Source organism: Candidatus Eisenbacteria bacterium (genome assembly GCA_005893305.1).
Taxonomy (GTDB): Bacteria; Eisenbacteria; RBG-16-71-46; order SZUA-252; family SZUA-252; genus WS-9.
Genome location: VBOZ01000033.1, coordinates 1 through 41,572 on the forward strand (window position 1 = coordinate 1; position 41,572 = coordinate 41,572).

Annotated in this window: 29 protein-coding genes and 2 pseudogenes; 24 read left to right on the plus strand and 7 right to left on the minus strand. The window is 66.7% G+C overall.

Annotation, left to right across the window (positions count from 1 at the left end; all coding sequences use genetic code 11):
- Positions 1-396 precede the first annotated feature (396 nt).
- From E6K79_10520 to E6K79_10535, 4 genes are all read left to right on the plus strand, one after another.
- A complete protein-coding gene (locus tag E6K79_10520) occupies positions 397-957 on the plus strand; it encodes a hypothetical protein (GenBank protein ID TMQ63077.1) in 561 nt (186 codons plus the stop codon).
- Between the two features lie 178 nt (positions 958-1,135).
- Positions 1,136-2,386 (plus strand): divergent polysaccharide deacetylase family protein, encoded by a 1,251-nt coding sequence (locus E6K79_10525; GenBank protein ID TMQ63078.1) that lies wholly within the window; start codon positions 1,136-1,138, stop codon positions 2,384-2,386.
- A gap of 54 nt (positions 2,387-2,440) precedes the next feature.
- The gene (locus E6K79_10530; GenBank protein ID TMQ63079.1) at positions 2,441-3,163 is read left to right on the plus strand and encodes a pyridoxine 5'-phosphate synthase; all 723 of its coding nucleotides are present in this window, start codon (positions 2,441-2,443) and stop codon (positions 3,161-3,163) included.
- A 104-nt stretch (positions 3,164-3,267) separates the two neighbouring features.
- Complete coding sequence (locus E6K79_10535) at positions 3,268-5,619, plus strand: PKD domain-containing protein (GenBank protein ID TMQ63080.1); 2,352 nt, start codon at positions 3,268-3,270, stop codon at positions 5,617-5,619.
- Between the two features lie 898 nt (positions 5,620-6,517).
- Here E6K79_10535 and E6K79_10540 read toward each other — a convergent pair.
- Positions 6,518-6,667: pseudogene (locus E6K79_10540) on the minus strand (cell division protein ZapC).
- A gap of 604 nt (positions 6,668-7,271) precedes the next feature.
- On the opposite strand from E6K79_10540, the gene E6K79_10545 reads away from it, so the two are divergent.
- From E6K79_10545 to pstA, 7 genes are all read left to right on the plus strand, one after another.
- Positions 7,272-7,529, plus strand: coding sequence for a T9SS type A sorting domain-containing protein (locus tag E6K79_10545; protein ID TMQ63081.1), 258 nt, complete (start codon positions 7,272-7,274; stop codon positions 7,527-7,529).
- 25 nt (positions 7,530-7,554) lie between these two features.
- Positions 7,555-10,464 (plus strand): hypothetical protein, encoded by a 2,910-nt coding sequence (locus E6K79_10550; protein ID TMQ63082.1) that lies wholly within the window; start codon positions 7,555-7,557, stop codon positions 10,462-10,464.
- A 33-nt stretch (positions 10,465-10,497) separates the two neighbouring features.
- The gene (locus E6K79_10555; protein TMQ63083.1) at positions 10,498-11,268 is read left to right on the plus strand and encodes a hypothetical protein; all 771 of its coding nucleotides are present in this window, start codon (positions 10,498-10,500) and stop codon (positions 11,266-11,268) included.
- A gap of 780 nt (positions 11,269-12,048) precedes the next feature.
- Positions 12,049-13,152: a hypothetical protein gene (locus tag E6K79_10560; protein ID TMQ63084.1), complete on the plus strand. Its 1,104-nt coding sequence runs from the start codon at positions 12,049-12,051 to the stop codon at positions 13,150-13,152.
- A 53-nt stretch (positions 13,153-13,205) separates the two neighbouring features.
- Positions 13,206-14,261, plus strand: coding sequence for a phosphate ABC transporter substrate-binding protein PstS (pstS, locus tag E6K79_10565; protein TMQ63184.1), 1,056 nt, complete (start codon positions 13,206-13,208; stop codon positions 14,259-14,261).
- Positions 14,245-15,177: a phosphate ABC transporter permease subunit PstC gene (gene pstC / locus E6K79_10570; protein TMQ63085.1), complete on the plus strand. Its 933-nt coding sequence runs from the start codon at positions 14,245-14,247 to the stop codon at positions 15,175-15,177. Before pstS ends, pstC begins: the two co-directional genes overlap by 17 nt.
- A 110-nt stretch (positions 15,178-15,287) precedes the next feature.
- Complete coding sequence (gene pstA / locus E6K79_10575; GenBank protein ID TMQ63185.1) at positions 15,288-16,070, plus strand: phosphate ABC transporter permease PstA; 783 nt, start codon at positions 15,288-15,290, stop codon at positions 16,068-16,070.
- Here the strand turns inward: pstA and phoU are convergent.
- From phoU to E6K79_10595, 4 genes and pseudogenes are all read right to left on the minus strand, one after another.
- Positions 16,042-16,743, minus strand: a complete 702-nt coding sequence (gene phoU / locus E6K79_10580; GenBank protein TMQ63086.1) for a phosphate signaling complex protein PhoU — start codon at positions 16,741-16,743, stop codon at positions 16,042-16,044. The genes pstA and phoU overlap by 29 nt on opposite strands.
- Positions 16,744-17,675 (minus strand): annotated as a pseudogene (gene pstB / locus E6K79_10585) (phosphate ABC transporter ATP-binding protein). It lies immediately after the preceding gene.
- Positions 17,676-17,771: 96 nt separating this feature from the next.
- On the minus strand, positions 17,772-19,145 hold the full coding sequence (locus E6K79_10590) for a HAMP domain-containing protein (GenBank protein TMQ63087.1): 1,374 nt from the start codon (positions 19,143-19,145) through the stop codon (positions 17,772-17,774).
- A 57-nt stretch (positions 19,146-19,202) separates the two neighbouring features.
- Complete coding sequence (locus tag E6K79_10595; GenBank protein ID TMQ63186.1) at positions 19,203-20,042, minus strand: response regulator; 840 nt, start codon at positions 20,040-20,042, stop codon at positions 19,203-19,205.
- Positions 20,043-20,135: 93 nt separating this feature from the next.
- On the opposite strand from E6K79_10595, the gene secD reads away from it, so the two are divergent.
- The 11 genes from secD to E6K79_10650 all read left to right on the plus strand — a co-directional run bounded on the left by secD (position 20,136) and on the right by E6K79_10650 (position 35,101).
- Complete coding sequence (gene secD / locus E6K79_10600; protein TMQ63088.1) at positions 20,136-21,758, plus strand: protein translocase subunit SecD; 1,623 nt, start codon at positions 20,136-20,138, stop codon at positions 21,756-21,758.
- Positions 21,759-21,767: 9 nt separating this feature from the next.
- On the plus strand, positions 21,768-22,682 hold the full coding sequence (secF, locus tag E6K79_10605; protein TMQ63089.1) for a protein translocase subunit SecF: 915 nt from the start codon (positions 21,768-21,770) through the stop codon (positions 22,680-22,682).
- Positions 22,683-22,812: 130 nt separating this feature from the next.
- Positions 22,813-24,174, plus strand: coding sequence for a hypothetical protein (locus tag E6K79_10610; GenBank protein TMQ63090.1), 1,362 nt, complete (start codon positions 22,813-22,815; stop codon positions 24,172-24,174).
- Between the two features lie 182 nt (positions 24,175-24,356).
- Complete coding sequence (locus E6K79_10615) at positions 24,357-25,106, plus strand: DUF4159 domain-containing protein (protein TMQ63091.1); 750 nt, start codon at positions 24,357-24,359, stop codon at positions 25,104-25,106.
- Positions 25,107-25,137: 31 nt separating this feature from the next.
- The gene (locus E6K79_10620) at positions 25,138-28,479 is read left to right on the plus strand and encodes a hypothetical protein (GenBank protein TMQ63092.1); all 3,342 of its coding nucleotides are present in this window, start codon (positions 25,138-25,140) and stop codon (positions 28,477-28,479) included.
- On the plus strand, positions 28,476-29,210 hold the full coding sequence (locus E6K79_10625) for a tetratricopeptide repeat protein (protein TMQ63093.1): 735 nt from the start codon (positions 28,476-28,478) through the stop codon (positions 29,208-29,210). The genes E6K79_10620 and E6K79_10625 overlap by 4 nt, the downstream gene beginning before the upstream one ends.
- Complete coding sequence (locus E6K79_10630) at positions 29,207-30,478, plus strand: asparagine synthetase B (GenBank protein TMQ63094.1); 1,272 nt, start codon at positions 29,207-29,209, stop codon at positions 30,476-30,478. Before E6K79_10625 ends, E6K79_10630 begins: the two co-directional genes overlap by 4 nt.
- A gap of 56 nt (positions 30,479-30,534) precedes the next feature.
- Entirely contained in the window at positions 30,535-31,137 is a 603-nt protein-coding gene (locus tag E6K79_10635; GenBank protein TMQ63095.1) for a biotin transporter BioY, read from the plus strand.
- Positions 31,104-32,111, plus strand: coding sequence for an SDR family NAD(P)-dependent oxidoreductase (locus E6K79_10640; protein ID TMQ63096.1), 1,008 nt, complete (start codon positions 31,104-31,106; stop codon positions 32,109-32,111). The genes E6K79_10635 and E6K79_10640 overlap by 34 nt, the downstream gene beginning before the upstream one ends.
- Positions 32,112-32,135: 24 nt before the next feature.
- Positions 32,136-32,729 (plus strand): GNAT family N-acetyltransferase, encoded by a 594-nt coding sequence (locus E6K79_10645; protein TMQ63097.1) that lies wholly within the window; start codon positions 32,136-32,138, stop codon positions 32,727-32,729.
- 92 nt (positions 32,730-32,821) lie between these two features.
- Complete coding sequence (locus tag E6K79_10650) at positions 32,822-35,101, plus strand: acyl-CoA dehydrogenase (GenBank protein ID TMQ63098.1); 2,280 nt, start codon at positions 32,822-32,824, stop codon at positions 35,099-35,101.
- Between the two features lie 53 nt (positions 35,102-35,154).
- Here the strand turns inward: E6K79_10650 and E6K79_10655 are convergent, their stop codons facing one another.
- Entirely contained in the window at positions 35,155-37,659 is a 2,505-nt protein-coding gene (locus E6K79_10655; GenBank protein TMQ63099.1) for a hypothetical protein, read from the minus strand.
- Positions 37,660-38,008: 349 nt separating this feature from the next.
- Between E6K79_10655 and E6K79_10660 the strand changes: the two genes are divergently transcribed.
- Together E6K79_10660 and E6K79_10665 are read left to right on the plus strand one after the other, a co-directional pair.
- The gene (locus E6K79_10660; GenBank protein ID TMQ63100.1) at positions 38,009-38,890 is read left to right on the plus strand and encodes a hypothetical protein; all 882 of its coding nucleotides are present in this window, start codon (positions 38,009-38,011) and stop codon (positions 38,888-38,890) included.
- A 30-nt stretch (positions 38,891-38,920) separates the two neighbouring features.
- The gene (locus E6K79_10665) at positions 38,921-40,798 is read left to right on the plus strand and encodes a hypothetical protein (protein TMQ63101.1); all 1,878 of its coding nucleotides are present in this window, start codon (positions 38,921-38,923) and stop codon (positions 40,796-40,798) included.
- A 396-nt stretch (positions 40,799-41,194) separates the two neighbouring features.
- Here E6K79_10665 and E6K79_10670 read toward each other — a convergent pair whose 3' ends face one another.
- Positions 41,195-41,464, minus strand: a complete 270-nt coding sequence (locus E6K79_10670) for a hypothetical protein (GenBank protein TMQ63102.1) — start codon at positions 41,462-41,464, stop codon at positions 41,195-41,197.
- Between the last annotated feature and the right edge of the window lie 108 nt (positions 41,465-41,572).

The following is a 41,572-nucleotide window of genomic DNA, read 5'->3' on the forward strand; positions in this document are numbered from 1 at the left end:
ACCAACCAGGAGACCCGCTTCTATCCCTACCAGCTTCGTGTCAGCTTCGGCGGCTCCCCCGAGATCCTCCGCTACGCCGGGAAGGCTGACATAACATTTAGGAGGGGGAACGACGGGCAGTGGAGGATCACGGATTGGGTAGACCACCGCAGCACCGTGACTGACTCCACCTGGGGCCTCCTGAGGGCTGACCACCCCTAATTTCAGCGCCATCGCGCGCGAAACGTGGACCCTGCGCAACGGCTCTGGGGTTGACTTTAGACGTCCGTAGAGGTAGTATAAATGGAGCCGGTTACGCACCCCGAAGAGGTCTCTCCGATTCTGGCTCAGGCTCCCCTCAACAACCGACGCGACGGTGGCAACATGTTGCGGTTCACTGCCTTGGCGGGAGTGTTAGTGCTTCTGGCGGTCGTCGTCGCGGGCTGCGGCATTTTCGATCCCAAGAGGAGTTCGGGCAAACCCCCCGAGCTTCCCCCAGAATACGAAATTCCGTTCTATCCCGGGGCCGTTCTGAGCAACCTGGAGATGGCCTACTCCCACCGGGACAGCGTCGGTTACAAGGCCCTCTACGACTCGAGCTACGTGGGGACGTCCCAGGACCTGAACGATCCGCCAGGGACCACGCCCATCTCGCTCACATACGCCGACGAGGTGGCTCACGTCGCCAGGCTGGCGAGCAAGCCGAGCATCACTTCTGCATACATGAACCTGGGTCCCCAATCGAGTTGGACCCGGCTTGAGTCGAACGATCCATCGCACCCCGAGTGGGCTGTGATCCAGATCGCAGGCGCGAGCCTCACTGTTCGAGTCACGGAAGGGACCGACGAGTACGTGGCCACCGGATCAACTGAGTTCTTCGAATTCGCGTTCAAGCCCACGACGCCCGCTCCAATTTCTACCACGGACACGCTCTGGAATATCGTGAGGTGGAGGGAAACCAGAGCCGAGGGCCCCTGAGCGGCCCCCGTCCCTCGAATCTAGCCACCCCCCGCTCCCCCCGCCCGCCTTGACACCCCCTTCCGCCCGCCCCTAGACCCGGTCCGGAGTCCCTTCGAGACTGCGGCTCACCCGGCGACCCCGAGACACCCGAGAACCTTTGGCCCGAAAATCACGCAAGGCAGCCCGCCGCGGCGGCATGCCGTCCCGTTGGCTCTGGATCGCGGGGGCCGTCCTCCTGATTACGATCGTGCTCCTGGTTGGGCGCCGTGACCGTCCATCTCTCTTTCAACCCTCCAAGCTCGACCGCTCGGCCGGTGCCCAGGCCGACTCCCGCCGCAGCGACGCCGACCGTTCGGCCACGCTGGTCATCGACTCGGATTGGGACAGGCTCCGTCTCCGGATCTCTTCCGAGTTTCTGCGCGTCTTCCGGCCGGGCGACCGCGCCGCGCTCAACCGCCTGACCAGCCGCACCCTGCGGGGCGCGCTCGAGGAGATCGGCATCAGCCGCGAGCTGATCGACGAGCGCCCGGGGACTGCGGCCGCGGCGGGGGTCGGCCGCGCGCCGGTCCAGTGGAAGATCCAGGTTCCGCCCCGCGCCTCCCTCTTCCGCATCAACGACGCGGTGACCCAGGCGATCCTGACCCTGGGCGGGCGCGTCGTCCGCGGCGTCGAGCGGCCCGCGCAAACCGCCGGGGTCGCGCTCGACCTGCGAGTGGGATACGGCGATCGCGTCACGCACGCGATCGTAATCGAGCCGAACCCGGCGATCGCCGATGCGGGAACGCAGATCGCGTTCATCGTTCTCGACCTGAACCAGGACTCCGAGCCCCTCTTCCGGGCCTTCCTCGAGAGCCCGATTCCCCTTACGTTCGCCCTGCGCCCGGGGCAGCCGCGCGTCTCTCGCACCGCCAAGGAAATCCGGGAGGCCGATCGGGAGGTATTCGTGCAGCTCCCGATGGAGCCGATCGGCTACCCCAAAGTCGATCCGGGGAAGGACGCGATCCTCCTCGACCTCTCCAGGGTGGAGATCGAGGACCGTATCAACCGCTGCCTCGCCTCCGTCGGCTCGGCGCGAGGGATCATCACCCGGATGGGCGGCGCGGCGGTCAACGATCCGGACGTGATGCGCGCGGTCCTGGGCGAGGTGAAGCGGAGGGATCTGCTCTTCGTCGACGCGCACGGCGGGGGACCGACGCTGGTCGAGGAGATGGGCGAGGAAATGGGAGTCAAGACTCTGACCCTGGGCGGCACGCTCGACATCAGCGGGGCGAACGCGGCCGGCATCCGCGCGCGGCTCCGGCAGCTGCTCACGACCGCGGCGCAGCGTGGGACGCTCGTCGTCAGCTTCAAGGCGAGCATATTGACGCTGGGTGTGATCGAGTCGGAGCGGGCCAGTCTCGCCGAGCAGGGGATCGAGATCGTGCCGGCGTCGAAGCTGGTCCTCTGATGACGTCGATCGGATGGCGCCGATCGTGATGGCACCGAACGGCCGGGGCCCGCGATGAAGGCCGAGCTCAGCGTCAACGTCGACCACGTCGCCACGCTCCGTAATGCCCGCGGCGGCGACGAGCCCGATCCGGTCCGCGCCGCCGCCTTGGCGCTCGACGCGGGAGCCGCGGGAGTCACCGTCCACCTGCGCGAGGATCGCCGCCACATCCGGGACGACGATCTGACGCGGATTCGAGCGCTCCGCCGCGGCGTCCTCAATCTGGAGATGGCACTCACCGACGAGATGGTCGGGATCGCGCTCGCGATCCATCCGGACCGCGCCACACTTGTGCCCGAGCGAAGGGCCGAGCTCACCACGGAAGGAGGGCTCGATCTGAGCCGGGACGCGGAGGCGTTCGCCGCCCGGTGCGGCCGGCTGGTCGAGGCCGGGATCCCGGTCAGCCTCTTCCTCGATCCGGACGAGAGCATCGCCGAGGCGGCCGTCCGAACGAAGGCCACGATCGTGGAGATCCACACCGGCCACTACGCGAACGCGCGGGGCGCCGACAGCGTCGATCGCGAGCTCACGCGGATCGAGCGCGCGGCCCGGCGCTTCCACGAAGTCGGCCTCAGGCCCCACGCGGGACACGGCCTCAACGTCGTCAACATCCGCGCGCTGCTCAAGCGATATCCGTTCCGCGAGCTCTCCATCGGACACTCGATCATCGCGCGCGCGATCGAGGTGGGGATGGCCAAGTCCGTGCGCGAGATGATCGCCGCGATCGAGGCCGCTTAGGAACACTCGCTACCGCTTTACGTTCCCCCCGAAACCGGCTGTAACCCCGAAGTCAGTGCGTCGAAACAACCCCGTCACGCCGCGGCGATATCCTCCCCGCCTTGATGCATGTAGCGACTGAATTTGTCGCATCCACGGCGGAAGGCAGCGCGCCGGTACGCCACACGCACCTCACCGGAGGACGGACACCTATGTCACGCAGCTTTCGGTTCGCACCACTCATGCTGACCGCGCTCGCCTGGGCTGCATTCACAGGCTCCGCTCGGGCCGAGGAGGGAGCACTGGCCGTGGCGCTCTCGGAGCAGGCCGCCACGCGGGCAACGGCGGTCAGCACGCCCGAGATCGCCGCTCCGGTCGGCGTGAGCGCGATCGCGGATCAGGCAATCACGATCCAGGCCGACGCCACCGACCCGAATGCGGGAGACATCCTGACCATCACCCAGTCGGGCGCCCCCGCGAGCCTCGTTTTCTCGCACACGCCCGACGTGTCGCCCGTTTCGGCGACTCTGAGCGGGACGCTGACCGCCGCTGATGTCGGTACCTACAACATCCTCTGGGAAGTATCGGACGGGACCTTCTCCGCTTCCGCGTCGACCGCCCTGGACGTGACCGCGAATCACGATCCCACGATCGACGCCCCCGCGACCTACCTGGGCGCGGCCACGATCGATATGAGCTTCCCCGTCACGGTATCGGACCCGGATAACGACCGGGTCAACTCCATCGCCGCGACGCCGCTCCCTTCAGGGGCGACCTTCACCGTCAACGCCCTTCGGACCTCCGGCGAGTTTCACTGGGTCCCCGCCGTCGGCCAGGAAGGCGACTACAGCGTGACCTTCGCGGTGGCATCCGGATCGCCGGAGCGCACCGCCTCAGCCGTGACCGCGATCCACGTCATGACGCAGGATCATCCGCCGATCGTGAACTCGCCTGGCACCGTGAACGCGGTCGCGGGCCTTCCCATCTCGGTCACTGCGACTGCCTCGGACCCTGACGGGGACCCGATCACGGAGTTCGTTGCAGAGGGCACGCAGAGCACCGACCTCCCGGCCGGGGCGGTGTTCACGACCAATGCCTCCAATACCGCGGGCACGCTCGACTGGACGCCCACCCTCTCGCAGATCGGCAACGTGGGCATCAACATCATCGCGCGCTCCGGTGTGGTTCCGACCTCCGGCCAGATCGGGCTTCGCACGGTCAAGGTAACGAGAATCGTGGTGAGGGCCGATCGGGCTCCGGTCGTCACGGCGCCGGCGACGGTGTCGGCGATGGAGGGAAGCCTGCTCACGGTCAACGTCACGGCCTCCGATCCGGACGCCCAGACACCGATCGCCTCGCTCACGGCGGCACCGCTCCCTCTGGGCGCGGCCTTCTCGTCCAATCCCGCTCATACGTCGGGGACCCTCAGCTGGACCCCGGATTTCTCGCAAGGCGGCACGTACAACGTCGTGTTCACCGCGGCGAACGCCTTAACGGGCACCGCGACGACATCGATCGTCGTGGGGAATCAGAATCGCGCGCCGAGCGCGAATGCCGGTGGTCCTTATAACGGAACGGCAGGGGCCATGGTGAGCTTCAACGGCTCGGGCTCCTCCGACCCGGACGGCGACGTGTTGACCTACGCTTGGGGCTTCGGCGATAGCCATACCGGCAGCGGCGCGAACCCCTCGCATGCGTATGCCGCGGGCAGCACCTACAACGTGACGCTTCACGTGACGGACCCGGGCGCTCTCTTCGACGACGCCGCCACGACGGCGACCATCGTGTCCCAAGTTAGCGCCGAGATTCTCCTTGAGAGCTTCGGGTCGACGATCGATGTGAGAAAGACGGGTAACCGGTTCACGAAGATCGGCCTGGAGGAGACGACGTTCCCCTATACGGATCTGATCCCGAGCTCGATCCGAGTCTCGACCACCTTCCCGAATTCGGGATTCGTCACCGAATGCGCCGCGGACCCGAGGAGCTTCGTGAGCGGCGACCTGAACGCAAACGGAATCCCTGATATCGACATTCGCTTCGGGAACAAATGCCTCGCGAACCTATTCAATAACGTTCCGGACAACACCCTCGCAACGGTCGTGATCACGGGCCAGTTCTCGCCCTCCGGCATCACGGTCCCGCTTCAGGCCCAGCGCGACCTGACGGTCCGGGTGAAGCACCGCACCAGCCCCATCCTCGCCAGCGCTTCTCCGAATCCGTTCAACCCGGAAACCGCGATCTCCTACACGGTCATGAATCCGGGCTCGGTCACGATCAAGGTGTACTCGGTGGATGGCCGCCTCGTCCGGACGCTGAAGCAGGGCGAGTCGTCGGGCGCCGGAACCTACGAAGTGACGTGGAACGGCACCGACGACACGGGGCACCACGTTTCCTCGGGCATCTACTTCGTGAAGTCGAGCCAAAGGGCCGGAACGGTCGAGACCTCCAACATCTTGAAGGTGACGTTGGCCAAGTAGCTTCGTAGAACGGTCCCGGGAGGACCTGCGCAGCGGCTGCGCGACGGCGTAACAGGGATGAGCGCTAACGGAAACAGGTTCGTTACAGCCGCTCCGTACGCTGCGCGGGTCATCTTCCGGCGGGATTCACTCAGACACGAAACTCGGCTGCGGACGATGACAACGAGGGAGACAACAATGATGCGAAGGATTCTGACGACCCTGGCTCTGATCGGGGCGACCATCGCCGTGGTGGACGGCGCCCTCGCGGCGAGCACGCCGGAGCGGATCGTCTTCGACGGGAACGTGCTCTGGAAGAATTCGCAGGACGGAACCACCCCGCTGCCGTGGGCGTCGGGCTCCGGCCCCTGCACCACTTCCGTGGCCATCACCTACACCACGACCGATCTGGGAACGTCGTTCTTCACCCATAACCGGACCAACATCGATCCGATGCTCGTGGATCCGTTCAATCAGACCAACCCTCGCTTCGACCCAACGATCACCAGCCCCGTCCGCTGCAAGTACCAGGGCGGCGCGGTGGTTTTGAACGTGACCTCGCTCGACCCGTTCTTCCAGCAGGTCGATTACGTCGGCGCGGTCCCAGCGCGCATCGCCGACCCGGCGTCGGATTGGACGACCGGATGGACCCTGGTCAACCGGTCCGGCGGGCTCGGACGGACGGACATCAACTATTCGAAGCCGGTGGTGACCCTGACCGGCCCCCAGACGGTGTCCGCGACGCTCTCCGCAACCAATAACTACCTGCTCCGCGGCAAGGTGGAATACGTGGCCGGCACGACCCTCACGATCCCGGCAGGCACCTACCTCTTCGGGGAGAAGGCCACGACCGGGTATCTCACCATCGATCGCGGGGCGAAGATCTTCGTCAACGGCACGAAGACCGCTCCGGTCGTTCTTACCAGCGATCAGGATCCGACGGTCGGCGCCATGGCCCCCGGCGATAACGGCGGGCTCGTGATCCACGGGCGGGCGATCGCCAACTGCGCCGACACCGCGCACGGCGATTCGTGCGTCTCGGAGGGAGGCGCCGGGTTCTACGGCGGCGCGAACGACGACGACAACAGCGGCGCCATCAAGTACATGCGGATCGAGTACTCGGGCAAGGTGATCAGCCCCGATAACGAGCTCAACTCGCTCACGATGAACGCCGTGGGCCGGGGGACCTCGATCGAGTACGTGCAGACGCTCGAGGGGAGCGATGACGCATTCGAGTGGTTCGGCGGTACGGTGAATGCCAGTCACTTGGTCGGGATCGGCGGAGGGGACGACGGGCTGGATTGGCAGCTGGGCTACCGCGGTCGCGTGCAGTTTGCGGTCATACAGCAGACGCCGCTGGAACCGGACAAGGGAATCGAGGCCGACAACAGCGAATTCAATTTCGCGGCCCCGAACCGGTCGAATCCCATCTTCTCGAATATCACGCTCATCGGGACGAATCCCCCCACCCCCGGGCTGGGGAGCACGAACATCGGCGTCCACCTCCGGCGCGGCACGGCCGGAACCATCGTGAACAGCATCATCCTCGGCTTCCGGGGACCGGGCCTGACCCGGAGACGTTCGCGAATTGCCCCGGCACGGCCCCGGCCGTGTACTGCACGCCCACGATCTCCGCCGTCGATGAGTCGCCGCTCAACAAGCGGGGGATCTACATGGCCACGAGCCCGAACCCGCTCAACGCGTCGACGCAGGTTCTGCTCGGCATGCCGGCGGATCGCCAGCACGTTTTGGCGCGGGTATTCGATGTCCGGGGTCGTCTGGTCAAGACACTCGCCGAGGGTCCGATGACCAAAGGCATCCACATGCTCACGTGGAGTCCTCCGCGCAACCTTCCGACAGGCTCGTACTACCTCCGCGTCGAGTCGGAGGGGGGCCTCCATACGAGCAGCAAGCTGATCTTGGTGAGGTAGCGCGATCGCCAATCTCGCACGTAGAGTGTTGCGCGCATGGGAGCGGCCCCTCCGGGGGTCGCTCCTTTGGCTCGTTTTGCTCTGCGGGCTCTCGGCGGCTCTTCCCCGGGCCGCCTGGCCCCAAGCGGATTCGACGAACGGCGTCATCCTAGGGGTCGTGCTGGATCAGGAAGATCGCCAGCCGATGCCCAACGCGCGCGTGGGAATCTACCGGGTGCTCCCTGCCGACTCGGAGTGGACGATGGTGAAGGGCGCGCTTACCGGCCCGGACGGCTCCTTCCGATTCGAGGTGCCCCCCGCGACCTATCGCGCGATTTTCAACTACCAGTCTTACTCCGTGCTCGTTCGGGATGATGTCAAAGTCGTCGCGGGCGGCACGATCGACCTGACCGTCACCCTGACGCCGAAGCCCCTTCAGATCAAAGGCGTGGACGTGAAGGGACAGGAGCGGCAGAGCTCCGAGGCGACATCCCTCGTCAAGCAGAAGAAAGCCGAATACGTCACCGACGCGATCACCTCGGAGCAGATCTCGAAGTCAACCGATTCGAACGCCGCGGAAGCGCTGCAGCGGGTCACGGGCCTCTCGGTGGTCGGAGGCCGCTACGTGTACGTCCGGGGCCTCGGAGAGAGGTATAGCTCCACGCAGGTGAACGGCGCGAGTGTCGGGACCCCGGAGCCCAACAAGAAGGTCGTACCGTTGGATGTCTTCCCCTCAGGCTCACTCGATAACATCGTCGTGCAGAAAACCTACACGCCCGATCAGGAGGGCGAGTTCGCCGGCGGCGTGATCGATTTGAACACCCGCGACCGCACGGAAGGAAAGAGCGTCTCGCAGAACATCACCATGGGCTACTCCGCGAGCGTGTTGGATCGAAAGTTTCTGACGTACAAAGGCGGGGGCCTCGACTTCCTCGGGTTCGACGACGGGGCACGCAGCTATCCTGACTTTTTCAAGAAATTGGCCGGCGAGCGGCGGGTAGTACAACGAGGCGTCTTCGGCGGGGACGGCTTTACTCGGGAGGAAGTGCAGGCTCTGGGGAGGTCCTTCAACAAGACGTATAGCCCGGAGCGGACCGGAGGCAAGCCGAATTACAGCTACGCGGGGAGCTATGGCCGGGGCTTCAGCTTCTTAGGCAAGCAGGTCGGTGTCTTAGCGGCGCTCACGCTCAGCAACAGCTTCACGACGCTGGACCGCGACAACAACGCCTACTCCGGCACGAGCGCGAGGCTGACGCCGCTCTATCTGTACAAGGTCGCCGAGTCCAAGGCAAACGTTCTGGGGGGCGCGATCACCAACCTCAGCCTTCGGCTGAGCGAGTCGCATTCCATCCAGTTCCGCGGCCTCTACACGCGGAGCGCCGAGGACAATGCGCGCGTGATGCAGGGCCCCAATTTCAATTTCGGCACCGATCTGGTTCGGATCTCGAGCCTCGATTACATCCAGCGGGGGCTCTTTCTGGGGGTCCTGAGCGGCACGCACGGCTTCCACGCCTTGGGCGACCTCCAGGCCGACTGGCGGGCCAGCTACTCGGAGGCGGCGCGCGGGGAGCCGGATCGACGCGAATCGATCTATGAGTCGGATGGACGCGGTGGGGTGCAGCTCTCCGGGCGCGCGTCGATTCCGCTCACGCGAACCTTCGGCGATATGAATGAATACGACCGCGCCGCGGCCGGAAGCCTGGCGCGGTCCGTCCATCTCTGGGAGGGCCGCGACCTCAAGTTGAAGATCGGCGGCGCGTACCGGAGCAAGAATCGCCTCTCGTCGTTCCGGCGCCTCGGGTTCCGGCTCGGATCACAGGGTCGGAGCCAGCTCGATCTCTCGCTGCCCCCGGAATCCTTGATCGTGGACGAGAACATCAAACCCGGATTTTTCGAGCTTCAAGAGGAGACGCGCGAAAACGATACCTATCGGGCCTCCCAGCAGATCCGCGCCGGCTACGGCATGGCGACGATTCCGGTTCTCGCGAAGCTCGAGATTCTCGCTGGGGCCCGCGTCGAGGACTCGCGCCAATTCGTCGAGGCCAAGAGCCCGTTTGTCACCACCGTGGCCCCCGTGGACGTCGCGCTGAAGGACGAGGACCTCCTGCCCGCCCTGAACGCGACCTACCGACTGAGTGACCGGATGAACGCGCGCGGCGGGTACAGCGTGACCGTTTCGCGGCCCGAGCTGCGGGAGATGAGCCCCTTCGACATCTACGACTACGAGACCGGCTATTCCGAGATCGGGAATCCGGAGATCAAGTCCACGCGTATCCAAAACTACGACGCGCGATGGGAGTTCTTCCCCGGCACGCGCGAGCTTCTGGCGGTGAGCGGCTTTCGGAAGGTCCTGTTCCAACCCATCGAGAACGTTGTCGAGGGCTCGAGCGGCGGCTACATCCTCTCACCCCGGAACGGACGCGACGGACGCCTCAGGGGGGTCGAGATCGAGACCCGCGTCGGCGTGAGAAGCATCTGGGACGCGCTCGACCGGGTCCTTCCGATTCCGGCCTCCTCGAGCACGCTCGACCATTGGGCCCTCAACTTCAACTACTGCCGGGTGGGGTCGAGCGTTCGCGTGCGGACCACGACGGACGCCGCTGGAATCCCTGTCTTTCGGAAGGGGCCGCTTCAGGGCCAATCCACGTACGCGCTCAACGCCGGCATCTATTACGGGGCCTCGGCGATTCAAGGATCGATCATGTTGAGCCGGTTCGGCCAACGCCTCGCGCAGGTCGGAGCCGGCGCCTACCCGAGCAGCTTGCCCGACATCTACGAGCATCCCCCCACCACTTTGGACATGACGATGACGAAAGGGCTCGGCTCCATGCTCACGCTCCGCCTCACCGCCGAGAACTTGCTCAACGATGCGACCGAGTTTCGACAGCTCGGGCTGGTCGTGCGTCGCTTCAACATCGGGCGCTCCTACTCACTCTCCCTGAACATCAAGGGCTAGGGGCCCGGCGAGTCGGTGAGTCGCTCGAGGCTGGTGACGCCCACACGCGTCGGCGTGGCCTTGGCGGTCGGGATCGCGGCGGTAGCGACCGCCTCGGCCCTGCTTGCGCCGTCGCGGCGGCCGGCCGCGACGCGGGCACCGGCCGCCAACGGGCAATCCGGAATCGACAATCCGCCGAATCCCAATCGAAACGTCAGGGCGGCATCCGCTGCCGCGCGTCAGGGCCCGATGGGGCGGAGGGTCACGGGATCCGCCTCCGGGATCGCGTTGCCTCGACTCCACTCGCCGCTCGAGCGGTCGCCTGGCTACTACCCGCCGGACGATCCCGAGTCGATGTCGGTTATCACGGGGCACCGGGACGCGCCGCTCGTCGATCTGGAGCTGACGGGTGGAGGCGCCTCCATCGATCAGCTCGGCAGGATGCTCGTCGCGGGGATCAACGCCCGGGACGAGGCGGCGCTCCACGCGCTGGGTGTGACTCGAAAGGAATTCGAAATCATTCTATGGAGGGAATTCCCGGAGAGCAGGCCGATAACCCACATCACGGCGGACGACGCATGGGAAATGGCGAGCATTCAGAGCCACGCCGGTGTCAGCCGCACGGCGGGAAGTTTCGGCGGTCGCAATCTCGAATTCATACGAATCGACTGCGGGCCGCCCATCCCGTACCGCAATTTCACGCTCCACCGCCAGGTGGAGATCGCCACGAAGGACCCCTCCACGTCCCAGGAGGTGCGCCTCAACTTCGCGCCTTCGTTCGTCGAGCGCCACGGCCGATTCAAGGTGCTCACGTTCAAGGATTGAGGGCCCCCGCGAGGATGAGGGTTCGCGAGGATTGAGCCCGACGCCGACGGCCTGCTCACCCCCAGGAACCGTAACCTCGAAGTGAAGAGCCCGAAATCGCATCGAAATCACCGTCGCGTAGTCTTCCCGGCAATGAGAGCGAAAACGATGTTTGCCCTCAAGGAGCGCGCCGGGGTTGCAGCCCACTCCGAACTTCATCCCGCCCCTCTTGCGGACCTCGGCGCCTCCTTTTCCACTTGGATCGAGACGGATCTCTACCTTGCCGCGCTGGTCGCTGCGTCCACGTCCTCGCCGTCGCCCGAAACTCCCACCCGTTCTTTGGACGTGCCCGGGGGATCGAGTGAAATCGACCGGACGGGCGATTCGGCGTGGCAGGGAAAAGTGTTGTTCCGCGTCCCCGGCGGCACGGCGCCGGACGGCGCAACGGGTGGCGGCTCGAGCCCGGGGTACACGTGGAGCTCAAGACTACGACGGAAGCTTCTCGCGCGGCGCCGACGACCGTCGTAACCCATGAACCCGAAATCGGAACGCCCGGGGGCTTGGCCCCCCCGGGCGGCCGCGCCATTTGGAGCGAGGCGCACCAGCCGCCTCCGACCTCCCGAACGGGCCCGCCAGCCCCTGACGCCCAGCCATGTTACGAACGTAACAATGAAGGCATGGGTCCGTAACATTTCGTTCACACGCCACCCCTATCTTTACGATAAGAACGCGGGAAAGAGAGCGGCCGGGGGAACGCCCCGGCGCGCGAACGAAACCCCGCCTCGAAGCCAGGGAGGTGTGATGAAGTTACGGAAGTGGTGGCTCGCCGGAGCCGTCGTGGTGGTCCTGGGCAGTAACGGGCTGGCCTTTGCACAGCAGGTGCCGGCTACGGAGCCGGATTTCCCGCGCGGGCGAATCAGCGGTTACCTGTTCGGGGATCTTTATTACAACGTGACCGGTGATCCCGTGCACACGTACAGCGGGTCGGGAGCCGACTTGGGCAAGGCGAACATCGACGGCGCGCCGGGCCTGATCGGAAAGGATCTGAATGGAATGCAAATACGCCGGATTTACTTCCAGGCGGACAATGACCTCTCCATCAAGTTCTCGACACGCTTCCGGCTCGAGGCGGACAGCAAGGCGCTCACCTCCGACGGGAAGATCGGTGTCTACGTGAAGGCGGCGTATCTCCAGGCCAAGAACGTCTACCCCGGCGGGACCTTCTTCGTCGGGATGATCCCGACCCCGATCTTCGAGACGGCGGAAGACCTCTGGGGCTACCGGTCGCTCGAGAAGACGATCGCCGATTTTCGCGGCCTCGCCAGCTCGGCCGACCTGGGAGCGGAGTTCAAGGGCAGCATCGACCCGGGGAAGAAGATCCAGTACGCCGCGATGATCGGAGACGGGACCGGCCAGAAGCCGGAGACCAACCGGTACAAGCGTGTCTACCTGGCGCTGCCCACGCGGCCGAACGATATGTTCCTTCTGGAGCCGTACGTCGACTACGAGGCCGGTCCGAACAACGAGGAGCACACTACCTACAAGGGCCTCGTGGGAGTCGATCACCGGCGCGGGACCTTGGGCGTGGAGGTCGTGGACCGGATCAACCATGTGGGCGGAGTGACCACCGAGCCGTTCGGGATCTCGGCGTACGCGCGGGGGCACGTCCATCCCAAGCTGGGATGGGTGGCCCGCTACGACCGGTGGCAGCCGAATACCCGCGCGGCGAACCGGATCGACACAGACATGTACATAGCGGGCCTTGACTGGGAGCCCTTCAAGGACGTCCACTTCATTCCGAACGTGGAATCCGCCCAGTATCGCGCGCGGGGCACGGCCTTGGCGCCGTCACATCACGACCTCCAAGCGCGCCTCACCGTCTACTATCGTTGGAGCAAGCCTTGAAGCTCGGAAATAACTGGAGGAACATCATGAAGATGAAAACGATCCTAAATCTGATGGGCCGCGCCGCGACGCCGGTCGCGCTTGTGGCGTCAATGGCGATGCTCAGCGCTTCGTTCGGCTGCGCCTGGGCCGACGTCAAGTTGACGGGTGCCGGGGCGACGTTCCCCTACCCGCTCTACTCGAAGTGGTTCGACATGTACAACAAGAAGACCGGAGTCGAGATCAACTATCAGTCGATCGGGAGCGGCGGCGGAATCCAGCAGGTCAAGGCCGGAACGGTCGACTTCGGCGCGAGCGACGCACCGCTGACGAACGCGCGGCTCAAGGAAATGCCGCGGAACGTGATCCACTTCCCGACCGTGGCGGGGGCCGTGGTTCTGGCGTACAACCTTCCGTCGGTGAAGGAGCCGATCCAGCTTACGCCGGATGCGGTCACCGGGATCTACCTAGGCAAGATCACCATGTGGAACGACAAGAGGATCGTGGCCGCGAACCCGGGTGTGGCGCTCCCCGGCGCGCCGATCCTGCCCGTCCATCGCTCGGACGGGAGCGGCACGACGTACATCTTTGTTTCCTATCTCTCCGCCGTGAGCCGGGAATGGAAGGATCTGGTCGGCGCGAACACTTCCGTGAGCTGGCCCGTGGGAATCGGCGGGAAGGGGAATGAGGGCGTCGCCGGGCTAATCCGACAAACCCCGAACTCGATCGGCTATGTCGAGCTGGCGTACGCGAAGCAGAATAACTTCACCGTCGCACGCGTCCAGAACAGCTCCGGCAAGTTCATCGAGCCGTCGCTGGCCTCGACCACGGCGGCGGCGGCGGGCGCGGCCGCGGCGCTCGCGAAGGATGTCCGCACCCCGATCGTCAACTCCCCGGCGCCCGACGCCTATCCGATCGCGGGGCTCACGTACCTCCTCGTTTACCAGGAGCAGAAGGACGATGCGAAGGCCAGGGCGCTGCGTGACTTCATCGCCTGGGCGAACACCGAGGGACAGGAAGTCGCGGAGACCCTCGATTACGCAAGATTGCCGGAGCCCGTGGTCCAGGTGAACGAAGCCAATCTCATGAAGCTCACGGTAAGGGGCAAGCCGATTGTCGCTTCAAAGTAGACGGCTCCCCGCGGACGAAATTTATCGGGGGCTTCTCCTCGCCGCCGCGACCAGCGTCTTCCTCGTCGTCGCCTTGATCGTCTTCGAGGCGGCGCGAGGGGCGGGGCTCTCGATCCGTACGTTCGGCTTTGGGTTCTTGACCGGCACCGACTGGGATCCGGTCGCGGACCACTACGGTGCCCTGCCGTACATCTACGGCACCGTCGTGACGTCGGCGATCGCCTTGATCCTGGCGGTCCCGGTCGGAATCGGCAGTGCCGTCTTCCTGGCGGAGCTCGCCCACCGGCGCGTCGGCTCCGCCGTCTCCTTCGTCATGGAGCTTCTCGCGGCGATCCCCAGCATCGTGTACGGCATCTGGGGCTTCTTCGTGCTGGCGCCTTTCCTTCGCGGTGCGATCGAGCCGTGGCTGATCCAGCACTTCGGATTTCTCCCGCTCTTTCGAGGGGCTCCCTTCGGCATCGGAATCCTGAACGCGGGAATCATCCTGGCGATCATGATCGTCCCGACCATCATCTCGATCTCGCGGGAGGTCCTGCTCGCGACGCCGCAATCCCTCCGCGAGGCGTCCTTGGCGCTCGGCGCCACGCGCGCCGAGGCCATCGGCGTGACTTTGGGCGCGGCGCGGCCGGGCATCCTCGGGTCCGTCATCCTCGCCCTCGGGCGCGCCCTTGGCGAGACGATGGCGGTGACCATGGTGATCGGCAACACCAACCGGATCACCGGCTCGATCCTCGATCCCGGCGCCACGATGGCCAGCGTGATCGCGAACGAGTTCACCGAGGCGACCGGGACGCTCTACCTCTCCGCGCTGATCGAGATCGCCCTGGTGCTCTTCGCGGTGACCATCGTCGTGAACGCGATCGCCCGCGTACTCGTCTACTGGGCGACGGGCGGAAAGCGTGAGGCCGTCGCGTGACGCGGGCCCGCTCCACCGCGGCCGCCGCCGCCGTCGTTCGCTCCGCCGGTGGCGGCTTCCTGCGCGTCCGGCGGAACCTCTGGGACCGGCTCGTCGTGGTGGCCTGCTACATGTCGGTCGCCCTCGTTCTTCTTCCGCTCGCCCTCATCATCTGGCACCTGCTGGCGCATGGAATCTCGGGGCTGTCGATCAAGTTCTTCACCCACATGCCCGCGCCGGTCGGCGAGGCGGGTGGGGGCATGGCGAACGCGATCGTGGGGACGCTCATCGTGGTAACGGCGGGCGCGGTCATCGCGGTTCCGCTCGGCATCGCGGCGGGCGTCTACTTGGCCGAGTTCGGCCGCAACCCCTTCGCCGGGATGGTCCGGTATACGACCGATCTCCTGAGCGGCGTTCCGTCGATCGTCGTCGGGGTCGCCGCGTACGGCCTGGTGGTCTTGTCGATGGGGCGTTTCTCCGCCATCGCGGGCGGCGTGGCCCTCGGGATTCTCATGCTGCCGACGGTCATCCGCTCGACCGAGGAGATGGTGCGCCTCGTGCCGCAGTCGTACCGCCACGCCGCGCTCGCGCTGGGGGCGCCCCGCTGGAAAGTCACGCAGCAGGTGGTGTTGCCGGCCGCCCGCGCGGGGATCGTCACGGCCAGCATGCTCGCGGTCGCTCGGGCCGCGGGCGAGACCGCTCCGCTCCTCTTCACCGCGCTGGGCAATCGATTCTGGTCGACGAAGCTCGACCAGCCGATCGCCACGCTGCCCGTGTTCATCTACGACTACGCTCGGGCTCCCTACGACGATTGGAACAGGCAGGCGTGGACCGGCGCGCTGGTCCTCGTTCTGGTGGTGACGCTGATCTCGGGGGTGCTGCGGGTTACGGCGAGGCGGGTCCGGAGCCGGTAGCGGCGTCGATCGGGTGATCCTCGGCGTGGTGCTTGATGACCCGCGCCTCCGTCACGAAGATAGCCTCCTCCGCGATGTTCGTCGCCAGATCGGCGACCCGCTCCAGATTACGGCTCACCAAGACCAGCTCGAGAGACCGCGGCACGGTTTCCGGATCGTGCAGCATGGCGCTCACGAGCTTCGCGTGGATCTGCGCCTTCAACGTATCGATCTCCGCGTCGCGCTGGCAGATCTGGCGCGCCAGCGTCGGGTTCCCGGAGAGCCACGCGGAAACCGAGTCGCGGAGCATCGCGATCGTGCGGTCCGCCATGCGCGAAAGCTCTTCGATCGGCTTCCCTTGCGGAAGGCCGCTCAGCTTGGTGGCGCTCTGCGCGATGTTCACGGCGTGGTCGCCGATCCGCTCGAGGCAGCTCGAGACCCGGATCGCCGCCACGAGAAACCGTAAATCGCGCGCGACCGGCTGCTGGAGACCCAGGAATCGCAGGCATTGGCTCTCGACCTCGACCTCGAGCCGGTCGATTGCCGCGTCCTCGGCGACCACTTCCTTGGCGAGATTCGGATTCCGGGTCTTGAGCGCCTCCATCGACTTCGTGAGGGCGGTCTCCGCCCGGCCCGCCATCTCGCTCAGGCGGTCGTGCAGTATTTCGAGATCGTGGTGAAAGTGCCGTTCCATTTATCCAAACCTTCCGGTGATGTAATCCTCTGTGAGGCGCTCGCGCGGCTGCGTGAACAGAAGCTGCGTCGACCCCGTTTCGACGAGGCGCCCCGACATCAAGAACGCCGTGCGATCGGAGACTCGCGCCGCCTGCTGCATATTATGAGTCACGACCGCGATCGTCACACTCGATTTGATCGCGACCAGAAGCTCCTCGATCTTCGCGGTGGCCGTCGGATCGAGCGCCGAAGCGGGCTCGTCCAGGAGCAGCACCTCGGGCTCGACCGCCAAGGCTCGCGCGATGCAGAGCCGCTGCTGCTGTCCGCCCGAAAGGCTCAAGGCGGATCGATTGAGCCGATCCTTCACCTCGGACCAGAGGGCGGCCCTCGTGAGCGCGGACTCCACCAGCTCCTCCAGCCGCGCCTTCGAGCCCACGCCCAGGAGCTTGGGACCGTACGAGACGTTCTGGAAGATCGTCATCGGGAACGGATTCGCCCGCTGGAACACCATCCCCACGCGGCGACGCAGCTGCACGAGATCGGTTCCGGTCTGAAGCACGTCGTGTCCGTGAAAACGGGCGGTGCCGGCGTACCGCACCGGCGGGAAGAGATCGTTCATCCGGTTGAAGCAGCGCAAGAGCGGCAGCCGGACGGTCCGATGATCGCGGTGATCTCGTGCTGGCGAATGTCCAGATCGATCGCGTTGAGCGTCTGGTTGGCGCCGTACCAGAGCGAAAGCCCTCGCGCCTCGAGGACCGCGCACCCGTCCTCGGTGCCGGGAGAATCCGGCTCGCCACGCCTCGCCTCCACGGCGACGCCAGGCCGGCCCGAGAGGCCGGGCCGCACGGCGTGCGATGAGGCCGGCAGGTCGGACCCTTCTAGCTCGTCGTTCACCGACTCCTCCGGCGGGAGGGTGGCGGTGTCATGGCGAGGATCGTGCCGATCGGACATCGTGTGCTCCATTCAAGGGCTTCCGCATCGCTAATTTCCAACCTGAGCCTAGACCGTCCGCGCCGGGCGGGCAATAACGCCGATATTACAATCCGGTTACGAGCGGAGATGGGGGCCATCGGGCGAAATCTCAAACCAGAACGAGCTGCCCTCTCCCACCTTACTGTCGACGCCCACGCGCCCCCCGTGCAGCTGAATCGCGTGTTTCACGATCGCGAGCCCCAGGCCCGTCCCCCCCAGGGCCCGCGACCGCCCTTGGTCGACCCGGTAAAAGCGTTCGAAAAGCCGCGGCAGATGCTCGGGCTCGATGCCCCTGCCGGTGTCGGAGACGCTCACCCGAATCGCCGACGAGGTCCGTTCCACGCGGAGCGTGACCACGCCCGTGTCGGTGTACTTGACCGCATTGTCGAGGAGGTTCCGAAGCGCGACCTCGATCCGCTTGCGATCGACCCGGGCGCGGATCCCGGGGCGGGCCTCCACCTCCAGCCTGAGCCCACGCCGTGCCGCCAAATCCTCGAACGTCGACGCGATGTCCCGGACGATCGCCGAGGCATCCCAGTCCTTGAGGTCGAGCGGCGCGTCGGGGCGCTCGAGGTCGGCCAGCTGGAGGAGATCCTCCACCAAGGCCTCGAGCCGCTCGGCTTGGGTGCGGATCGTCTCGACGAACCGCGCCCGATTCGGCTCGTCCTCGAGCCCGCCCGAGAGCAGCGTCTCGGCGTAACCGCGAATCGAGGTCAGCGGCGTTTTCAGCTCGTGGGAGACGTTGGCCACGAACTCCCTTCTTAGATTCGCCATCAGCCGTTCCGGTCTCAAGTCCTCGATCGAGAGAAGCCACGCCCGCGGACCTCCCTCTCCCCGGACCGGCACGACGGAGACCTCGTACTCGCTCCGTTCTTCGACGTAAATCGAGATCTCCCGGATGACCCCTGAGCCCGACCGGATCGCTTCCTCGGCCACCTCCTCCAGCACGGGCTGCCGCGCGGCGGCGAGGCGGGGCCCCCCCGTGGGACGCTCGATTCCGACGATCGACCAGAATCGAGGGTTCGCGTGATGGATCGTCAGATCGCTCGAAAGGAGCGCGATCCCCTGCCTCAAATTGCCCAGCACCGCTTCACCCGCGTCCCGCTCGCGCCTGAGCTCTTCGAGCTTCTCCTCGAAGCGCGCCGCGACCGCGTTCAGGCTTCGGCCCAAGGCGGCCAGCTCGTCGTGCGAATCGACGGGGACGCGCACGCCGGGTTCGCCTAGTCCCAGGGCATCCGCGGAGGCGCGGAGCGACTCGAGCCGATGATCCACTTGTCTGAGGAGGAGGTAGGAGCCAAAGGCGACCGGGACTAGAAGCACTGCGAGGACGACCCACATGTAGATGTTGAATTCCGCCGAGCGGTTCTCCAGAACGAAGCCGGCGATGAGGAGGGAGCTGGCGACGAGGACCAAGAAGGAGCCGAAGAGCCGGCCGGAAAACGAGGTCACGGCCACACACTACCACCAACGGCGCGCTCCGGTCCCTGCTCGGGCTCGGAGGGCCGATCAGGCCTTGGGAATCTCCGCGGAGTAGCCGACGCCGGTCACGGTGCGGATCAGCTTGGAGTCCTTCCCCAGCTTGGAGCGGAGGCGGCGGACGTGGACGTCGACGGTCCGCGTCTCGCCGAAATAGCCTAGCCCCCAGACTTTGTCGAGAAGCTGCTCCCTCGAGAAGACGCGCCCGGGGCGCTGAAGCAGGTACTCGAGCAGCCGGAACTCAGTCGGCGTGAGGTGAATCTCACGCGAGTGGAGCAGGACCTGGTGCCGCTCCCGGTCGAGCTGGAACGGCCCGATCTTGGTGGGCGCCGCGGCCTCGTCTCCGCGCGTGCGGCGAAGGATCGCCCCGACGCGGGCGACCAACTCTTTGGGTGAGAACGGTTTTGTCAGGTAATCGTCGGCGCCGCGCTCGAATCCCACGAGCTTGTCCATCTCGGTGCCCCGTGCCGTGAGGATGAGCACGGGGAGCGAGCGCGTGCGGGGTTCGGACCGGATCGCCTGGAGCACCTCGAGGCCGCTCAGCTTGGGCAGGAGGAGGTCCAGGATCAGGAGGTCGGGCGGGGACTTGAAGACCCGGTCCAGGCCCGATTCCCCCTCGCGCTCGGAGAGGACGCGGTAGCCCTCCCGGGCAAGGTTGTAGGTCACGAGCTCGCAGATCTCGGGCTCGTCGTCCACGACCAGGATGGTGGAGCGCGCGGTCTTGGTCACCTTGGCCCGGAACGATACGACGGGGCGGTCTTCTTTGGCGAGGTCCGTGGGTGCCACGGCCGAAGCGTGGGGGCGGGAGGTTACCGGATCGCGTCGGCGGGGTTTCAACCTTGTTACGGCGGGGCCCCCGGTTCCCGGCATTCTCGCTTGCGGCATTGACTTCCTGGGTACCGTTCGGTAGCCTCCCGGGTCTCTGTCCACGTGGCAACATGCGCGCAGGCTTCGGGGATCGCGGTGACCCAGACCGATCAGAGAAAATTCTTCGGCACGATAATCGGGGTGGCCGTCTGCCTTTACACGCTGTGGCCGACGTTCCAGTTCTATACCTTGAGCCCCGAGAAGCGCCAGGAAGTGCTCCGCGCCCGGCCCGCGGACGCGAGGGACGAGGGCGAGCGGACGCGCCTCGAGAAGCTGGCCAAGCTGCGCGAGAAGGCGATCAAGCTTGGCCTCGATCTCCAGGGCGGGATGTATCTCCTGCTCGAGGTCGACAAGTCCAAGCTGGGCCCGGCGGAAGCGAAGAACGCCGTCGACCAGGCGATGCAGATCATCCGGAATCGAATCGACCAGTTCGGTGTCGCCGAGCCTTCGATTCAGAAGCAGGGCGACAACCGGATTCTGATCCAGCTCCCCGGGCTTCTGGACCGGGAGCGCGCGAAGGAGCTGATCGGTCAGACGGCCCTCCTCGAGTTCAAGCTCGTCAAGACGGACGAGGAGACGCGCGCCATCCTCGACAGGATCGACTCCTACTTCGCGAGAAAGAAACTGGGCGTCGTACCCGACACGACCGCGCCCGACTCCCTCCGCCACCCGCTCACGTCGCATTTCCTGTTCGTCGGCCAGCGCTCCGAGAGCTTCGCCTTGAGCTCGGAGGTCGCCGCGATCGACTCGATGCTCTCGGCGCTGCGCGCGGACTCGACGTTCGCGCTCGACGCCACGCTCGCGTGGGACGCGCATGAGACCGACATCCAGGGCCGGACGGGCCGCGTCCTCTACGTGTTGACAAAGGAGCCGCTCATGCGGGGCTCCGAGGTGGCCAGCGCCCAGATGCGCCTCGATCTCGATCAGGAGCGGCCCGGGGCTCCGGGCGTCTCCTTCACGCTGACCAGCCGCGGCGGAGCCATCTTTGCCGACATCACCGGCGCCAACGTCGGCCGCCGGCTCGCGATCGTGCTCGACGGCAGAATCCAATCCGCCCCGAACATCCAGGAGCGCATCCCGCGCGGCCAGGGCTCGATCACGGGCTCCTTCACCGAGGAGGAGGGGCAGAATCTGGCGATCGTGCTCCGGTCGGGCGCGCTTCCGGCTCCGGTCAACATCGTGGAAGAGCGGACCGTGGGCCCCTCGCTGGGCCAGGATTCGATCCAGAAGGGCCTGCACGCCGGGGCGATCGGCACCCTTCTGGTGGTGCTCTTCATGATCGTCTACTACCGCCTGTCCGGCGTCGTCGCGGTCGTCACACTCCTCCTCAACATCATCGCCCTGCTCGCGGCCATGGCAGGGTTCCACGCGACGCTGACGCTCCCGGGCATCGCGGGGATCGTCCTCACGGTAGGCATGGCGGTCGACGCCAACGTGCTCATTTTCGAGCGCATCCGCGAGGAGCTTCGCAACAAGAGGACCGTACTGGCCGCGATCGACACCGGCTATTCGAGGGCGTTCCGGACGATCGTCGACGCCCACGTGACGACGCTCCTCTCGGCGGTCGCGCTCATGTGGTTCGGGACGGGGCCCGTGCGTGGCTTTGCCGTCACGCTTTCGATCGGCCTCATCATCAACATGATCACCGCCGTGGGCGTTTCCAAGATGATCTTCGACGCTTGGTCGCTGCGGCGGAAGGTCAGCTCCATCAGCATCTAGAGGGAACCGGTGTTTCAGCTCCTACATGGAACCAACGTCGACTGGATGCGCCGGAGGCACATCGCCTACTGGTTCTCCGGGCTCTGCGTGCTCGCGTCGCTCGTTTCACTGATCCTCCACGGAGGACCTCGGTACGGCGTCGACTTCACGGGAGGGACGCTGCTCGAGATCCGGGTCACTCCCCCTCCGCCGGTCGAGACGATCCGCGAGGCGGTCGACAAGGCCGGCTTCCTGGGGAGCGAGATCCAGCGGCTGGACAAGCCGGGGCAATTTCTGATCCGGCTCGGGGCGCATCAGGACGCGAAGAACTCGGCGTCCGGGATCCGGACCGCGATTCAGGCCGCGCACCCCGCCTCGACGTTCGAGCTGCTCCGCGTCGAGTCGGTGGGGCCGCGGGTCGGGGGAGAGCTTCGCGGCGCCGCGCTCAAGTCCATCTTCCTGGCCCTGGGGCTGATCCTCGTCTACGTCGCGATCCGGTATGATTGGCGCTATTCCATGGGCGCCGTGGTCGCGCTGTTCCACGATGTCTTCATCGCGCTCGGGGCTCTTTCGATCACCAATCGCGAGGTCACGCTCACCGTCGTGGCCGCGCTGCTCACCATCGCGGGTTTTTCGATCAACGACACCATCGTAGTATTCGACCGGATCCGGGAGCGGAAGCAAACGTTGAGGCGGGAGCCGGCGGAGAAGGTGATGAACATCGCGGTCAACGAGACGCTCAGCCGGACGATCATCACCTCCTTCACCGTCTTCCTCACCGTGCTTTCCCTCTTCCTGCTCGGCGGGGAAGTGATCCACGACTTCTCCTTCGCGATGCTCGTAGGCGTCGTCTTCGGGACCTACTCCTCCGTGTACGTGGCGAGCGGGCTCGCGCTCGATACGCAGCTCTACCTCGAACGCCTGGCGTCGCGCCGCAAGCAGTAACGCCGCGGCGCCCTCGGCTCGGGCGGCGCGGAGCTTCCGGCGCGCCGGCGCGCGGAGCGGGAGGTAATATCGTGCGTACCGTTCGCATCTCGATCATCGCGATCGCGATCCTCGTGCTCCTCGGGACGGGATCTCTTTGGACGCAGCTCGCCCGGGCCGAGACCGTGGCCCAGGCGGCCACCGCGCTCCAGCCGCCGACACCTGCGTCCGACCTCGGCGAGACCTCCGCGATCCATCTCTACGCCGGCGTCGAGGAGGCGTGGGCGGCGTCCGACGCGGACCGGCTCGCTGGACTCGTGGACACGACGGTCGTGCGGATCGCCCTGAAGCCGGGATCACCCCCGACCTCCGCGGTCACGCGCACCGCGGCCGCGTTTCTCTTTCAGGACCAGCTTCGGCTTGTCTCCACCCGGTCGTTCCGGATCGTCCGGGTCGATGCGACGAAGAAGGGAAAGGCGAGCGCGGAAGCCGAGTGGCTGGGCGATTGGGGCGGGCGCCAGGGCGTCCGGCAGGTCAAAGTCGTTCTCGCCGCCGAAAAGTCCGGGAACCGCTGGCTTCTGACCGAGGTTCGAGCAAACGACTGACACCCGTCTCCTGCCTTCGAGCGTCCATCGTGTCTGATCCCCGATCCGTTCACGTCACCGCCGACGTCCTGTACGCGTCGGATCTCCACGGCCAGCGAAGCCTCTATCTCGATTTCTTCGAGATGGCGTGGCGCACGCGCGCGCGCGCCGCGATTCTGGGGGGCGATCTCGCGCCCCACACGGACGTGACGGCCCAGCGGAAGTTCTACTCCGAATTCTTCCTGCCGCTCGTTCGGGAATACCTGGGCAAGCCCGGCTCCGCCGATCTCTACTACATCGCCGGGAACGACGACTGGAAGGCCTCCCTCACGGTCGTCGAGGAGGCGGGGATCGACCGGCTCCGCTACATCCACGGCCGCTCGATCGAGTTTCTGGAAGGGACGTGGATCGCCGGGCTCGCCTCGGTCCCGATCACGCCGTTCGGAATGAAGGACTGGGATCGCTGGGAAGAGGGGCTCTCGCCCGCCGCGCGCATGGAAGGATTCCGGAGCGAGCCCGAGGGAGGGCTCCGCGCCTTCACCTTCAAAGGCCGCGAGAGGCAGGAGTCGCTGGCCGCGGACCTCGAGGCGTTGGAGCGTACGCTTCCACCGGAGGGGACTCCGGTGATCTGCGTCTTCCACTGCCCGCCGTATGGAACCGCCCTCGACCAGATCGCGCGCGGCGTTCACGTCGGATCGCGGGAGACGCGGCGATTCCTGGAGCGGCGCCATCCTCTGCTCGGTCTTCACGGCCACATTCACGAGTCGCCCGCGGTCTCGGGGCGTTTCGTGGACCGCGTGGGGCCGACCATCTGCGTCAACGCGGGGCAGAAGATGGGGAGCGCGCTCCACGCGGCCTGGTTTCGCCTGGACGACCTCGAGGGAACGCTGGAGCACTCCCTTTTGGGCATGGCGACCTCCGCTAAATAGCGGCGGGGCTTCCCTCCGAACCGCGCTCCCCGCTTCGGAACCTCCCCTTCGTGCCGATAGTTATGCGATGTGGGAGGCTGCGGGCCCCGCTCCCCCTCTGGTATCCTTAATAGGATTTCCATCGATGACGCCACCTACCCCGGTCGAGGTGCTCCCCGGTGTCCCATAATGCGTTGATAACTATGAAGGTTAGGGTCTTCCTGAGCGCGCTCCTTGCGGGCCTGGTTGGGGCATTGGCCGCGCCCGGCCCGACCCCCGCGACGGCCCAGCCGGCCCCTGGCTTCGTGGAGCGCGCGGCCAGGCCGGTAGCGCGCGCCGGATTCGGCGAGCGCGCCGGAGGGTTCACGATCGCCCGGCTCAAGTACACGGGCGGCGGCGATTGGTACTCCGACGAGACGTCGCTCGTGAACCTCATTCGCACGCTACGCGCGCGGGGCGAGGTGCGCGTGGGGCAGGAGAAGGAGGCGGTCGTCACCGCCGCCGATCCGGACCTCTGGAACTACCCGATGCTCTTCGTCACCGGGCACGGAAACGTGAAGCTGAGCGAGGAGGAGACGCGCTCGCTTCGCCGGTACCTGGACCAGGGCGGCCTTCTCTGGGCGGACGACAATTTCGGAATGGACAAGTCGTTCCGCGAGCTCATGCGCCGCGTCTATCCCGAAACCCCCCTCGTCGAGCTGCCGTTCACGCATCCCCTCTTCCACTATCCGAACTCGTTTCCGAACGGCGCGCCCAAGATCCACGAGCACGACGGGGGCCCCGCGCGCGTCTTCGCCATTCTCCGGAACGGCCGCGTCGCGGTGATCTACACGTTCGACTGCGACATCGGGAACGGCATCGAGGACGAGGGAATCCACGACGATCCGCCGGCGAAGCGGGAACAAGCCATGCGATTCGCGGTGAACGTCGCGACATACGCGGTGACGAATTGATCCGCGCGAACGGTAGCGCGGGGGACCGCCCGTGAAGCCCGCCTATGAAGCCCTCCTCGGGCGCCTCAAGAGCGCCCGCCGGATCCTCCTCTGGCGCGCGATCGAGCGCGCGGGGCTCGCCGCGATCGTGGGACTGCTCGCGATCGCGTTCCTGGCCCTGGTCGTGGCGCTCTTGGCGCCGCTTTACCGCGCGGAATACTCCGTGCTGCGCTTGGCGCTCCTCGGCGCCGCGGCCGTCTTCTTTTTCACAGCGGTCGCCCGGGTGCTCGCCTCGGAGGCGGCGCTCTCCGACGCCGCGCTGGCCGCGGGGAAGCTCGACGGGGACCGCGAGGACGAGCTCCTGTCCGCGCTCGAGCTTTCCCGTGACGATCCGGAACGGGGCGCCTGGACCTCGGGCGCGCTCCGCGAGGCCGCCGTGGAAGCCGCGGCCGCGCGCGCGGGCGGGATCGAGCTGGGTAGGCTCAAGCGCTGGGAGAAGCGCGGCCGGTGGCTGGGCGCGGCGGGCGTGGCGCTCCTTCTGATCGGCATCGCGAGCGTCGTGGGCGGCGCCAAGACCCCGCTCGTGCTCCAGCGCATCTCCGATCCGAGGCGAGCGCCGAAGGCGCCGATCCGAATCCGCGTCGAGCCCGGCACGCGGGACGTCGAGGGGGGAGAGTCCGTGGCGCTCCGCGCCTACGTCGCCGGCTCGGGGCGCAGGCCGGAGCTTCTGACGCGCGGACCGGCCGGCTGGCGCGAAAGCAATTTCGGAAACGCCGATGGAGCCGAGGGCGCCCGGCGGGGCGAGCGCGCCTATTCGCTCGTGCTTCGCAATCTGAACGAGGACGTCGTCTACCGCGTGCGCGTCGCCGACCAGGAGACCCCGACCTACGCGCTCAACGTGCGCGATCTGCCGCGCGCGACCGGATACCGGATCCTCTACGAATATCCCGCCTACACGGGGCTCAAGCCCGAGGTCAGCCAGGCCATCACCGGGGATCTCGCGGCGCCGCGCGGGACGCGAGCGATCCTCGAGGTCTCGGTCAACCGCGCGGTCGCGAAGGCGACGGCGCGCTTCGAGGCAGCGGGCCAGGAGCTCCCGGGCCAACCCGGCGAGCGGAGCGCGCGGTTCTCGGTTCCGATACGCGCCGACGATCGCTACTCGATCCGCTTGGAGGACCAGCGGGGACGCCGCTCCGACCTTGGGCCGTTCGACCTGCGGGCGATCCCCGACCGGCCTCCGACCGTGACCGTGCTCGCGCCGGGCCCCGTGGAGGACGTGGCGCGGGACATGACCACGGTCGTCCTCGCGGGCGCGACCGACGATCACGGCGTGAGAAAGATCCTGCTTCGCTACCGAGTGCGCCAGGAGCCCGAGCGCGTGGAGGTCCTCCACGAGGAGAAGGAGGGCGCCCGCGAGCTGGCCATCCGCTACACGTGGTCGCTCGGCGGCTATTCCCTCTTGCCGGGCGAGGAGGTCGAGTATCAGCTCGGCGCGGTGGATGGAGACGCGATCGACGGGCCCCAGACCACCTGGTCCGACGAGCGCAGACTCCGCTTCCCGTCGGCGACCGAGATCCTCGCCTCGATGGCGGATGAGCGCGACGAGTCGATCGAGACCTTGCAGGACGCGCTCAAGGGAGCCCGCGAGCTACAGCAGAAGTCGGACGAGCTTTCCCGCGACGTCGGGCGCTCTCGCGAGCTGAGCTGGGAGCAGCGCCAGGAGATCCAGAAGACGGCCGAAGGGCAGGAGCGGCTGCGCGAGCAGATCGACAAGGTCGCCCAGAAGCTCTCGCAGGACGCGGAGAAGCTCTCCCAGTCGCGCGCCTTGAACGCGGAGCTGGTGCAGAAGATTCAGGAGCTCCAGCAGCTCTTGAGCCAGATCAAGGACCAGAACCTCCTCCGGTCGATGCAGCGGCTCCAGGAGGCCATGAAGAAGATCTCGCCTCAGGAGATGGAGCGCGCCCTCCAGAATTTCAAGCTCTCCCAGGAAGAGGCGATGAAGAATCTCGAGCGGACCATCGAGATGCTCAAGCAGATCCGCACGGAGGAGATGCTCGAGGCGGCCTCGGAGCGCGCGGCGGAGATGGAGCGCCGCCAGCTCGCGGTCAACGATTCCCTCTCGCGGGCGGGGCAAAAGGACGAGGTCAGCAAGCTCGCGGGAAGCGAGCATGAGATCGCCAAGATGGCGGACGAGGAGCGCGCCGCGCTCGATTCGCTCACATCGGAGCTCAAACCGCTCGACTCGGAGACGGCCGAGGAGTCGAGCCGCCTGAGCCAGAAGCTGGGGCCGCAGGGGATGCAGCCCCAATTCCAGCGCACGCGCGAGAAGATGGAGAGCGGGGAGCAGCAGGCGTCGCAGGATCAGGCGAAGGATCTGGCCCAGAATCTTCAAGAGCTTCGCAAGAGCGTCGACAAGATGCGCGAGGAGTTCGCCGCGAAGCGGAAGAACGAGATCGCGAAGAAGATGGAGCAGTCCGCGCAGGACCTCCTCGACATCGCCTCGATCCAGGAAGATATGCTGGGAGACGAGTCGAGCTCGCTGTCGAAGCGGGCCGAGACCCAGAAGGGGCTCCAGGAGTCGACCGAGGGGGCGACGAATCGGGTCGCCGAGGTCGCGAAGCAGACGCTCTTCATCACGCCCGACATCGCCCAATCGCTGGGGCGGGCGCTGTCGAATCAATCGAACGCGGTCGGCCGCTACTCGAATCAGGACCTCGCGGGCGGAATCACGGGAAGCAAGGAGGCCACGATCGCGCTGAGTCAAGCGGCCGGCGGGCTTCTGCGCCAGAAGGAATCGATGCAGGGCTCCAAATCCTCCACCGGCATGCAGGAGGCGATGGAGAAGCTGCAGAGCTTGGCGGGGCAGCAGGAGGGGCTGAACGAGGAATCGATGGGGATGATGCCGAGCCAGGGAGAAGGCCAACAGGGGAACAGCGGCCGCCTGCGCGAGGGGATGGGGAATGCCTTGGGCCGCATGGCCGCGGAGCAGGAGGCGATCCGCCAGGGCCTCGAGGAGGCGACGCAGAAGCTCGGCCAGAACGGAGGAACGCTCGGCAAGCTGGGCGACGTGTCGGAGGACATGAAGAAGGTGGAGCAGAACTTTCGCTCGGGCCGCCTCGATCAGGACACCGTCGACCGCCAGCAGCGGATCTTGAGCCGGCTCCTCGACGCGCCGCGGAGCGTCGAGAAGCGGGACTATTCGCGGCGGCGCGTTTCACGGCCCGGAGTCGACGTCGTGCGCTCCTCCCCGGGCGCCCTCTCGGGCGACCTCTTGAAATCCCGCCCGTCGCTCGCCGCCTTGCTCGCGCGCGGCAGCCGGGATCCGATCGCGCCGCGCTACCGCGCGACGGTCGATGAATATTTCCAATCGATTCTCGAAGGGAAAGCCCGATGAGGCGGATCCGGATCGCTTCCCTAGCGGTTCTACTCCTCGGCGTGTGCGGCGCTTGGCGCGCGGCCGGGGCGGCGACGCAGCCTCCTCCTCAGGAGAAGGAGAAGGAGAAGGAGGCGACCGACGTCTACCGCGCGATCGTTCGCGCCGCGGAGGTCCGCTCCCCGAGCGACACGCTCGGGAACGGCGTCTACACTGCCGCCAAGGAGGCCTTCTATGCCGGGAAGTTCGACGAGGCGATCGCGCACGCCGGGGAATTCACCAAGGCGTACCTGCGAAATCTCAACATGAACGACGCCCTCGAGCTGGTGCTCCTCATGCGCGGGTTCCGCGACTTCCAGGACGAGCCCCTGCGCGGCTACGCGAAGGTCTTGGCGCTCCGCGAAGGGGGGCGTCCCGATTCGGCGTCGGCCGTGGCCGCGCGGACGCTCGAGCGCTGGCCCGGCGCGAGCATCCGCTATCACCTCCACTACCAGATGGCCGAGCTGGCCCGAGATCGCGGCGACCACGCCGCGGCGGTGACGCACGCGATGGCGGTCGCCGACTCCTCGTCGAAGAGCCGGCTCGCGCCCGCCGCGCTCAAGCTGGCAGGCGACGAGACGATCGCGCTGGGCGAGGGGCGGGATCGCGCGCTCAAGCTCTATCAGGAGCTGCTCGAGCGCTTCCCCGATTCTCCGCTCGCGCCGGGCGTGCGCTCGCAGGTGATCGAGATGCGAAAGGGGATGCAGCTGTGAGGAATCGCGCCCGCGGGCCTCTTCTCTCGGTGCTCGCGCTCCTGGTCGCCCTGTCGCCCGGGATCGCGTGGGCCAAGGTCCTGGTTCCGATGGACGAGACCCAGACCGACCATCTCCGGGCCTACGGCCTCATGTACTGGGCCCTGGCGCGGGGGCTCCACGGCGAATGGCTGCTCAACTACCGCGGCGGATCGTTCCTTCTGCCCGACGACCCGGCCGTCGCGGGCGAGGCGGTGATCCGGGGCGTGTCGGTCCAGTCGATCCCCGAAAGCGCGGTCGCGCAGATTTACGCGGAGATCGCCGACAACAACATGGAGGTCATGAAGCTCGAGACGGCGCCGCGCATCGCGGTCTACGTCCCTCCCAGCGCGCCGCCCTGGGACGACGCGGTCCAGCTCGCCCTCGACTACGCGCAGATCCCGTACACGAAGCTCTGGGACGCCGAGGTTCTGGACGGCAAGCTCTCCGAGTACGACTGGATTCATCTGCATCACGAGGATTTCACCGGGCAGTACGGGAAGTTCTTCGCGGCCTTCGCGGCGACCGACTGGTACCGCCGCCAGGTGGCCGAGAACGAGGCGATGGCGAAACGGTACGGGTTCGCCAAGGTCTCGGAGATGAAGAAGGCCGTGGCGCGGGCGATCAAGCTCTACGTGGCGCAGGGCGGATTTCTGTTCGCGATGTGCTCGGCCACCGATACGTTCGACATCGCGCTCGCCGCCGAGCGGGTCGACATCGTCGGCCCCGAGTACGATCACGATCCGGCCGACCCCGACGCGGACGCGAAGCTCGATTTTTCGAAGACCCTGGCCTTCCGGGATTTCGAGCTGGAGGAGAACCCGCTCGTCTACGAGTTCTCGAACATCGATACGACCAATCGCGCATCCTTGCGCGGCCAGCGGAACGACTACTTCACGCTGTTCGATTTCTCGGCGAAGCAGGATCCGGTGCCGTCGATGCTCGTGCAGGACCACGTGGCCAACGTCCCCGGTTTCATGGGGCAGACGACCGGCTTCGAGAAGCGGCTTCTGAAGCCGGGGGTCACCGTGCTCGCCGAGACTCCCGGTGCCGACGACGCGAAGTACATCCACGGCCACTTCGGGCAGGGGACGTTCACGTTCTACGGTGGGCATGACCCCGAGGATTACCAGCACGCCGTCGGCGATCCCCCGACCGATCTCGCGCTCCATAAGCACTCCCCCGGCTACCGGCTGATCCTGAACAACGTCCTCTTCCCGGCCGCCGAGAAGAAGGAAAAGAAGACGTAGGCGGCACCGCAGTCCCGGCTTGAGCGGGGCGGGCCCGGGGGGCTACACTGGCCGCCATGCTGACGCTTGCCGACGTATGGCGCCCGGCACCGGCGGAACCAAGGGCCGCCGGACCCCGCGCCCTCTCACTCGCCTTCGACCTCGCGCTCACGCTCGTGGGAAGCGCCTTGATCGCGCTCTCGGCCCGAATCGCGATCCCGCTTCCGTTCTCCCCGGTGCCCGTAACAGGCCAGACCTTCGCGGTGCTCTTGGTCGGCGCCGCGCTCGGCCGCTGGCGGGGCGCCGCGGCCGTGATCGCCTACCTCGCCGAGGGTGCCGCCGGTATCCCCGTTTTCGCGGGCCTCAACGCGGGGCCCGCCGTTCTGGTCGGTCCGACGGGCGGCTACCTCTTCGGATTCATCCCGGGCGCATGGCTCTGCGGCCTCCTTGCCGAGCGCGGCTGGGATCGCCGGGCCGGAACCACGATCCTCTCCATGATCCTGGGAAACGTCGCGATCTTCGCGGTCGCGCTCCCATGGCTCGCGCGCTGCGTGGGCTCTTCGAACGTGTGGGCGATGGGATTTTGGCCGTTCGTGCCCGGTGACGTCGTGAAGATCGGTCTGGCCGCAGCCGCGCTTCCGCTCGCGTGGAAGTGGCTCGGCCGGGGGGCCGGCCGATAACGCCTTACTACGATCCGGCCGAGGACTACGCCACCGCGGTGCTCGTCACCGGGGCGACGGGCGCGATCGGCCGCGCGGTCTGCCGCGAGCTGGTCACGCACGGGTACCGGGTCCTGGGCCTCGCGCGAAACGCCGAGGCGAAGGCGCGTCTCGAATACGGCGTCGTCGCCGTGGCCGGCGACATTCGCGATCCCGCTCCGTGGGAATCGGCGATCGAGCGGTCGGACGTCGTGATTCACCTGGCGGTGCCTGCGGACATCGGCCAGGGGAAAGAGGAGCGCGAGGACGCCGAGCGCGACGCCGAGGAGCTCGCCGCGGTCCTCGACCGGCTCTGCGTGTTCGTGCGCCGCCACAAAAAGCGTCTCGTGAATACCTTCGGATCACTCCTCCACGAGCCTGGCCCCGACGGCTGGGTCCGCGACTCCTCGCCGATGTCCTCAGGGCGCGGCTTCGGGATCCGCCACCGCAAGACCTACCCCGTGTTCGCCAGACACCGGAAAAAGGGCCTCCGCGCGATCAGCGTGAACCCGACGTTCATCTACGGGTCGGGCGGATGGTTCGAGCACGGTGTGCTCGAGCCGATGAGCCGCGGGCAGTCGAGCTTCATTGGCGACGGGACCCAGACGATGCACTACGTCGCGGCGAGCGATGCCGCGGTCGGCTACCGCCTGGCGATCGAGAAAGGGCTCGACGGCGACGACTACCTCCTCGCCGACGACCGTCCCTCGACGCTCGGCGAGTTCACGCGGCTCGTCGCGAAGGAGATGCGCGCCCCCGAGCCCGTTTCCTTGCCCGAGGAGACGGTGATCCCGATCCTCGGCGCGTGGAAGGTGGACGCCTATACTTTCTGCCCGAAAGTCGACTCATCCAAAGCCCGGGATGTCCTGGGTTGGAGACCTGTCTACCGCACGATCGAGGCCGGAGTTCCGGTCGTCGTCCGTGAATGGAAGCGGTCTCGAACCGCGGCCGCGTAGCGGGCGCCGCTTAGCCGGGTACCCTTGAAAAACCCCTTCCTGATCGGCGAGGGAATCTACCTCCGTCCCCTGGAGCGGGAGGACGCGGCGATCTTCGTCCCGTGGGTCAACGATCCGGAGATCACGCGAAACCTCATCCTCTACCGCCCGATGAACCGCGACATCGAGGAGGAGTTCATCGCGCGCGCCTCCAAGGAACAGGGCGGGATGGTCTTCGGCATCGCGCTCAAGAAGGACGACCGTCTGATCGGCAACACGGCGTTCCACGCGGTCCACGGGAAGGACCGGCACGCCGGATTCGGGATCCTGATCGGCGACAAGACGGAGTGGGATCGCGGTTATGGGACCGAAGCGACGGCGCTCATGGTCGAGTACGGCTTCACGACCCTCAACCTGAACCGCATCTGGCTCCACGTCTACGAATACAACGCGAGAGGGCGGCGGGCCTACGAGAAGGTCGGGTTCCGCCTCGAGGGAACCTTGCGAAAGCACTGCTTCCGCGAGGGAAAGTACTGGGACGTGATCGTCATGGGGCTGCTGCGCGAGGAGTGGAGTCAGGCGCGACCCGCCGCCCCCTCCCGCAAGCGACCCGGCTCCAGATCGCGATCCGGTAAGTAACCTCTCGCGAAGTACGCCTCTTGTGACGATGAACTGTATAATTGGGGTTCGTTGTCGGCCGTTTCGTCTTCCTCGACCTTTTTGGGATCCACATGCTTTGGCTGGTCCTGGTCCTGATTGCGCTGGCTCTCGTCTTCGCCGTCCCGCCACTCCGGGTGAGAACGGTGACTCGCTGGCTCATGCCCATGGTCGCGGGGGCCCTGCCCCGGATGGGCGAGACCGAGCGGATCGCGCTTGAAGCGGGCACCGTCTGGTGGGAGGCAGAGCTCTTCTCGGGGCGCCCGCGGTGGCGGAAGCTGCTCGATTTTCGCCCCAAGGCGCTGACCGAGAGGGAGCGAGCGTTTCTCGACGGTCCGGTCAACGAGCTCTGCGCGATGGTCAAGGATTGGGACGTGATCCGCGGAGGCGACTTGTCGCCTCAGGCGTGGGAGTTCCTCAAGAAGCAGCGGTTCTTCGGCATGATCATTCCGGAAGAGTTCGGCGGCCTCGGCTTTTCTGCCGCGGCGCATTCGGCGGTGATCGCGAAGCTCTCCAGCCGGAGCGTCACGGCGGCCGTCACCGCGATGGTGCCCAACTCGCTCGGGCCCGCCGAGCTGCTCCTCCGGTACGGGACCGACGCGCAGAAGCGTCACTATCTGCCGCGACTCGCTTCGGGAGACGAGATTCCGTGCTTCGCCCTCACCGAGCCCGAGGCGGGCAGCGACGCCACGGCGCTCCAGAGCACGGGAATCGTCTGCCGCGGAACCTACGAAGGGCGCGAGGTCCTCGGCATGCGCCTTCACTGGAGCAAGCGGTACATCACGCTCGCCCCGGTCGCCACGGTCCTCGGTCTCGCCTTTCGGCTCCACGATCCCGATCGCCTGTTGGGAGGAAGCGAGGATCTGGGAATCACGTGCGCTCTCCTTCCCACGCACCTGCCCGGAATCCGGATCGGGGAGCGCCACGATCCGCTCGGCGTGCCGTTCCAGAACGGTCCCACCCACGGAGAGAACGTGTTCGCGCCGCTCGATTTCATCATCGGCGGCTCCGCGATGGCCGGCAAAGGATGGCGGATGCTCATGGACTGCCTGGCCGCGGGCCGCGGCATCTCCCTCCCCTCCCTCGCGGTCGGTGCATCGGAGCTGGCGGCGCGCACCACGAGCGACTACGCGAGCGTGAGGGAGCAGTTCGGTCTCCCGATCGGGCGCTTCGAGGGGATCGAAGAGCCGCTCGCGCGGATCGGGGGGCAGACCTACATGATGGACGCCGCGCGCAAGCTCACGCTCGGCGCGATCGACTCGGAGCAGAAGCCGGCCGTCGTCTCGGCGATCGTGAAGCGGTACCTGACCGAAGGCATGCGCTCCGTCGTGAACGACGCGATGGACATTCAGGCGGGCGCGGCCGTCTGCCGCGGTCCGCGGAACATCCTCGCGGCGGCCTACGCTTCGGTCCCGGTCGGGATCACCGTCGAAGGGGCGAACATCCTCACGCGCACGCTCATTATTTACGGGCAGGGGGCGATCCGCTGCCACCCCTTCGTCCAGGAGGAGATGCGCGCGATCGCGGCTCGGGATCTCGCCGCGTTCGATCGCGCCTTCTTCGGACATCTGGGGCACGTCCTGGGCACCGCGATCCGCGCCAAGTGGCTCGCGTGGACCGGGAGCCTGTTCGCGCCGCACCCGGTGAGCGGCCCGGCCGGCCCGCTCTTCGCGAAGCTCTCGCGGTACAGCGCCGCCTTCGCGCTCATCTCCGACGCCGCCATGGCCACGCTCGGCGGAACGCTCAAGCGTCGCGAGCGATTGAGCGGGCGCCTCGCGGACGCCCTCGCGTGGATGTACCTCGGGTCCGCGGCGCTCAAGCGATTCGTGGACGACGGCCAGCCCGCGCGGGACCTTCCCTTCGCGCGGTGGTCCGCGGCGCACGCGCTCTACGAGATCGAGACCGCCCTCCGCGGCGTTCTCGACAACTTCCCGAATCGTCCCGCCGCGTGGATCCTGCGACTCATGCTGTTTCCGCCGGGCTCCAGGCGGCGCGGGCCAAACGATCGCTTGAGCGCGGCGGTCGCGCATAGCCTGCTCACCGACCGGGACGCGGTCGAGCGTTTGACCGCGGACATCTTCTTTCCGCCGCCGGAAGAGGAAGGGCTGGGAAGGCTCGAGGCGGCCTACCGGAAGGTCGCGGCCGCCGCCTCCATCGAGCGGAAGGTCAAGCAGGCGATTCGCGCGAAGACCATCGCGGAGGTGGAAGGCGACGCGCTCTACGACGCCGCGCTGCGCGCGGGGGTGATCACGGAAGCCGAGCGCTGCCATGCGCGCGAGGCGGCCGCGGCACGACGCGACGCGATCCAGGTCGATGCCTTCGACGCCGCGGAGTACCGGGGCCTTCGTCGGTAGCCGGGTCACTTCTCGCGCGTCAGCCCGTCCCCCGCGCCAACCAGACTCACGCTCTACTTTCCCCGCGCCAGCCGCTCCCGCGCCATCTTGAGCCCCAGAACCGCCCCCTCGTTTCCCGCGGCCTTGGCGCGCCGGGCGGCATCGTCCAGAAGCGCCGCCGCGCGATCCCGATCCGGGACGATCGACGCCGCCAGATCGGCGGCGACATCCGGGGACCACGCCATTTCGTGCTCCGAGGTGGCTCCCGCGAGGAGGTCGAACGGGGCGCGGTGCTCCAGCCACCCGTTGTCGTCCGTGTTGATCGGTCCCGGCCCGGCCTCCGCCGCGACGCGGTCGAGCCGGCCGCGGTAGTAGCGCAGCAGGTCGGCCAGCGACTCCACGCCCACCCGGGCGAAGTCCCGCGCTACCTCCGGGCGCGCCCATGCTTCCGCCAGGCGATCGAGATCGAGAGGGACATCCCGGTCGGGCGAGGCGAGGATGATGAGATCGGCGGATTTGTCGACGAAGAAGAGCTGGCCGTGGGGAAAGGGGACCGCGAGGGTGCGGAAGATGGTCCGGAGCGTCGCGGGCGAAGTCTGGTAGCACTGCACCCACTGGCAGAAGATTCCCCCGGGCCGGAGCTTCGAGGCGGCGGTACGGTAGAAATCCCGTGTGAAGAGGTCCGCCATCCCCGCGATCCAGAGGTTCGACGGCTCCGAGATGATCACGTCGTACGCGCGCCGCGTGGAGCGGAGGTAGGTGCCCGCGTCCTCGATCAGGAGACGGCTCCTCGGGTCCGCCAACGGTTCCCCCGCGTCCGCCCGGAACTGGGGCGCGGCCTCGATCACCGCGTCCTCCAGCTCGATCGTCAGCACTTCGTGAACCGGATGCGTGAGCACGGCGTGGGTCGTGACCCCGCTCCCGTAGCCCACCACGCAGACGTCCTTTCCGTCGTCCCGCAACATCAATAACGGGAGCTGGCCGACGAGCACCTGCTGCGCCATGTCTTCCCCGACCCCGGTCGTGGCGTCCGTCTTGCCGTTGATGAGGAGCGCGCGCCGTCCGCCGCTCTCGATGACGGTGACCGCGGCGGCCCGCCCCTCCTTATAGAAGAGGAGGCGCTCGAGCTTCGTGGATCTCCCGATCGCGTCGATCGTCCGGTGCGTCAGCGACTCGCCCCCGTACCAGTGCGACCTCAGGAGTCGAATCAAGCCCAGGCTCATCCGCTCCGCGTCCCACGTCGGCATCGCCAGCGCCGCGAACGCCACGGCGGACGCCGCGAGCACGGCCGCGGCGGATCGTCGGAGAATCGGACGGCCCTCGCCGGCCAGGAGTGCCGCGATCCCGATCGCGGCGTTGAGCCCCGCCGCGAGGAGGATCGACCGAAGGGTCCCGATCCACGGGATCAGGAGGAACGCGGTGAGGAGCGAGCCCGCGATCGACCCGATCGTGTTCGCCGCGTAGATCGTGCCGACCGATGCCCCGGCTTCGCGGCGCTTGAGCTGGTAGACCGCGACCGCCGTCGGGAAGAGAGCGCCGAGCGCGAGCGAAGCCGGGAGGATGATCCGCGCGGCGATCCCCACCTCGCCCAGAAGAAGCCTCCACGTGCTCCCCATCGACGCCGCGATCGCGGTCGCTTCCCAGTGCGGGATGCGCTCGAAGAGGCGGCTGCCCAACGCGACCGCGGCCGCCAAGATCCCCTGGAGCACTCCAAACAGCGCGACGGGCGCCTTGACGTGCCGGAGAAGCCGCGCGGCCGCGGAGGCGCCCAGCGCGATGCCGACCAGGTAGATCGCGAGGATCGCCGAGAATGCGTAGACCATCCCGCCGAATGGAACGGCGAGGATGCGCGTCCAGGCGACCTCGTAGAGGATCGCGGTGAATCCGGAAATCGCGAAGATGGGGAGGATCCACCCCGCGAACGCGGGCGCCTGGTGCGGGGCGCCCAAAGATTTCGGCCCCCGTGCGTCCGGCGCGGGCTCCGCGGCGACTCCCTCCCCCGCCGCGGCGACGGGCGCCGGAGGGCGGGCGAGGAGGATCGCGAGCACGACCGCCAGATCGATGCCGGCGGCGAGGGCCGCCGTCTTCCACAAACCCAGCGCGGGGATCGCGAGAAAGCCCGCGGCCGCCACGCCCGCGACCGCGCCCGCCGTGTTCACGGCGTAGAGGCGGGCCACGGCCGGCGACGAGCCCTTCGCGTCGCGGCGCGAGAAATCGGAGACAAGAAGCGGCAAGCTCGCGCCCATCGCGATGGTGGGCACGAGGAGCGCCGCGAAGAGGACCAGGAAACGGAGGAACAGGAACGCCGCGCCGTGCCCGAGGAAGAGGGCGTTCAACGAAGCGAAGATGGGACGGGCGGCAAGATAGGCGACCGGGCTCAAGAGCCCCATCACCGCCACGATCAGCTCAAGCCGCGCGTAGAGGAGGAGCGGCTCCCTCGTGCGCGCGGCAAGGCGCCCGCCCAGCGAGGCGCCGATCCCGAGTCCTCCGAGGAACGCCGCAACGACGGTGGAGACGCCGTAGATCGAGTTCCCGAGGAGGAAGGAAAGGTACTTTGACCAGACGACTTCCAGGATCAAACCCGCCGCCCCGGAGGCGAAGAAGCAGCCGTAAAGAAGCGGCCGCCGGGTTTGGACCCCTGCGGGTCCCCTGCCTTTCGACTCCGATGCCCTCCCCATCGCTTGTGCCGGTAACGGCTTGCGGTTCCGCCTGGTACGGGGCATCGGATTATGCTATACTACTGGCGTTGTGGTGTGGGCCGGGAACGAGCCCAGCACCATTCGCGGATCGGAGCATTCCCCAGCTTTATCAGACAACGTGCGGAGACCCGCGCCCATTACCGCTCATCCCGATCCCAGACTGCGGTCCTCGGGCCTTCCCCGGCTCGCCTCGGCCGCGGTTCTTTGCCTCTCCGTAGGCGTCCTAGCCTTGGCCGTCTCCGCGTCGGCAGCCCCGCTCGCGGGCGGCGCTACCCAGAAGACAGACCAGCCGGCGCCCGGCGTCTACCGCACCGAGGCCACGGGTGAGACGCCCACCGGCCGTGTTTCCCGATCGTCCCGCCGCCCGCATTTCCCGCCGCCCCCGGTCGATGAGGTCTACGTCTTCCAAGACAGCCTCGACGGCCACCCTCTCGACGACGAAGGAGGGTGGACGCACTACGACAACTCGGGGGGGCCGACCGCCTGGCACATCGATACCGTCCTGGGGTGCTCGGGGCACTCGTGGTGGTGCGGCATGGTGGACTCTTCCTGGATCTACGATTCGAACCGGGCCGGATACGACAACAGCTGGACCCAGTATCTAGGGAACTCGGTCAACCTCGCCGGCGTCCCGGCGGGCACGCCCGTCACGATCTCGTTCACCTACAAGATCAAGGCCGAGCCGAATTTCGATTTCGGCCGCGTCCAGGTTCAGGATCAGGTGGAGGACTGGGTCGGGCTCGGCGCAGGCTCCACCTTCACGGGGGAAATGCCGGTCGGCGGAAGCTGCGGCTTCTTCTCGGCCGTGATCCCCGAATCGACCTGGATCGCTTGGAACAACGGACCGAACGGCCCAAAGCCGATGCCGTTCCGCTTCTCGTTCACCAGCGACATCGCATACTCGTCCGCGGACGGCCAATACCAAGGCGACGGATTTGTCATCGACAACGTCCAGATCACCGCCGGCGCCACGGTCAAGTTCTTCGATGACATGGAGAGCGGGATGGGAGCGTGGACCCGGACGACGCTCCCGCCGGTCGGGGACTATTACAACCTCGCCAACAACGTCATCACCGAGGATCTCTGCACCGACAATCGGACGAACCTCTAGGTCGCTTGGGATCCGGTCGTCTTCTCGCTCGTGCCGCGGCTGGACGACCGGCTTCTCACGCCCCCTGTCTTCGTAAACCGGTCCTCCGAGGTCCTGGTCGCGTTCGACGTCTACCGGAATCTCCCGCTCGAGGATTGCTTCTACTACAGCGTCAATTACCGATACAAGAACGCCGGGGCGGTCTGGGGTCTATGGAGGGACCCGACCGGGCTCCTCTACTACGGGTCGAGCAAGGATTGGATTCGCCAAAAGATCATCCTGCCGGAAGCGGCGGGCAAGGATACCGTCCAGGTCATGTTCATCGTGAAGGACTACGGGCAGATCTACTGCGGCGGCCCGGTCACGGCCTCGAACGTCTATCCGCTCTTCGACAACGTCGCGATCGGAATCAAGCAGGTCGCGCCGCCGATCTTCATCCAGCGGGATCTCGACCTCTTCAACGATACGTTCCGGACGACGCCGTTCTTCGGCAATGACAATTTCAACACCCCTCTCGGCGACAGCGCGGTGGTACAGGTCACCACGAGCCGCGGCTACAAGAACGGCTTCATGTATTACCGCTTCAACAACGGCTCGTGGAACTCCGTGGCGCTTCAGCAGTCGGCTCCATCGTTACCGACCTATCGCTACGGCGACGTTCCGCCTATCGCATACGCCGCCGGGACGAATCTCCAGTACTACTTCGCCGTCACCGACAGCGCCGACTCGGTCGGGTATCTGCCGAAGAGCGCACCGTCGACCCAGACATACTTCTCGGCCTCGATCCTCCCGTTGAAGACGGCCACCAATCCGGCTCTGGGCTGCACCGACAGCCTCGCGCAGATTCTCTTCGTCAACAATAACTACGGACGCGAGACGGAATCGTCCCTGGGGAAGGCCATGACCGCGCAGGGATACAAGTTCGACGTCTGGGACGTGAACGGACCGACCACCGGGGCCGGCAACACCCCCGGTGGCTCCCCCACGAACGATCAGTTCTATCACTGGCCCGGCGCGACCACGAACGACCTGCTTCGCTATTCGACGATCGTCTGGCACGCGGGCAGCCTGAGTCAGTACACCCTCCGCCAACCGGATGAGGCGCTGCTCGAATCGTGGATCCAGCAGCCGGGGAAGAACCGGAACCTCTACATCGTGGGCGACAACGTCGCTTGGGAGCTCATCGTGAAGGGCGAGGACTACAACAGCTTCCTCGACTTCACCATGGGAGCCCGGTATCTCAGGAACCTCTGGGAGAATACCCCTCAGGACACGCTTCGCCCGGTGGTCACGGGGTACGCGGGCACTCCGACGGCCGGGCGGCTCATGCACGCGAACTCGGATTGCCCGTTCATCGAGGACTTCGATCTCCTCACGACCTCGTCGGGAGCGCCGTCCCGAGGGAAGTCGGGCAACTTCCTGAAATTTCCAAACAATTTCCCCGCCGCCACGCGCTTCGCGACGAAGTACGTCTCGTTCGGAACGGATAGCGCGCGGAGCGTTCTGCAATCGTTCAACTTCAACAACATCGAGGAATTCGGAGAGCGGGTGAGCCTGATCAAGAACGTCCTGACGGATTACTTCCAGGTGCCCGCCTGCTACTACCCGACCGCGGTCGAGGAAGACCCCACGTCGAGAGCGCCCGCGTTGCCGAGCAGGCTCTTCCAGAACGCGCCGAACCCCTTCAATCCGGAGACCATGATTCGCTACTCCCTCACGAACGCTGGCTGGGCGACGATTCGGGTCTACGGGGTGGGTGGGGCTCTCGTCCGGACTCTCGTCGACCGACACCACGCGGCGGGCATCTACACGGTGCGCTGGGACGGCAAGGACGACCAGGGTCGGAGGCTCTCGAGCGGCGTCTACTTCTACAAGCTGGAGACCGCCTGGGGAACGAACGACGCGAAGAAGCTGCTGATGTTGAAGTAGGAGTCTTTCCTACTTTTGCAGGGCACGCCCGCCTCGCGCGGGCGTTTTTGTTCCCCGGCCTGTTCCCGCCCGCGCGGGCCAAACCGTCAACACTTGATGACAAAATTGGGCCCACTCCGACCCAATCGGGACACTGCTGCCCGGGATCGACAGCCGACCTGGCTCGACTTCGGGGGCCGCGTCAAGGCCAGCGTCTTGGCGGAAAGTCGCGGTATGACAATCGGTTACCTGCCGATCGCCTCCAAAATTGCCCCGGGTGGCACGGCCTTTGTTTATCTACCCGGCTGGAATCCGGGGTAGCACGTCCCGGGTGGGGGTAGCCGAAAAAGTGGGGAGTCACATCAAGAAGGAGGTGCCCATGGATCGCAGAGATGTTCGACGCGCGGCGATGCCGTTTCACATTCTCACGCGCGTCGCGAGTGCAGTGCTCTTGTTGATCGTGGTGCAGCCGAAGGCCGCGAGGGCGCTTGAGATCGTCCCGTCGGTCGGAATCACGCGATCGGTCGAGAGCGACGAAGTGACGAAGCAGGTGGGTTTGGCGCTGCGGAGCAACGTGGTTCCGCACGTGCTCAAGGCCGAGTTCGGCGGATCGTACCGGTCCGAGAAACGGGACGCGGGCGCGGTCGAAGCAAAGATGTGGCCCGTGACCGCGTCGCTCTGGCTCACGCCGATCCCGGTTATCTATGCGGGCGCCGGCGTCGGTTGGTATCACACGACGCTCCAGTACCGGCCGTCTCTGGCGCTGGAGGATCAGACCAGCCAGGACTTCGGCGT

Bases quoted from the DNA above. Each gene is read 5' to 3' on its own strand.
- E6K79_10525 (TMQ63078.1), top strand. From the start codon at position 1,136: ATGCCGTCCCGTTGGCTCTGGATCGCGGGGGCCGTCCTCCTGATTACG.
- E6K79_10530 (TMQ63079.1), top strand. From the start codon at position 2,441: ATGAAGGCCGAGCTCAGCGTCAACGTCGACCACGTCGCCACGCTCCGT.
- E6K79_10535 (TMQ63080.1), top strand. From the start codon at position 3,268: ATGCATGTAGCGACTGAATTTGTCGCATCCACGGCGGAAGGCAGCGCG.
- E6K79_10545 (TMQ63081.1), top strand. From the start codon at position 7,272: ATGGCCACGAGCCCGAACCCGCTCAACGCGTCGACGCAGGTTCTGCTC.
- E6K79_10560 (TMQ63084.1), top strand. From the start codon at position 12,049: ATGAAGTTACGGAAGTGGTGGCTCGCCGGAGCCGTCGTGGTGGTCCTG.
- pstS (TMQ63184.1), top strand. From the start codon at position 13,206: ATGGGCCGCGCCGCGACGCCGGTCGCGCTTGTGGCGTCAATGGCGATG.
- pstA (TMQ63185.1), top strand. From the start codon at position 15,288: ATGTCGGTCGCCCTCGTTCTTCTTCCGCTCGCCCTCATCATCTGGCAC.
- phoU (TMQ63086.1), bottom strand. From the start codon at position 16,743: ATGGAACGGCACTTTCACCACGATCTCGAAATACTGCACGACCGCCTG.
- E6K79_10595 (TMQ63186.1), bottom strand. From the start codon at position 20,042: ATGCCGGGAACCGGGGGCCCCGCCGTAACAAGGTTGAAACCCCGCCGA.
- E6K79_10615 (TMQ63091.1), top strand. From the start codon at position 24,357: ATGAAGGTTAGGGTCTTCCTGAGCGCGCTCCTTGCGGGCCTGGTTGGG.
- E6K79_10625 (TMQ63093.1), top strand. From the start codon at position 28,476: ATGAGGCGGATCCGGATCGCTTCCCTAGCGGTTCTACTCCTCGGCGTG.
- E6K79_10635 (TMQ63095.1), top strand. From the start codon at position 30,535: ATGCTGACGCTTGCCGACGTATGGCGCCCGGCACCGGCGGAACCAAGG.
- E6K79_10650 (TMQ63098.1), top strand. From the start codon at position 32,822: ATGCTTTGGCTGGTCCTGGTCCTGATTGCGCTGGCTCTCGTCTTCGCC.